Consider the following 57,671-nt stretch of genomic DNA (forward strand, 5'->3'; position numbering starts at 1 on the left):
ATGCTTTGTACTCAACAAAAAACTTGGTAATCCGCCTCTTCAGTTTGATTTGCTTATTTCAAGTTGAGAGTGGGGTAATTTATGTAACTGGTTAATCATAAGCTCTGCTGCTTTCTGTTCAGCAATACGGCGGCTCTCACCAGATTCAGTAATATCAGGGCAGTTATTAATATTGACATGACAACGTACAACGAAAATTTGATGCGGTGCATTACCACGCGTTTCCATGAGCTCGTAGTTGGGCAAGTCAAACTGCTTAGATTGCAGCCACTCTTGCAGCCGACTCTTGGCGTCCTTCAGCGCTTTTTGGTCATTAACATTATCAATCAGATCACCATACCAAGAGAGAACACATTTGCGAGTAATATCCATATCTTGGCTGTCTAAATAGATAGCACCGATCAGAGACTCTACCGCATCGGCCAGTATAGAAGCACGATTGCGACCGCCACCTTTGCGCTCACCTATCCCTAATATAAGATGGTTAGACAGCTCTAAGTTTTGAGCGATAATTACCAACGATTCTTGGCGTACCAATGTCGCACGCATACGCGTTAAGCGCCCTTCATTTTGACTAGGATAACGATGATATAAAGCTTCACCCACAATCATCCCTAACAGTGCATCACCTAAAAACTCTAGGCGCTCATAGTTCTTTTTGCTATCAAATGAGCGATGCGTTAATGCAAGTTTAGGAAGGCTCAAGTCATTGAACTCATAGCCTAACTTACGCGTTAATACTGCTAACCGCTGAATAAATTCTGAGCTAACAACAAGCGTATCAACAGACGTACTATTTTTTTGGGAAGTAGGAACCGCTTGGGAATGTTGCGAAGTTGGTTTCATGCGTGGTTTGTGGTTATCCCTTCTGCTTGACAGATTTAGTTTAATAATATTATTTGATATATTTTATGAAATAATGAAGGTGCTATGTCGTACTATGATGGCTTACTCTGCTGTTGCCATTTCGATGTTACCTTCGAAACGGTTCACAATGTCAACATTGCTAAAAAAGTTATTAGTTACTGCATATTCTTTATAAATAGCCAATTGACCTGTTTTTTTATCGGTAAAAGTAAATACGTCTTCGGCTTTAGTATCGTAATCTGCGTTAATTGATAACTGTTTGTTGACACGTTCAACAAACTGTTTGGCTGTCTCTTTATTATTATTGGCTTCTTTTAGCTGTGCACTTAATACCTTGGTCAGTTGATAGTCACCAATCTGAGCTGGTACGATAGCTACTGTCAACTTAGTCGCAATACCTAAAAGCATAATAATGAGAACAATGTTTGTCACACTGGCGCCGCGCTGCATAGCCAAACCAGATAATTGCTGCATTATGATATCCTTCTAAAGATAAATGACTATTTTGAATAAGTGTATAAATAATAAATAGCTATTAATTATTTAGCAACGATATTAGCATAAAACCATTATCAACAAATCAACCTCTAGACAATCTCATAATCTTAATTGATAGTACCATTACGTTCAAAGGTTGGTAGGTTAAGACCAGGTGGCTTATGCATCCAGATATAAACAGCTTTACCTGCTAGGTTTTCATCAGGAACGAATCCCCAAAATCTACCGTCTGCACTGCGATCTCGGTTATCACCCATCACAAAATACTGACCTTCTGGTACGTCAATGCGCCACTCAGTACCTTCTGACTCAACCACTTCTGGCGATTGTTGCTGCAAAAATGGCGCGTACTGTGAACTGTTCATGCCGTCTAAATAGCGCACGAGATGCTTGTTGTCACCTTGTACTTCTTCAAAATATTGTGCCACATCTTCTTCTTGCTGACCCATTGCAGAAGCACTCTCTTCGGTCAACACTTGCCCTGGACCAACCTGACCTGGTAAGTATAGCTGTGAGGTCAGTTCAGCATTTGCCGCGAAATCTACAGACTTAGTCTCAACAGCTACATCATTGATAGACAGCGTGCCTTGGCTATAGCTTACGGTGTCACCAGGCAAACCGATAACGCGTTTAATATAATAAATGCTCGGGTTCTCAGGATAGCGAAACACTGCCACATCACCATGCTCAGGTTCACCAGTATCCAGCACCTTATTATAGGTTAACGGCAGGCGCACGCCATATGCATACTTATTGACAGCAATAAAGTCACCCGTATATAGCGTCGGCACCATAGACGATGATGGGATATTAAATGGCTCAATTAAAAATGAGCGTACTATCAATACCACTGCTAACACAGGAAAAAAGTCATAAGCCCAGCGGACCAGTAAGCCTTCCTGACCTCGACCACGAGTTTTGCGCTGTTTGAGCGCTAGCTTATCTAACAGCCAAACAATTCCTAGGACTATAGTTAACGGCACTAAAATTAAATTAAAATCAAAATCCATACCAAATTGCCTATTAACGAGCGGCTTATCTAACACCTTTACGATAAGACTCACTACATTTGACTGTTATCTACAATGGCTATCTTAAATTAAGCTCAATGATTAGCTATCAACTTGCAACACAGCTAAGAAGGCTTCTTGTGGAATTTCCACATTACCTACTTGTTTCATACGTTTTTTACCAGCTTTTTGCTTAGACAGTAGCTTTTTCTTACGTGACACATCGCCACCATAGCATTTTGCTAATACGTCTTTACGCATGGCTTTTACCGTACTACGACCAATGATTTGGCTACCGATAGCCGCTTGAATGGCGACATCAAACATTTGACGTGGAATCAGCTCTTTCATCTTCGTAACCAGTGCATTACCACGATAACGTGATTGGGTTTCGTGCACGATCATCGCTAAGGCATCGACTTTATCGCCATTGATTAGTACATCAACTCTCACCAATTTATCAGCTTGATAGCGCTCAAAGTTATAATCTAGCGATGCAAAACCACGTGAAACCGACTTTAGGCGATCAAAGAAATCCATAACCACTTCGCCCATTGGGATATCAAATATCAGCTGTACTTGTCGACCCATAAAACGCATATCAACCTGAACGCCGCGACGCTCAATACATAGCGTCATTACATTGCCTAAGAATTCTTGCGGTACTAAAATCTGACAGCGGGCAATTGGCTCACGGAATTCTTCTATGTTGTTTGGCTCAGGTAGATGTGATGGATTATCTACATAGATTACATCACCGTTCTTTTTCTCAATTTCGTAAATAACTGAAGGCGCCGTAGTAATCAAATCTAAATCATATTCACGCTCTAGACGCTCTTGGATAATCTCCATATGCAGCATACCCAAGAAGCCACAACGGAAACCAAAGCCAAGCGCATCCGACGTATCTGGCTCAAAAAACAGCGAAGCATCGTTGATTTGCAGTTTTTGCAAAGCTTCACGGAATTTTTCAAAATCACTCGAATCCACTGGGAACATACCAGAATAGACTTGTGGTGTGACTTGTTTAAAGCCTGGGATACGATCCACATCAGGGGTCTTAGCATGAGTGATAGTGTCGCCTACTGGTGCTCCGGCAATATCCTTAATACCCGCAATTACAAAGCCGACTTCCCCTGCTTCTAAAACACCCGTATCTACAGGCTTAGGCGTAAAGACACCAATCGAGCCAACCAGATGTGCCTCTTGAGTCGATTTGATATATAATTTGTCACCTTTACGTATAGTACCTTCACGCACCCGTACCAATGAGACCACGCCCAAATAATTATCGAACCAAGAGTCAATAATTAGTGCTTGGAGTGGCGCTTCACGATCACCAGTTGGTGCCGGAATAAACTCTACTAGCGCTTCTAGCAGCTTATCAACACCAAGACCAGATTTGGCTGATACTCGCGGTGCGTCAACGGCATCGATACCGATAATATCTTCAATTTCTTGAATGACGCGCTCAGGCTCAACTTGCGGCAAATCAATCTTATTTAACACCGCCATGACTTCTAAGCCTTGATCAACGGCTGTATAGCAATTGGCCACTGACTGCGCTTCCACGCCTTGAGCGGCATCAACAACCAACAGCGCACCTTCACAAGCTGCTAATGAACGCGATACTTCATATGAGAAGTCAACGTGACCAGGGGTATCAATAAAGTTAAGCTGATAGCGCTCACCATTTGGATGATCATAAAACAGTGTTACTGACTGTGCTTTGATAGTGATACCGCGCTCACGCTCAATATCCATTGAGTCGAGTACCTGCGCCTGCATCTCGCGATCTTGCAAGGCACCGCACATCTGAATAAAACGATCGGCAAGCGTCGACTTACCATGATCAATGTGGGCAATGATTGAAAAGTTACGAATATTGGCTAATGCAGTCACAAAGCGCCTACTAAATTAAGGGTGATAGAGTAATAAAACTAAAAAATAAATACTGTCAGATGCAATTGATAACGTGCTTGTACTCTTTGAAGGTTAACCGTTATAACAAGCCGATCGGGCTAATACTACCGTCTAAAACCTATAGCCAAGCACATTAACTCTTATGCGCAGACATAAAAGAGTATTCTAGCAGTTTTCCACTGCAAAGTAAGGCGATTTTGTTAGAAGAGATGTGACTTGCAGATGAAATGAAAAAAACTTAATACTTATAGAGAATGTCTAGTATATTAAGAACTGATAGGAAATCTTGAGAAGATCATTTATTCTAGGCAAAAAAAAACCAATCTCGATAGATTGGTTTTTCGTACTGCTATATATGGTGGCGATGAAGAGACTTGAACTCTTGACCTCACGATTATGAGTCATGCGCTCTAACCAGCTGAGCTACATCGCCGTTTTAGGCTGCACATTATGCCCAAGCTGTTGACTGCCGTCAACCCCTAATAAGCATTTTTTGTAAAAAAACGAATTTAATTCAGATTAATTACAACTATTACTACAATAAACAGTAAAAAAGGTTTGGTAAACCGATAAGCCGGGTTCTGTCGTGGACAATCATTCCTCTAGGCGTACAATCGCTCGTACGCTCAAGCAACCTACCCGCATCGAACGCGGGCCGCGCCATGCCGATGCCTATTTGGTCTTGCTACGCGTGGAGTTTACCATGCCGTGAACTGTTGCCAGCCACGCGGTGCGCTCTTACCGCACCCTTTCACCCTTACCGATGACATGAACATCTTGCGATACTCATATAAGCCAAAGGCGGTCTACTCTCTGCTGCACTGGTCGTCAAGTTACCCTGCCCAGCCGTTAGCTGGCACGCTGCCCTATGTAGCCCGGACTTTCCTCCCCTGCTCATCTGTTGCCAGTGTGCAGCGGCGATTGCCTAGCCTACCAAGCGCGCTAGTATAACAAACTTATGGCAGAGTGCGAACGTCTTTTGGATTTATTTTTAGCATCAGCACAAATAGGTCAAATAAAACCTTTGGGCAAAGATAAACAATCATTTTCTGACAGCGTTTCGGTATTAAGCATCTCTATACTAACAGACACTTTATTTTTTAGAGACGGTATCTGTACCCAATACGCCTTAGGATAATTTGCAGCTAAATAATTTTGTAGAAAGCCTACGGTGCTATTCGCTATCTCGGTATCCGTATTGTCAGCATTATCATGGATATGATTATAAATCACACTATGAACCTGCAATCCGCGCGACGATATTGCCTCTAAACTGAGCAAAGTATGATTAATACTACCTAATCGGCCTGAGGTCACAAGAATAATTGGATATCCTTGGGCAGCGACATATTCTAATGTAAGCAGCTGCTCGGTGATCGGTACTAACAAGCCGCCCGCACCTTCTAGTAATACCAAGTCATACTCAGCTTGCAATCGTTTGGTGGCATTAGTAATCAGTTCAGGATCTAGCACCTCCCCTGATAAACGAGCAGCTAAGTGCGGTGATGCAGGCTTTTCATAGCGATGAGCACAAGTGGTAAAATCAAGATCACATGGCTGTAAAGGAATGCTCATTAATTGACGATGCGCTATGATATCGTCAGCAATGCTAATCTCGCCAGTATTGGCATTCATCGCCACGCCCGTTTGTACCAGCTTTTGAGTAATGACATTGATGCCTTGCTGCATTAGTGCCTTTGCAATCATACCAGTGGCGTAGGTTTTACCAATATCGGTATCAATACCTGAGACAAATAAAACACTCATAGCTCACCTTATAAAATAAATTGACTGGTCTGTAATGCAGGGAGTTTTATGATTAAACTTTAATACTCGAAGCTGAGTTTGATGCTTGCGCAAGATAAATTGTCACTACATGTAGTAACGATTGGCATAAAATCACAAGCTCATCATTGGTGATGACATAAGGCGGCATGATATACACCAATTTGCCAAATGGTCTGACCCAAATACCATTCTCAATCAATAAAGCCTGAAAGATTGGCATATCAACAGCGTCATTTAACTCAATCACAGCCACTGCACCTAAGCAGCGCACTTCTGCCACGCCTTCTAGCAACACAGCTAGCGCTAGCTGCTTTTCCATAATAGTTTGCATGTTTGCAGTACGCGCTTCAATATCATAAGACATAATCAAATCAATCGATGCACACGCAACTGCACAAGCCAGTGGATTGCCCATAAAGGTTGGGCCATGCATCAGCGCTGGATAGTCACTATTATGAATGGTATCGGCAATTTTGCGGGTACATAGCGTGGCGGCAAAAGTCATATAGCCACCCGTCAAAGCCTTGCCAATGGTCATGATATCAGGGCTAATAGCTGCATGTTCACATGCAAACAATTTACCACTACGCCCAAACCCAGTAGCGATTTCATCCGCAATCAGTAGTACATCATGCTCATCACACAGTTGACGCAGCAATTGTAGATATTCAGGATTATAAAAACGCATCCCGCCTGCGCCCTGAATAATTGGCTCAATGATAAAACCCGCCAGCTGTTCGCCATGCTCTACAAAAAACTGAGTTAATGATTCACGCTCATCTACTGTCAATGCGCGATTAAAGCCAATGGGCGGTGCAGGAACAAAATGCTGCATCGGTAACTGCTTGCCATATAAGCTGTGCATACCATTGACCGGATCACAGACACTCATCGCATGCCACGTATCTCCGTAATACCCTGAGTGGGTTGATGCAAATTGTTGCTTATTTGGGCGCTTGGCAGCCACTTGATACTGCAACGCCATTTTTAGTGCTACTTCTACCGCGATACTACCACTGTCCGCATAAAAAATTGCATCAAGTCCAGCAGGTACAATGTCGAGCAGTTTTTTGCCCAAATCTATCGCTGGCTGATGGGTTAACCCACCAAACATAACATGCGCCATTTTACCCAATTGTTGAGTCAATGCTTCATTCAGTTTTGGATGGTTATAACCATGAACGCTCGCCCACCATGACGACATACCATCGATCAGGCGCCTGCCATCTTCGGTGATGATATAAACACCTTCAGCGCGATCGATTACGATATTAGAATAAGTGGGTGGCAGGCTGGCATAAGGGTGCCAAAGATGTTGCTGATCGAAGTCATTTACGACTTGGATGGATTGCGTGGTTGTTGTTTGCGTGGTTATTGTTTCCATGGTCATCGTATCATCCCTAAAACGCTGTAAATCTCAGCGTCATCAATCGCTTATAAATACTCTATTGACCCGTAATACGTTTGTATTTAGATAGCAGGTCGCTTTCAGTCTCGACATGATTGGGATCGTGAGGAATACAGTCGACTGGGCAAATCACAACGCATTGTGGCTCGTCAAAATGTCCGACACATTCTGTACATAGATCAGGGTCGATGACATAGATATCATCCCCTTCTGAGATGGCTTCATTGGGGCAAGCAGGCTCGCACACATCACAGTTGATGCACTCATCAGTGATTAATAGTGCCATGAACTGTTCCTTATATTTTTGCTTATATCAGTCATATATGGCTGCTCCTTACTATTTTAGCAAGTGCTAACAGCATATCTTTGATGCAGCATTTTTTATTTAATATTTAACTTTTTGTCGAATGCTTGCAAAACACAGGGTGGAACGAATTTATTGACGTCACCGCCAAGCTTGGCAATTTCGCGAATCATGGTAGATGAGATAAAGGAGTAATTTTGAGAGGGGGTCAAGAATACCGCCTCAAAGTTTTCATCAAGCTCACGATTCATATTGGCTAGCTGAAACTCGTACTCAAAATCTGACATCGCTCGCAAGCCACGCAAAACTGCCGTGGCGTTTTTTTCACGCATGAAATCAACAAGTAGACCTTCAAAACCAATCACAGATACCTGCGGTAAATCTGCAAATACGGTTTCGACCAAAGCCACGCGCTCTTCAAAATTGAACAAAGGTTTTTTATGATGGCCTGAGGCAACCGCGATAACAACCTCATCAAATAGGTTGACGGCGCGTGTGACCAAATCTACATGACCATTGGTAATAGGATCAAAGGTACCAGGGTATAGGATTTTGGTATGTAGCTTTGAGGAATTGGGAGAAATAGAGTGGCTCATAGCATGACTGATATAATCGGTAATATTAGGCCATATGCTAGCAAATTTTGCTCAAACTTAATACTTATCTGCTACATTTGTCCTAACAGCTGATTTACCTTTTCATCAGAGGCTTTGATACAATAGACAGTTCGACTCATCCATCTCATAATCGAAATAAAAAACAAGACTAGTTATTGGATTAGGATGAGGAATTAGTGGAACTGATTAAATAAGGAGCCTGTGTTTTAGGTCATCCTTATGGAGAAATTATGTCAAAAAAATCAAAAAAGCCAGATAATCAGATTTGCGCCAATAAAAAGGCGCGTCATGAGTATTTTATCGAAGAAACCTTTGAGGCAGGACTGGCGTTACAAGGTTGGGAAGTTAAGGCCATTCGTGCAGGAAAAATGACGATTACTGAAGCGTATGTCATATTCCGCAATAACGAAGCCTTCTTATTTGGGGCGCACATTCAGCCATTACTATCGAGCTCAACACACGTTAGTCCAGACAGTATTCGTACCCGTAAACTACTACTGAACCGTCGTGAAATCGAGAAACTATCTGGGGCAATCAATCAGAAAGGCTACGCTTGTGTACCGCTATCTTGTTACTGGAAAAACTCATTGGTGAAATGCCAAATTGGCCTAGCCTTGGGTAAAAAGCAGCATGACAAACGTAAAACCCTAAAAGATCGTGACTGGGAACGTGATAAGCAGCGCGGTTTCAAACAGCATTTAGATTAAGCGTTTTTTAATCTATATAAAAAAGGACGACTCAATATTTACTGAGCGTCCTTTTTTTTCGTCTACGATATTTATATATATCACCATACAGCTTTGCTTACCAATAACATTTCATATAAGAACTTGGCAATCCATTCTACTATGCCATTTGCTCTTTCAAGGATAATGCTTTCTTTCTACTAGCCTGACGTAATTGCCTAACACCATGAGCAATCAAACACCCAATACCTAGCCAAATCAGACCATAGCTATAAATCATCGCTGACTCGAACGGATTGCCTAGTACGGTCACTGCCAAAATAAATAGCAACGCAGGCTCCAAATAGCTCATCATGCCATAGACATTGACTGGTAGCATTTGACTGGCATCAATATTGGTCTTCATCGCCAAGACACTGAGCACACCCAAACCTACCAGCATCATGATAAAGAAACCAGAGCCGCTAACCAATACCAAACTGCTTGGGGCAAAGAAGAACAAGTAAGCCAGCGCAAAGGGCGCAAATATCGTTAAATCAACCAACAACCCAGTTACGGCTCCAATTCCCTGCAGTCGGCGTAAAATGTAGTAAATAGGATACGTACCGCATACCCATAGCGTCGCCCAAGAGACACTTTGGGTACGAATAAATTCGCTACCTACGCCTAATGCAGCAAAGGCCACTGCCAACCATTGCAAACGGCTTAGTTTTTCGCCAAAGAGGACACAACCAAACACCACCATCATTAACGGGAATAAGAAGTATCCCATCGCAGTTTGCACACCTTGCCCATTCACTGGCGCCCACATAAACAACCAAAATTGACTCAGAAATATCGGTGTAGGTAATAGCAACCAAGCCCACTGCTTAGCGCCTTTTAACGCTTTCAATTTATCGATGTGCAATCCTAGACGCCCACTTATCATTAAGTATCCGACCAACGCTGCCCACATCGCGAGCATGCGCCAGATAAAAACCTGCGTCCCTGATAATGGCGATAAAAAACTGCTATACGCATAGAGTACGCCAAATAGCACATTGGACAGTATGGCAAAAGACACCCCTAATATTAATGTACGTTGTTGTGCGCTACCTGTCGTCCAAATCGCAGGTAGTGGCAAACGTGCAACAGTCGTTGCTAGCGTATTAGCGAATACATTGGAGAGCATTGAGATAGACATGATAAGCACCGTAGCTATTAATAGATGATAAAAACCAATTGCTAGCTCTTTTTTTAAAGCAGTTCTGATTGGTATAGTCTATTTTACTAGGGTGATTTGATATATTATCTCTATATAAGCTCATTGATGAATAAATATCTCAAATAGATATCATATAAATCGTTATTTTCTTATATTAAAATTTTTAGTGATAATATTTATAAAAATCGATAGAAAACTCTGCTGTTAAGGATGTCCTGATATGAGCCATACTTTAGATAATATTGATAAAGCTATTTTGAACTTGCTGCAAGATGATGCGACATTACCGCTCAAAACTGTCGCAGAGCGAGTGCATGTATCCATTGCGACAGCGCAGCGGCGTATACAAGCGCTAATAGATAGTGACGTGATTACCAAACAAGTCGCCATCGTCAATCCTGACAAAGTGGGTTATGGCCTGACAGCCGTAGTGATGATAGAAATGGAGCGCTCTAATACCTCAATGCAACATCGGTTTGAGCGCTTGATGGATGCGCAATCGCGAATCATGAGCTGTTATGAAGTATCAGGTGATTTTGATTTTATGCTCATGGTAAATGCAAAAAACATGAGTGACTATCATCAGTTCACCCGCAGCTTACTGACTTACGAAAATAATGTGCGCAATTTTAAAAGCCAATTTGTGATGAACTTTACTAAGAGTGGAACTAAAATTACCCTAGATTAATTATAATTAATCCGTCTAAGCTGAAGTTGTCTATCATATGACGATGGATGATAAGTAGCTAAGTTACCTCTAAACCCTGTACGATATCGTTAAACGTTCGCTGGAAATTAAATTCTAATAGCTGATTCATGAGCCTATTTTTTAGACAAGGAAGCCTAACCATGACTGACCATACAAACGCTGATAACAAGAACACGCAAGCGTTACTCAAACGATCAAATCCAAAAATGGTAATAGCAGGTGCTTTGTTTGCTGCGGTACTAGCCAGCTCAGGCTGTGCGACCAGCTCACTATTAGAAAATAGCGGACATATCACTACGAACACGACGAAGCAGATACTGTCTGAAGATCAAATTGTTGCCTTTGGTCGTCCTGCTCAGGCGTTACCAAAAATGCCAAACGCGTCAATGGTTATCGTAGGAGAAAAGAACAGCTACGTCCTCACCCAAGGTGGGACAGAAATGGTGAACTTACTGAGTAATCTCACGCAAAAAAATATTCAAGTGGATAACGACATGAGCTTTCATGTACCCAATAATGATGGGTACTTCCAAGGTGAGATGAAATTGTCTTATGCTAAATTAAAAGATGAATTTGGACGCTCAGATTATCAGTTCTTTTTGCAAAATAACGGTAAAGAGTGCACCTCAGCGAGCGATCAACGTATTGGTGCCCAGCGTTTTTGTTTTAATGTTCCTGTAAAAGGCGCTATCTACCCGCAGGTCAGTAATTTAAGCTTGATTCAGTCAAATTATCGCGCTCTAACCAAGCCTTATACGGTAAGCTTTTATACTCAAACGCAGCAAAAAAACACAAACCGTCATGGACCAAATAGCGCACAAAAACTGGTGCTGCTGCCCTTTGCCCTTGCATTTGATGTAGTGACTTTCCCACTTCAGCTATTAGATAATTAAAATCTATCAGCCAACGCACTGGCTCAACTGAAACCATGAGGTACGTTACGAGGCGATATCCGTACTTGCTCGTAACGTGCCTGCTTAATATCTTAGAATAACTTTTCGACCAATGTTTTCGGGTAATTTTGTTTTGCCTTCTCTGCCGCTCGAAACATCATCTCATCTGCTTCGACAGGGCCTGCAACATCGCATAAGCATACATAAGCCAGCTGCATCAAATTATTTAACAGGTGCTCATTATCAGGTACAGACGGGCGATTGCCTTCCAAAAACTGACTGATGTTAAGACTATGCCCTTTGAAGGTGCGCTCTTGCGAAACAGTTTGGTGCATGGTCAGAAATAGATTGCGACTTTCTGTTTCTGATAGCTGGCTACGCAGCGCTTCTATGACAGTATAAAACGCCAAAACTAGCTCAGATACAGGGATTGGCGCTTTGATTGCTTTATTATGACCATTATGGCTATTGTGACTATCAGACTCAATTGTCTGCTGACTGTCCGCTTGCAACGTAGCCCAAAAGCCTTTCCTAATATCAGACTTATGAGCTTGCAGCTCAGGATAGCGCCTTGTCGCATCCAAGACGCACTGTTGCATCATTTTTACAGAGACAGTCGAGTATCGCTGCCACTGTGATTTAAGCAGCCGCACCTCTTCAGGATGTAGATAATCGGCAAGTACTTCTGCCATCGCAGTCACAGCTTGGTCTACGGATTGAGTATCAATGTTCATCAGCTCTCTCCTATAAATGCCGCTCAGTTAAACTCTTGGAATCAAACATTTGCTTCTGAAATTCAGGGTAACCAAGCTCAGCATGCTCGGTATAATCAAGGCCACGCTGCTCATGTAATCGGCTTGCTTTTAACCCGAAGCTTAGATCAATCAGCTTATACATCACTAGCCCCAATCCCAGCCCCCAACATAACGCCACGCCAACACCCAGCGCTTGTACGCCAAGCCGTGATAAGTTAAACAAATCTCCTGTATAAAACAATCCTGCTGCGAGCGTACCCCATGCCCCGCCAAAACCATGTACTGCCACTGCCGAGACCACATCATCTACCTTAAATTTTAATAGCGCTTGCGATGATAAAATATATACGACAGCAGCAATGCCACCGATAATAATGGCAAAGACAGGCGTCGTCGTCGCACAACCTGCAGTAATCGATACCAGACCAATCAAACTGGCATTGACACTATCGCTCAGTAAAATGGCTTTGTTGAGCGATCGGGAGATAAGCATATAGCTCACCACCGCACTGACTGCTGCGACAAAAGTATTGACTGCGATTAAACCAATATTGCCCGTGATAGATAATGTCGACCCAGCATTGAACCCGAACCAGCCAAACCATAAGATAAATCCGCCAAGCGCCAGCAACGTCATGTTATGCCCTGCGATGAGTCTTGGCGTACCATCAGGGGCAAAGCGGCCTAGCCTTGGACCGATAACCAAGATGCCTGCCAATGCCAACCAGCCACCGATAGAGTGCACGACAGTAGACCCAGCAAAATCAATAAAACCAAGCTCAGTTAGCCAACCAGTACCGCCGAAATAACCACCCCACACCCAACTGGCAAATACAGGATAGATAAACAAGCAGATCAAACATGCTGCCACCGCATAACCAATAAAAGAGACGCGCTCTGCCATCGCACCACTAGCAATGGTCACTGCTGTCGCTGCAAACATCATCTGAAAAAACATCAATGCCCAGTCCATATTGGATAACGCGACTGGCATAAAGTGATCCGTGCCGACAAATCCGGAGTGATTGGTACCCATCATCAGCCCAAAACCCACCAAGTAGAACGCTAGACCGCCGATACACATGTCAGTGTAATTTTTCATCATCACGTTTACCGCGTTTTTCGCTCGTACTGATCCGCTCTCAAGTAGAGCAAAACCTGCCTGCATAAAGAACACCAATACCCCGCCCCAGATAATCCAAGCGATATTTTGATATTCGAGCAGCTGTGCCACGGTCAATGTGTCGGCCTCAGCAGCTTGGGCGCTACCCATTGCTGCAAACAATACTGTACTTAGCACCAGCCTATTACTTAGCGATAGTTTTAATGGTTGTAATAGTTTTAATAATGTCTTTATCGTGTCCAGTCCAACAGATGATGTTCTCATTTTATCTCCAAACACTTATCCAGCTATTCAAATGTTATCGATGCACTATTTTTACTCATTGATGCACACAAATAAGCCCTAACAGGGTTGGAGCAAAACCTGTGCCAAAATCTATTATTAGCAATTAAAGCAAGTTAAAAATGCAAGAGAACAAATGACCAGTTTCAGAAAAAACAGTATTTTGATAATGATGCTTGCAACGATATGAGCATAAATTGAACTAGGACAGAGAATGCTCGTTAACAATAAGTTTTATGAAGCTGATAATGACCTTTATAGAATTAGTGATGAAAATAACAGCGTGACAGTTATAGCTAAGCTATTTTTACTATTATCTCGTGGTGCTGGCAGCTTACTTTGCATGAGCAGTTTATCTCACGCTATCAATAACTTATCGGCAATCGCCACTCATAGAATAGGTCGCATAGTGAAGGCGATTCATGTTAAAATGAGCGCTTTTAAATTCGCCTTTATTATCATTGGGTAATAAGGGCTGTATTTTTAGTGCCATTTTTCTAATTAACAGGTCCGCCCATGTCTGCCGATACCATCGCCCGCACTGCCTTTAAACAAGGCACCAAGCCACTTTACGATTATGACAAACACTGGGCGAGCTGCTACGAGCCAGCGCCTTATCTGCCGATGAGCCGCAAAGAGATGGACGATCTAGGCTGGGATGCTTGTGACGTCATCATCATCTCAGGTGATGCCTATGTCGATCATCCAAGCTTTGGTATGGCGATTATCGGTCGCTTGCTTGAGTCGCAAGGCTTTCGTGTTGGTATCATCGCGCAGCCAGATTGGAAGAGCAAAGACGCCTTTATGGAATTGGGCAAACCCGTCTATGCGTATGGCGTGACCGCGGGCAACATGGACAGCATGATCAACCGCTATACCGCAGATCGTAAAATCCGTAGCGATGATGCTTACTCTCCTGGCAATGTAGCAAACAAACGCCCTGACCGCGCAGCTATCGTCTATAGCCAGCGCTGCCGTGAAGCCTATCCTGATGTGCCAATTATCTTGGGCGGTATTGAGGGCAGTCTACGCCGTATCGCTCATTATGATTATTGGTCAGACAAAGTCCGCCGTAGTATCTTGCTGGATGCGCGTGCTGATGTCTTACTATATGGTAATGCTGAGCGTGCGATCGTCGATGTGGTACATGGTCTGTCTAAAGGCTATAGCTTTGAGCAAATGAGTAAACTGCGTGGCACCTCTTATCTGTTGACACCGACTCGCCGTCATTGGCAATCGGACATGACAGAAGTCGCCAGTAATGATGTTGATACCGTTGGCCGTGTCGATCCAATCATCAACCCTTATGTGATGACCGAAGACGTTGATAGCTGTTCAATTGAGCAGAACAAACCATCGGACTCGCCTGTTGGCCAAGCCATGCCGTCATCTATGTCATCGCAATATCAGGGCTTCGTCGCTGAGCCAGTTGCCAATAAAGTCATCAACGCCAATCAAGTAGACACCGACACGCAAGTAGTGCAAATGCGCGGCTTTGATAAGCCAAAGACCGCACGCAAGCACAAGATCAAGATGCCGCCCCGTGAGGAAACGGTGATTCGTCTGCCTGATTATGAGCATGTCAAATCGGACCCTGTGCTTTATGCTCATGCAAGTCGTATTCTGCATTTAGAGACCAATCCAGGTAACGCCCGTGCGCTCGTGCAACGTCATAGTAGCGGTGCTGGTAACTCGCATACCTCTATCGACGTTTGGCTCAATCCGCCACCAGTGCCACTCTCGACAGAAGAGATGGATTATGTGTTTGACTTGCCGTATGCACGCCTGCCGCATCCAAGCTATGGCGATGCGCGTATCCCTGCTTATGACATGATTAAATTTTCGGTCAATATCATGCGCGGCTGTTTTGGTGGTTGTACCTTCTGCTCGATCACTGAGCACGAAGGCCGTATTATCCAGAGCCGTTCAGAAGATTCGATCTTGCGCGAAGTAGAAGCGATTCGAGATACCGCACCGAACTTTACTGGTGTGATATCTGATCTTGGTGGCCCGACTGCTAATATGTATCGCCTCAGCTGTAAAGACGAGACCATTGAGAAGAACTGCCGTAAGCCATCTTGTGTCTATCCTGACGTCTGCGAAAACCTGATTACCGATCATAGTAATTTGACCAAGCTATATCGCAAGGCACGTGATATCAAAGGCGTGAAAAAAATCCTGATTGCTTCAGGCTTACGTTATGACTTGGCAGTAAAAGATCCTGAATATGTGAAAGAATTGGTCAGTCATCACGTCGGTGGTTACCTCAAGATTGCGCCTGAGCACTCTGAAGAAGGTGTGCTATCGAAGATGATGAAACCTGGCATGGGCAGCTATGATCAGTTCAAAGCCATGTTTGAGCAGTTCAGCCAAGAAGCAGGCAAAGAGCAATATCTGATTCCTTACTTCATCGCCGCCCATCCGGGTACCAAAGATGAAGATATGATGAACCTTGCGCTTTGGCTCAAAAGTAATGGCTACCGTGCTGACCAAGTACAGGCGTTTTATCCAAGCCCAATGGCGACCGCGACTACCATGTATCACACGCACAAAGATCCGCTACATAAGGTCAGCCGTGATGAAGGTGACATGGATATCGTCAAGTCTGGCAAGCAGCGCAAATTGCATAAAGCGTTCTTACGCTACCATGATCCAAAAAACTGGGTATTATTACGTAAAGCCTTACAAGACATGGGTCGTAGTGACTTGATTGGTAAAAACCGTGGTTGCTTGATTCCACCATTTAACGCCAGTTTAGAAGGGCGTGATGCCGCGCAAGATACTTACCAATCAGCGCGCAAAAAGAATAGCCGTGTTGGCAATGACTCAGTGAAGCGTAGTAATGGCTCGTCAAACAACAGTGTGTCAGCTAAAGGTGCAGCGGGTAAAAATGCTGTCGGTAAAAACAGTAAGAAGAAAGTCAGCAAAGGCAATTTCCAGACTCAGCATACTGGTCTGCCACCGCGTAAAACTAAGTAGTGTTCATAGTATAGAAATGCATGCTCAATCTAGAGCGTGTTAAGTAAAAAAAGCGCCTATCGGCCACTCGTTGATAGACGCTTTTTTATGCGCTAATTTTATAGACGCGCACTTCATAGCTAACACGGCTTACTTTTCACCATGTCGCAAATTGCAAGTTACATTAGACAGCGGTTGGGTAACGAAGCTAACAGGTAATGAACAATTTCTAACATTGAAATAGTTCGTTTTCGCTACTATAACCCTCATATGCTAAACGCATCATTAAGAACAAGTAAATGACATCAGCGAAAAGCTTTGGAGAGCACTATGAAAATGATAACTAAAATTGCGACCACCCTACCAGTCCTTGCCTTATTGAGCGCTTGTGCGACTACCGCACCCACTACCCCAGATGCAACTGATACGCCAGTTCCAGAAAAAGTAACCGCTGCCTATGATCGTATGGCACCAGCACCATACACCTGTACCGATGACAGCAAAATCATGGCAAAGCAATCTATCAACAAAGAACAAGTGATGCTCAACGCTACCTTACCAAAAGTAAAATGGGCCGAGCAGCCAATCATCCTAAACGGTAAAGTGAAAGGCGAAGTCGCAAGCTATGTAAACGACTCAAACCCAGAGGTCGTCTATGCATGGCACATGAAAGGTGACAAAGGTATTTTTGCGATGAAGTGGGCTGATGGTAAAGAATACCAAGTAAACTGCCAAATCTAATCAGTTAAAGATACGCTCATATCGTAATAGACAAGTAGTCGTAATAGACAAAAAGCAGTCATTAAATAGTGGCTGCTTTTTTATGCGTGTTCGTTTGATACGTGTATAAAGGTGGCTATAAAAATCAGTATCAGATAGATAGTTGTATAGTCAGTTCAATATAATTTCGATGCAAGGAAACCGAGTGCAAGTTATACATCAGTATGCTTAGCGAGGATGACGATGTAGCGGATTTATATAGACTTGACTATATAGTTGATTCAATTTAAAAGTAGTACAAGGCAGCCGAGCGCAGTTGTAACTGTGATACTTCAAGCGAGGTTAACGCTGTCATTCTTTTATAGAGGATTGGACTATATCAAAACTTACCATCTAATGTATTTCGCTAGAGAAGCACCAAGAAAGCTGTCAAAATAGCAGGTAGAGCAAATCAATCATGACCAACAATCAAAAGGGTAACTCGATGGCAAAGCGTCTGATAAGTATGATGGTAATTGCAACGGCAAGCATGTGGGCGCTGACAGGCTGCGATAACGCTACCGATTCTATCGATGCCGCTGAGCAAACGTCTGAGACAGCAGCAGACTCTTCAACACCAGAAGGCAAACCAGCAGCCGACACCATCGATTGGTCACTGGTAGATAGTGGTGAAAAGCCTGCTGACCCTACCAACTATAAGTATCCGTTTGCCATCGATAGTCAAAACGTCCGAGACTATGCAGATTACTTCAAAGTGGACGCTGCGACTGCTCAGCATAATCTGACGGTGAGCATGGCAAGCAACGAAGCACTATCGAAAGCATTAGATCAACTCAGCGAAACCTATGTCTCACACGAGCTAACCGATGGCAATGAGATGACGCTTATCATCCATACCACGCCTGATGTCGCTGCCAGTCGCTATGATTATGTGCTGTCTGATGACTTTGCCAAAGGGCTGGTACTACCTATCGTGATTCAGCCAGATGGTAAAAAAGGTGATGCGAAGGCGCATGGAGAAATGGTGGAGTAGAAGTTGAGTTTTACTTCTCTAAGCTAATAGTAATTCCACTAAAAAAACCATATAGATTTTATAGACAAGGAAGTCGATGTTTAAATCATATTATCAACACTATCATTCACTTAGCCCACAGGAAGTTTATGAGGGTTTATTAAGTTATGGAATGTTTAGCGACAATTTACCGTCTTTCTTACAATCTGCTGATTTTTTTGCTTGGTGCAAAGAACAAAAGGACTCTACCTTTCAGAAAAAAGAAACGACTCCTGTCTATTATGAAAGCATCAGAAATGTAAATATACCCAGACTTATTACAATTCCAAATCCTATAGCATATAGAAACCTCTGTTTAAATTTGAAAAATAACTGGGATGATATCCTATTACATTTTCAAACCTATACAGATAACCAAGACTGGAAAGTAAGTAGAATTCATATAAGGAAAACTAAAAAAAATAAGAAAATCTTAGTCTTAGGAAAATATGACACATTAGACCTCTTGCAAAAGTCAGATATTAAGCTCAAGATTTACCAGTCCTGCGAACAGCTTCATTCTTAAATCATAACGTTGACGTCGATTACGGTAGCGTTCAGCCACAATTTTGAATAGCTTAATCAGCCCTATTTTATGCTCAACCAGAATACGACATTTTGCCAAATATTGATTGGCCTGTTTGCAAAGCGCTAGCAACTCACCGCCTTTTGGTTTCTTAAAGGGGATAAAGGTCTGATCGTGTAGCTTGGCTATACCTTGATAACCGCTGTCTGCTAGATAGCTGGTGTTTTTAGGCAGCCAATCAGGACAAGTTTGTTTATAAAGACTAAAGTCATGTACTGAACCGTTGCAGGTTTGCACATCCAATATCAATCCTGTTTGCCAATGTACGATGACTTGCGCTTTTAAGGTATGTTGTTTCTTTTTTCCACTGTAGTACTGTTTTTGGTTTTTTTTGGCCGTTCAATGGGCGTTTCGGTGGCATCAATGATGACTGCTGACCAATTGATATCCTCAGGCTTACCGTGTGGCAGTTTTCGTGGCAAATCAAATCTGCCTGAGTGGATAAGGATGTCTTCTACTCTTCTGACAATGCGACTGGCAGAGGACTCATGAACGTTGAAGTCCACACCAATATGATAAAGGGTTCGGTATTCACGCCAATAGGTCAGTGCGAGTAAAATCTGCGTCTCTAAGCTAAGTTCACTTGGACGACCTGATTTGGTCTTGGAAGCTTCATGCTCTTGCATGGCTTCTAGCATTTTCTCAAAAGTGGCTTTGTGGATGCCAGTATAACGTTTAAAACCTGCATCGCTCTGTTCAAGTAGTTTGGCTATATTTGGCATATCTTTTAAATATTTAGGGTTCAGTTATAGTCTTTGAGTCTTGAAACTACTTTTGCAAGAGGTCTATTAAGAGTTGTAAATCGCCAGATAGATAAAGAACAACTATTCGATATGGGTTTTTCAGACTATAGGGAAGACGATGATCCATTATTAAAGTTTAAAATTAAATCAAGATTTCAAGCACATGCAGATATATCTAACTGTTTTGGCAGCATATATACTCACTCTTTAACTTGGGCAGTTGCTGGCAAAGCTAATGCAAAAGTCAAACGTAGCGGATTGTGGTTTAATGAACTAGATACACTTTTGATGAATACGAATAATGGCGAAACACACGGTATTCTAATAGGTGCACATGCATATAATTTAGTGTCTGAAATTATATTAGTAGTAATTGACCATCAATTAGTTAAAAAAGGTTATAAATTTATAAGACATATTGATGACTATGTTTGTTTAACAAAGAACTATGAAACGGCAGAAAATTTTTTAGCAGACCTTTCTCATGAATTACGGAAATTTGGTCTAATTCTTAATGGTAAGAAAGTTTCTATAGAAGATTTACCGGCGACAAAAAATTCAAGTTGGATTGTTGATATTTCTAACCATCCAGTAAGTTTAATAAGTTACCTCAATTATAATGTCATGGTTAATTATTTAGACTTTCTATTGAGTTTACTTAAGAAAAATGACGATGATGCCACTATATTAAATTATGGTATAAAGGTTATAACTGGAAAAAGAGCTTCTACTAATGCTGTTGAGTACCTGATTGATACGGTTCATCATTTGGTTATGATTTATCCATACCTTGTTGGTTTACTTGAGAATCAGTTATTTGAGAGATACGAAATAAATATCTCTACAATCAAAAATATATCTGAGAATCTTCTTCATTATGGTACTGAGCGTAATAGTTATGAACTTGTGGCGTACTCAATATACTTTTCATTGAAATACGACTTTGAATTCGATATAAACTCAACTCTTTTAGAAAAAACTGGCAGTCTAGATGACTGCTTGACATTATTACTTGCCTATTTATATGATAAAAAGAAATATGGAGTCCGCAGCAAAGCGGTTAAACAGCATAAAGTCGTAGCTAAACATCTTTACAGTAATAACGAAGATGATTATTGGCTATACTACTATGAGGTTCTACCAGCTAATGATTTGAAAGATTACTGGAGTAAAATGAAAAAGGACAAAATTAGTTTCTTAAAGCAAGTTTTCAATAGCTAGAATAGTTATTCGTTAGAAACCAATATCGGTGGGTTTCACTCTTACCAACCCACCCCATCATTCAAACTCTACACTTTTACACCTCTGTCAACATCGTCAAAAACTCTTCCTCAGCTACAATTTTGACGCCCAGTTTTTCCGCTTTGGTCAGCTTAGAGCCAGCCTTATCCCCTGCCAGTAGCGCAGTGGTTTTTGCCGAGATGCTGCCTGAGACTTTGGCACCTAATGCTTGTAGTTTGGCTTTAGCCTCATCACGCGCCATGCTATCGAGCGCACCTGTGATGACCCACGTTTGCCCATCGAGTGGTAGCCCTTCTGAGGCGACCTGCTCGACCTTATCCCAATAGACGCCAGCTTCACGTAGTGCAGTAATGACTTCGATATTATGCGGCGCACGGAAGAACTTATATGTCAGCTCGGCGGTGATTTCTCCAACATCTGGGGTTTTTATCAAAGTCTCAATACTGGCTGCCATCAGACTATCTAAATCACCAAATTGCTGGGCAAAGTTCTGCGCCGTACCTTCACCGACACCGCGTATACCGAGTGCATAGATAAAGCGAGCCAATGTCGTATGCTTGCTGGCTTCGATAGCGTTAATGATATTTTGTACCGATTTTTCACCCAGTTTTTCAAAGGTGACCATCTCATCTGCATGATTGTGCAACTGATAGATATCAGCGACGGTTTTGACCAGACCATGCTCAAAGAAGCTAATCAGCCAACTTGCGCCAAGCCCATCAATATCCATCGCACGACGTGAGACAAAGTGAATAAGCGCTTCTTGCTGCTGCGCTGGGCAAAACAGTCCGCCCGTACAGCGTGCCAATGCTTCGTCTTCTGGCAAGACGACAGGAGAGTCACAGACAGGACAAGTCGAAGGTAGCGTGACCAGCTCGCTATCGGCTGGGCGCTGATCGTGCCAGACACGAGTGACTTTTGGGATGACATCACCTGCACGGTGAACGCTGACCGTGTCGCCTGCGCGCACATCTAAACGCTGAATTTCGCCAAAGTTGTGCAAAGTGACATTACTGACAGTGACGCCGCCGACTTTGACAGGCTCAAGCTTACCAACTGGTGTGATTTGACCCGTACGGCCGACTTGCCATTCGATATCGTTGAGACGCGTCATCACCGTTTCGGCAGGGAATTTATAGGCAGTCGCCCAGCGCGGCTCGCGAGATAAAAACCCAAGCTGCTGCTGTAACGCAAGGCTGTTTACCTTAATCACCATGCCATCGATTTCAAATGGCAGATCGCTACGCCCTTCTATCACTGACTCATAATAGGTCTGCGCGGCGCGTGGATTTGCCACCACTTCTACGGCGCTGACCGTAAATCCAAGCTCGGTAAGCCATGCCAACGCCCCTGACTGAGTGTCGATAGTATCTGGCAGTCCTTGATTGACCGAATATCCATAGAAAGCTAATGGACGACTTGCTGCTATCGCTGGATCTAGTTGACGTAAGCTACCAGCAGCAGCATTGCGCGGATTAGCAAAGGTTTTACCTTCGTTTTCTTCTGCCAGTCGATTGAGACGCTCAAAGCCTGCCTTTGGCATCAATACTTCACCGCGCACTTCTAGCAATTCGATATCAGCAGCATCGGCTATCCATAGTGGCAAATTACGGATGGTTTTAGCATTTTGGGTAATATCTTCACCTGTCTGCCCATCACCGCGCGTGACCGCTTGGACAAATTTACCGTGCTCATATTTCAGTGAGACAGCTAGCCCATCAAGCTTTAGCTCCATCTCGTATTCAGGGTTTTGCTGCGAGTCGCTGAGACGATCATTGACGCGATGCATAAAGGTATGCAATTCGTCATAATCAAAGACATTGCCTAGCGACAGCATCGGAATGTCATGCGTGACTTGGGTAAAGGCCGATAGTGGCATATCGCCGACTTGATTGATTGGGCTATCTGGCTGCACCAAATCTGGATATTCTTCTTCAATCTCAAGCAACGATCGACGTAATTGATCGTACTCGCTGTCTTCTAAAATTGGATTGTCGAGCACATAATAGGCATAGTTATGCGTCTTAATCGCTTCAATAAGCGCACGCATTTTTGAGACAATCTCTGCACTATTATTGGTACTACTGTCAGTCGAACTAGGCACATTAGATTTGGCAGGTGCTTGGTTTTCTACTTGAGCAGATAGGTTTTTAGAGTTATTTGATGAGGTAGAGTCAGTCATAGTCGGCGTCTTTTTTGCAATTCGAGATGTCGATATGATAACAAGTTTGTAGGAAGCTCGGTATAGTCAATCCTATATAAATCAAATACCATGTCAGGCTTGCTCAGTCTACTATGGTTAGCACTTTGCGGAAACTATAGCCCAATAAAAAAGGCAAATAACGTTAATCGCTATTTGCCCTTTTTATGATTTCTGCTATTAAGCAGCTTTTAACTTTTGTAGCTTTTAAACTGTTAGCCCTCATAATCACGGACTTGATTACGTAGCTGCTGCTTGTATTCAGGCGTGATTGGTTCGTTCTCTTCATCCAGCATAATCGCGTCCAGATCGCTTGCCATCATATAAGCAATGCTCATCATACTATCAAAGCTGCGCACGGCTTGTGGATGGGGCAATGATAAGAACACGACGACACCGTTATAAGTGTTGGTCGCAACACTATGCGGATCAAACGGTGCGATACCGCTATCAGTGATGCCCATCATGCTAAACCACAACATACCCGTGCCGTCTTTTTGCTCATAGCGATGGAACATATTCATCGCGCCATAGCGTAGACCGTATTTATCAATCAACGCTAGCAGGTCACGACCACGGATAATCGCCGCTGGACGATCGCGATACTGGTGCGGCAAGATGGTGATATTGATATTGTCTTTGGCATTAATCAACGGGCCGTTTTGCGCATCATCACCTGACTCTGATAGATGCTGATCCAGTATCGGGCTATTGTCATCGAAGCTTGGCTCTTCTGCCGTATCGATGGTTGGCATCAGGCTATCAGTAGCTGACATTAGGCTAGAGAATGCATCAGGCTCTTGCTCGATATGCATCTGATCGGCGACTTCTACAAACTCCGCACTATCGGCACGGCGCTGCTCTTCTTGCCAGCGCGCGTAGTCCGCTTCATCGATGACGTCATGTTCATCAGTTGCTACGTGGTCACGCTCAGCCGTTAGTTGAGCGTCAACGTTGGTATGCGCTTGCGTCAATGGCTCTTCTTCAACCACAGCATCTAAGTAACTACGATCTGGACCGATGCTCGTCTCGCCTGCGACTGTATCATCGAGATCTGGCTGATCGACGATGTTGCGCTCGTGACGCGGTATGATCGGAATACCATTTTTATCATAATTGACCGCAGCAGCTTCGGTAGCACCGCGGCGCTTAAAGCTACGAATGACCATAAACAGCCCTGCGAGCACGATAAACGCGGCAATGGCAATCAATATAAACTGAATAACGGTCATGATAAATACATCCTAGTATATATAACAAAAGGGAATACACAAACGAGCATAAATGGCAATATTCTAGCATGGCTGACCTATATCGTCACCACATTGTGTACTTTATAACCAGTATGCTGGACTGAGGTCAAGCTTATTTGCATTTATGCCAATTGATTGATTATATTTGCATCGCGCTGATTCTCATAGCACTTTTAATGTCGGCTATTTCACACTTAGCTCTCTACGTAACGCGCAGCTTCATCGAGTGACACACTGACTAGTGTAGAAATGCCTGCACTTGGCATGGTAATACCTTTTAGCTCATCAGCAATTTGCATCGTCAGTTTATTATGACTGATAAAGATAAACTGCAAGTCATCTGCTAGCTCATGAATGAGACTGGTAAAGCGCGCAACGTTGGCATCATCAAGAGGTGCATCGACCTCATCAAGCACACAGAACGGTGCAGGATGCTGCTTAAATATCGCAAAAATCAAGCTCAGCGCGGTAAGGGTTTTTTCACCGCCCGATAGTACCGCTAAGCGACTATTACGTTTGCCCTTCGGCTGCGCCATTAAGGTAAGCCCTGCCCGCCATTGTTCCGACTTTGGCGTATTGGCTGGCATCTCGTCAGTGTTCAACGTCAGGCTAGCCTGCCCACCGCCAAAGACTTTGGCAAATAAATTGGCCAGCTCATTATTGACCGCATCAAGCGTCTGCATAAACAGCGTTTTAGTCGTCTCATCAATAGAGGCAATCGCTTCAGTCAATGTCTGCATACTGGCCGCGATATCTGCCGTCTGCTGTGCGAGTGGATCTAGGCGTTCGTTCACTTCGGCCAACTCTGCGACCGCGGCTAAATTCACTGGCCCAATCTTACTCAACTGCTGGGTCAACTTGGCTCGCTCGGACTCTAGCTCAGCGATTTTGTCTGGACGGACGCGGCGATCATGAGCGATAAAATCTGCTAGCAAGTTTGAGACGCTCATGCTTTGTTGTGGTTGCTCAGCTTGCGCTTTATATTTATGACTTACACGATAATAAGCATCTAAAGCGTTCTGTGTGTGTGCGCTAGCATCTTCCAAGCGCGCTGCACTCAGTGCCAATTCAGTAGCATGACGGGCAAGCTCACTTTGCTGCGTTTGCAATGTATTTTGCAATGTATCAAATGCTGTCTGCTGCTCAGCATACGTTTGTTTTAGTGCTGTTAGCGCAGTATCACGCTCGTTCAATAGCACTTGCTGCTCATCGCGCGTTACCTGGGCAGACTGTAGCGCTGCTTGTAGCTCTGGCAACTTGGCCTGCTGCTGATCGTGATGCGTCTGTAGACTTTGCTCATTCTCTAACGACTTATCATGTTGCTCAGTCGTACGAGCCAGACTGCTAATACTATGTTCTAAGCGCATCTCATATTGCTGAATACGCAGCTGCAATGCTTGCCAAGCATCATCATCAGCTTGACGCGCGCGGTTTAGCTCGCTGCGCTCAGCTTGCAGTTGCTGAGTTGTCGCTCGTGCCTCTGCTATTTGCGGCGTTAGCGTAGCGATCTCGCTTTCAATGTGCTGTTGTTCTTGCTCAAGGGTTTGTTGCTCTTGCGCCAGTTCTTGCTTTTCTTGCTCAAGCGATGCTTTATCAGCGTTCAGGCGTTGGCTATCCGCTTGCAACCGCTCGGCATTGGCTCGCTCGGTCGTCAGCTGCTGTTGGTATTGATGCTTATCACGGGTTAACTGCTCAGCTTGCGCACGCGTTTCTTCCAAGCTAACCATCAACGCATCATAATCGCGCTGGTCTTTTGCAATAGATTTTTGCTGATCTTGTATTTTGCTTTCAAACTCATCAAGCGAGTCTTCTAATACTTGCAAACGCGTACGCTGTTGCAGGCGCTGCGTGAGGAATTGGCTATTGCTATCGTTTTGCTCATCCTGTGCACCAGCGAATTTGCTTAAATTAATCGTTCCATAACGACTGATCAGCCAACCATCTGCGGTAAGCACAATAGCGGACGCCGGTAATGACTTTAGTACATCAGTAAGTGTATCAACCTCATTCTGCTCACTGGTTTCAAACTGCGCTGTATATATATAACATTGCTGCCAAAGCGCTAATGTAGGCTGTTTAATCAACTGCGATAATGGCAACACTTTATCAATCAAACTATCTGGCAATTCGCTGACAAATTTATGGTCACTAATAGCACTTTGCGCAGTAGGCAACCATAGACTATGACCCGTCTCTACTAAGGCTTTATTCTTTACAGTGGCAGGTGTATTTTTTGCCGTTTGATAAGTCAGTAAGTCTGCAACGTCATGCTCAAGCGCTCGCCATAAGCTATTCGCTTGTTGAGAAATACTATTAGCGTTATTAACGTCTGATTGCTTGGTTTGGTTAGTTTGTTGATTCGCTTGTTGGTTAGCAACCAGCACATGGCTGTCTAGCCATAATGCTAGGATACTATCGAGTAGCGGCGCATACTCCTGCCCTTTGGCACTTAGCTCAATCTGCTCACGTAGCGTTGCAATGGCTAACGGCTGATGATGTATGCCATCGTTATCTACATTATCTGTCGTGGTAACTTTCGACTTTGCTGATTGCTGTTGTGTAGGTTTCGGATGCAGTATTTGATGCAGGGTATCGTATTCGCCTGCCAGTAGCGCATGACGCTTTTCATTATCGCTCAACTCACTCTGTTGTGCGTTTAGTCTCTGCTGCAAGCTATGCACTTGCGGTTGTATCTCGGATAATCGTTCATCGACGGCTTCGTATTGACGCTCAACCTGCTGCAACTGCGTACTTAGCTCAGTGACTTGCTGTTCTAGCAGTTGACTTATATCTTGCACCTTATTCGTCTTACTCATATCAGTACTGTCAAATGCAGATGGCGCTATAGACTGCTGTAATTGCAGCCACAGGTTTTGCCAGTTTTGCTCGCGGCGTTGCCATTTATCATAGCTTTGCTGATGGCGCTTTTGCGCTTGAGCATTAATAGCTTGCTGCTGCTCAAGCGAACGGGCTTTATCTTGTAAGCGTGACAGATTGTTTTGCGCTTCATGCCACGCGCGCTGTAGTGGCTGCTCATTGCGCTTATAGTTATCGCGTTTATCAGTTAGCTCAATAAGCTGCGGGCGTAACGCTTCTAACGCTTGATTCTGCTCAGCTTGTTCAGCATTGAGCCGTTCGATATCAGCGAGTGATTGCGCACGCTGCTGAGCCAAGCCAGAAAGTTGCTGCTCGATAGTAGTCAGCTGTGCCTTAGCATCACTTAGCTTATGTTCTGCTTGTTGATAGCCGAGCTGCTGTTGATAATGAGCGCTTTGGGCATCGTCTTTGAGCCATTGCTCTTGATTGATACGCGCAGTAAGCTTGTCTTGCTGAGCTTTGAGCGTATCGTAGTCAGCTTGTAGTGTCGACACCTCATTAGCACTGCGTTCATGCGCTATTTTTTGCTGTTGATGTGTTTGCTTAGCTTGATACAGCTGCTGAATAGCGAGCTGCTGCTCGATATCAGCTAGTGTTAATGCCAATTCTTCGTAACGCTGCGCACTAGCCGCCTGCTTAGACAGTGTTTTCTGCTGGCGTAGTAATTCGCTTTGCATATCGTGCAGGCGCGCTAAATTGTCTTTTGTTTTCTCTAACTTCTTTTGCGTTTCTTCACGGCGAGCCTGATAGCGTGAGACACCTGCCGCCTCTTCAATAAACTCACGCAGCTGCACGGGACTAGACTCAACGATGCGCCCAATCATGCCTTGCTCAATCACCGCATAGCTACGCGCACCCAGCCCGGTACCTAAAAACACATCGACCACATCGCGGCGACGACAACGCGTACCATTGATAAAATAATCTGAGCGGCCATCCTTATTTACCTGACGGCGAACCGATAGCTCTTGGTACAAGTTAAACTCGTGGCGAATACCAGTCTGCTCATCTTGAGTATGCTCAAAGGTTAGCTCGACACTGGCGACGCTTTTTGCTGTCTTGTCCTGCGTACCAGCAAAGATAATATCACTCATCGCCCCGCCGCGTAACTGCTTGGCGGAGGTTTCGCCTAGCACCCAACGGATGGCATCAATCACATTGGATTTGCCACAGCCGTTCGGTCCGACGATGGCGGTGATACCATGACGAAAAGTAAAAGTGGTTGGATTGGCAAAGGATTTGAAGCCTGCCAGCTTTAGAGATTTTAAACGCATGAAGAGTCAATAAACTTAGCAAAAACAGGCGGCTATTCTACCTGAAATTGTAGTGGGTTTTTAGGGTTAAACGGTTAAGTGCATAAACGATTTTGATTCAAGGCTTTGATGGAACCCTCGTAACAGTTTTTGCTCCACTTGGCAGACGCTATTTTCTGCTAAATAGCAATTATTAAACTCGATAAAGGCTGACCAAGAGATACTTGCCACTTCTAAATGATCGACTATGTCTAACAGCTCTAGTCTTAGCAAATGCTGATACTTTCTTGGCCGTTTATGACATAGAGCCAGCTCCCGATCTACGAGCGTTTGCTTGTTTTGCTTTAGCGCGTCACCACCGATAAATAACAACAAAAACTTTGCCCCTTTCTCGATAAAGCCTTTTTCTAATAAATGCTCGTACATCAAACAATACTTTAGGATTGGGTCTGGGTTTTTCCGACCAGCGAGCTTTAACTCATTCGCTATCAGCACATTCGCCTGATGGTTATAGGCTAGGTTGTCCATATACATGGCTTTTAGCTCTGTACTGTTTTCAAACATACCGCTATTACCATGTGTCGACCATGATCCACTCGGCTCAAAGCTGATAAATTGCTGATAAAATAAGTTCAGATAAACATCACTGCACAAACTCAAAAAGATATCGAATTCTTTATTGAGATAGTCTTCAGAAAAGAACGTTACGCGGCGCACGGCTTCTCTCGCATTACAGATACCCATCGTTTGCGTTGAATACGTCTCTAGCTGCTCAGTTTCATTCATTTTTGTATTGAGCTTTTTGATGACTGATTGCTCAATCTCCTCTATATTTTTGTCCTTTAACTCTGGGTGGGCCGCCCATTCAATGATTTGGCGTACGTATTGCTTTTTAGTAATACCTAAAATACGCTGCGGCTCCCATGCCAAAAACTCTACCATATTAGAGAGACCCGTCGTCCATGATAACTGGTCTTTTAGATGATTCATTGAGCCGAAAACACGGCGGTATTTTTCTGCAGCTTTCATACTAATAATGTCTCACGGTTTACATACTAATTTTATAAAAACTCATTATTGCTATAAAACACCCAATCCACTCAATAACAACTGCCCTCCAGCAAATATCAATAATATGCCAAACGCGCGCTTAAGCATCAGTGCAGGTAAGACATGGGCAAGCTTGGCGCCAACTTTTGCCATCGCAAAGCTGGCGACTGAAATAAACAAAAATCCTGTGACATGGACAAACCCTATCGTACCCTCAGGCAGGTTGACCACGTCTTGACCGAACCAAGCAAACCCTGCTGCCCCAGCCAAGGCAATTGGTAGACCGCATGCTGCTGATGTGCCGACCGACTGTTTCATCGGAAGCCCTGCCCAGTTCAAAAACGGTACGGTCAAGCTGCCGCCGCCAATGCCAAAAATAGAGGACGCCATCCCAATGCCAGTACCTGCACCAAACTGGACACCGGCCGATGGTAGCGGTTTACCCACTTGTTCTTTATTTGAAAAGAACAGCATTTTTAAGGCGACCAATAGCGCACCGAAACCAATGATAGCCTGTAGTGCTTGTCCATCAATCATATCCGCGATACCCGCACCGACCAAACTACCGATGACCAATCCAAGCGCCATCTTGCCCCATACTTCCCAGCGCACGCCGCCGCGCTTGTTATGTGCCGTCAGTGAGCTGATTGAAGTTACAACGATGGTCGCCAACGACGTCCCGATGGCCAGATGGGTGATTACTTCTGGCGAAAAGTCATATGCGGTAAAAATCCATACCAATGCGGGCACGATAATCATACCACCGCCGACGCCAAACAGTCCCGCGCTGACACCTGCAAACGCGCCTGCAATCACAAACCACACATATAACATCATAGAACGAACCTTTTATAATACTGACTGGCACTATAGTACTCACTAGCGCTTAGGCATGCTTAATTGTATTTGCCAAATCTCAACGTGACCTTTATGCTGTTTACTCGGTACTGTCTGACCGCAACAATCGCTCAGTATATCAAAGTTTCCTTTAACCACATCGACTAAACTTATGCCGCCACTCACTAGTTTTTCTACCTATTTATCCGAGCTCAATCACCGTCATGTGGCTAGTAGCGCCTCGACCAATAGCGAGCTGATAGAAGCCTTGCAAAACGGGTCGTTAGATGTCGCCACCGTACACGTTTTGACGGCGGAAACCCAAAGCGCAGGTCGTGGTCAGCACGGGCGCTCGTGGCAATCACCGCGCGGCAATGTCTATCTGTCGCTATATCATCCTGTGCATATGCCAATCAGTGGCTTATTATCGCTCATCATTGGCCTTGAACTGGCAAAAATGGCCGTCATTCAAACACTGAACGAGCAGTTACAAGCGCAGGGACTGACGCCAATTGGTGTGAAATGGGCAAATGATTTGGGCTTTTATCAGCCAGCTCAGAGCCAATCTAAAGAGCTATCTAAAGTGCAATCTATAACGGACAGCTCAGTATTAGACTCAGTATTGGATAGTGATGTAGCAGATCAGCGTACCCTACCCTTTAATAAACTGGCTGGAATTTTGATAGAGCCAGTGACGAAGGCTGGTAGGTTGGTCGGTGTAGTACTAGGTATCGGCCTAAACGTACAGGCAGCACCAAAGCTCACCACAAAAACGTCTGAGGGCATGAGTTACCAAGCGATTAGCTTACAAGATATTAATGAGATGCTGTCTTTAGAGACACAACCTGCGAGCCTACCAGACCTACCAATGCTCTATCAGCAGATGTGCAAAGCATTGATGGCGGCGATGACACGCTTTGAGCATTTGGGCATAGAGCAGCCAACGGGTCATACTTATTATTTGGATAGTTTTTTGGAGCAGTTTGCGACGATGGATGCGCTATCAGGTCTACATTTGCGCGTCACGCAAGATTATAATAACGAAGAAAAAGTCATAACGGGAATCGCTTGCGGTGTCGACACACATGGCTGTTTGCAATTGCGCCAAGATAGCGGTAAGATTTCTACGCTTTTTACTGGACGCATCGACGTTATTTATTAGGCTTAGACAACTATATTGATGAACACCATCATTAACGAGCACTATATAAAGGGACTTTTATGCTCTGGCTTGATCTTGGAAATACCCGCCTAAAATACTGGCTAACTGATGATATCGGACAAATAGTCGCGCATGATGCTAAGCAGCATTTGCAAGCACCTGCCGAACTACTTATGGGTCTGACGGATCGCTTTGAGCGTTATGCGCCTGACTTTATTGGTATCTCATCAGTATTGGGTGACAATCTCAATGCCAAAGTATCAGAGACACTCAGTCGTTTGAATATTCCGTTTGAATTTGTCCATGTCGATGCGGCGCACTCGCTGATGAAAAGTGCTTACAATGATCAGCAGCTCGGCTGTGATCGCTGGCTACAGATGCTCGGTGCGGTCGATAAGAAAAAACGCCAGTGTGTGATTGGTTGTGGCACAGCGGTGACCATTGATTTGATTGATCATGCTGAGCATTTGGGCGGTTATATTTTCCCCAGTATCTACCTGCAACGTGAATCACTGTTCTCTGGTACTAAGCAAATCACCATCTCGAACGGTACTTTTGATAGCGTCAACCAAGGCTTGACCACTCAAGACGCGGTCCATCGCGGTATTTTGCTTTCTATCGTCGGCGCGATCAATGAGATTAGCCATCGCCATCCTAATTTTGAATTGATTATGACAGGTGGAGATGCAGCTATAATCTCCCAGCATGTTAATCGCCCAGTACGCTTGCGTGATGATTTATTATTAAACGGTTTGGCAAGGTATTTTGATTATCGGAATAAGTCTTAACCGCTTATAGATAATTCGGTTCGACGTCGACATAAAAAAAGCAGCACGTTTTGAACGTGCTGCTTTTTTATTTTACTATTAGAAAATAGCTAACGTGTTTCTAGTTATTGCCACAATACTTTCTTATTTGGTCTCGTTAAATAGCTCACGACCGACTAGCATACGGCGGATTTCACTAGTGCCTGCGCCAATTTCATATAGCTTAGCATCGCGCCAGTAGCGACCAAGTGGATACTCATTGGTATAACCGTTGCCGCCAAATATTTGAATGCCCTCGCCTGCCATCCACGTAGCTTTTTCGGCACACCATAAAATCACACTGGCGCAATCTTTACGCACTTCTCGACTATGACCCGCACCGCGCGCGTCCAACATATCGAGGTTTTTACCCACGGTGTATAAGAAGCTACGACCTGCTTGCAGTATCGTATACATGTCTGCAACTTTGCCTTGAATAAGCTGGAACTCACCGATGGCTTGACCAAACTGTTTACGATCATGGATATAAGGCACAACGTTGTCCATCACTGCTTGCATGATACCGATAGGACCTGCGGCCAATACAGCACGCTCGTAATCTAGGCCGCTCATCAAGACCTTGACGCCTTCATTAAGACCGCCCAAGATATTTTTGCTTGGTACTTTTACATTATTAAAAGTCATCTCGCCAGTATGGCTACCACGCATGCCGAGCTTATCTAGCTTTTGTGCGGTACCAAAACCTTCCATACCTTTTTCAACGATAAAGGCCGTCATGCCTTTTGCACCCAATTCAGGATTGGTCTTGGCATAAACCACCATTACGTCCGCATCAGGACCATTGGTGATCCACATTTTGCTACCGTTCAAAATATAGCTACCGTCTTTTTCTTCGGCTTTTAGCTTCATACTGACGACATCTGAGCCAGCGCCTGTCTCACTCATTGCCAAAGCACCGATGAACTCGCCGCTGATTAGCTTTGGCAGATATTTCTGCTTTTGTTCTTCAGAGCCGTTACGTTTGATTTGGTTAATACATAGATTAGAGTGTGCGCCATAGCTCAGTGCTACCGATGCCGAAGCTCGGCTAATCTCTTCCATCGCGACCATGTGTGCGACGTAGCCCATGTTGGAGCCGCCGTACTCTTCAGGAACGGTAATGCCATGTAGGCCAATATCACCCATCTTTTGCCACAGATCCATTGGAAACTCATCACTGCTATCAATCTCAGCAGCACGTGGAGCGATCTCGTTTGCCGCAAACTGCTGTACGACATCACGTAGCGCGTCAATATCTTCGCCAAGTTGAAAATTTAATCCAGGTAAACTCATAACCATTCCTTGTATTTTAATATTTAGTTTTCGAATTTTGATCTGTTTTTTAAAGCCATATTATTTTCGATGTCATCTTTGATGTCATAGTCCATTCAATGCGAAAGTATGGCAAGGCAACCGAGTGTAGATGTATATCGAATACTTCAAACGAGGTTAACGCTGTCATACCTTCACAGTGGATTGACTATACTAATTAAGACTGACGTTTATTAATGATGGCACGTGCCACATTTGAACCATTCGGACGCTTTAAGAACTCGCTGATACGTTCACCTGCCACGACTAATTTATCCAAATCGATACCCGTGCTGATACCCATACCATGCAGCATATATACTACATCTTCGGTGGCGACATTGCCCGTTGCGCCTTTAGCATAAGGACAACCACCTAGGCCAGCGACGGAGGTATCAAACTCACTAACACCCATTTGTAATGCAGCCAGAGTATTGCTCAGTGCTTGACCATAAGTATCATGAAAATGACCCGATAGCATAGAGATATCAGCATACTCGAGTGCAGCTTGCAACGCTCGCTGTACTTTGAGCGGTGTACCCACACCGATCGTATCGGCAATACCAATCTGCTCTGCACCGATCTCAATCAATCGCTTGGTGACATAAGCTACTTGGCTAGGGTCAATCTCGCCTTCATAGGGACAACCAACCGTACAAGAGATCACGCCGCGTACTTTGATGCCTTGTGCTTTTGCTGCAGCAGCCACTGGTGCAAAACGTTCAATACTCTCATCAATACTACAATTGATGTTTTTTTGGCTAAAGGTTTCACTGGCTGAGCCAAAGATAACGATTTCATCAGGACGATGCAAGATAGCATTTTCAAAGCCGCGCATATTGGGTACCAGTACGGAGTAGCAAACGTCCTTCTGCCGCATAGGCGCTAGCGCGTCAAGCAACACGCTATTATCGCCCATTTGTGGCACCCACTTTGGTGAGACAAAACTGGTCGCTTCCAATTTTTTGATACCCGCCGCAATCAAGTCATTGATAAGCGTTTGCTTAACCTCAGTCGGTACCGTCGTTGACTCGTTTTGCAAGCCATCACGTGGACTGACATCAACGATGGTGACCTGTTCAGGGTACGAATACTTTGGATACGAATGGCTCATACTTGTCATCCTTCTTATTACTCGGCTGCTAATTGTCAGCCTTTATTAACCTTCAGCATCAATGCGCAATAGCTCATCACCATCAGCGACCAAATCACCTGCTGCAAATAATAGCTCTGCTACCACACCATCTGTCGGTGCGGTAATCGTGTGTTCAATTTTCATGGCTTCGATGACGGCAAGTGGCTCGCCTTTTTTCACAGTATCGCCAACAGCTACTTTGAATGCAACCACTTGTCCTGGCATTGGCGACTTCAAACTGCCAACCGCTGCTGTGTCTTCGCCCACATGTGCCATTACGTCGACAAGCGTAATTTCATCACGTCCGCTATCTGTGAATACGTAGACCGTCTCGTTATTTACCCAGCTTTGGGCACTGATACGTGCACCATCTAACCATAAAGTATGATTGTGCGCGTCACTGCTATCGTAGCTGATCTGACCTTCATAAACCGTTTTGGTCTGAGCAGCCACATTGATATTGCTATCATCCTGCGTATTCGCGATTTCTTTACCAATGACAAGCGTAAAACTACTGAGATTATCACCGCCTTTTTTGCTATCAGCACAACTTGCATTATGCCAATTACTGATGCGAGCGCTATAAGCCTGCTCATCATAAACCAAGCTAAATGAACGAGTATAATCGCTATAAGCACGAAAACCCGTCGGCTTGCTAAATGGATCTAAGCCCTGAGTAGTCGCTTCGCTTGCAAGCTGCTGCGCAATAGCCGTCACCACAAGCGTCGATAACTCAAGCGGATGCTGGTCAAAAAGCTTATCCTGCTCACGCTCTATCAATGCGGTATCGAGATTGGCTTTGCTAAATGAATCGGTATTTAAAATATAACGCAAAAATGCCACGTTGTTTGGCAGACCAACGATACGCGTCTGTGCCAATGCACGATCTAGTCTCGCCAACGCTTGCTCGCGCGTAGGAGCATGCACGATAAGCTTGGCAATCATAGAATCGTAAAAAGGACTGATCACATCACCCTCACGTATGCCATCATCGATACGCACATCGGTAATGTTAAAAGTACTATGCTCAGGCTTTTGATAAGTGAATAAAGTTCCTGTCGCTGGCAAGAAATTATTGTCAGGGTTTTCAGCACAGATACGCGCCTCAATTGCATGACCGTTGATAGCCAGATCATCTTGTGTTTTTGGCAATGGCTGACCTGCAGCAACCAACAGCTGCCACTCGACCAAATCGACACCCGTAATCGCTTCACTAACAGGATGCTCAACTTGCAAACGCGTATTCATTTCCATGAAATAAAAATTCATAGAGTCTTCACGCTGCTCCACAATAAACTCAACCGTACCTGCACCCACGTAATCGACCGCACGTGCTGCTTCGATTGCCGCTGTGCCCATCGCTTCACGCATCGCAGTATCGACACCCGGTGCTGGCGCTTCTTCTAATACTTTTTGGTGGCGACGCTGTACTGAGCAATCACGCTCAAATAGATGCACATAATTACCATGCGTATCACCGAATACTTGGATTTCTATATGACGTGGTTTTAGCGCATATTTTTCGACCAACACTTGATCATTGCCAAAACTGGTAATCGCTTCGCGACGGCACGAGTCTAATAAATCAATAAAGTCGCTGCTTTGCTCAACGATACGCATGCCTTTACCGCCGCCCCCTGCACTGGCTTTAATCAAGACAGGATAGCCAATATTATCTGCCTGCTGCTGCAAAAACTGAGCTTCTTGATTGTCACCATGATAACCCGGTATCAGCGGCACGCCAGCCGACTCCATCAAGCGCTTAGACTCAGACTTGCCGCCCATAGCACGGATAGCATCCGCCGATGGGCCGATAAATACTAGACCAGCATCTTGGCAAGCCTGTGCAAAGTCTGCATTTTCGCTCAAAAACCCATATCCTGGATGGATTGCTTGGGCGCCAGTCTCAAGCGCTATCGCAATAATAGCATCGCCTTTGAGATAACTGTCTTTCGGTGCCGAACCACCCAAATAGATAGCCTCATCACAGACAGCCACATGTTTGGCCTCACGATCCGCATCAGAATAAACAGCAACGGTACTGACGCCAAGACGCTTAGCAGTCGCGGCCACTCGGCAAGCAATTTCACCACGGTTGGCGATTAGAATTTTAGAAAACATAACTATCCCTGTGTCTTGTCGTTATTATTTGACGTCTTGTCTATTTGCCCATTTGCCTATCATTGTTCTACTACTAGTTAGTCTGCCATTAGCCAATCAGGTTTACGCTTTTGCAAAAACGCTTGTACACCCTCTTTACCTTGTGTTGATGAGCGGATATCAGCAATACCTTTGACCGTGTCAGCGATCAGCTCATCAGTAATAGGTGCACCAGCGATATTGTGTAATAGCTGTTTGCAGGTTTTTACCGCGTCAGGGCTGTTTTTGACGACCTTATTACAGAATGCAGCCACTTCATCGGCCAGCCATTCTTCGCTAACACGCTCATGGATAAATCCAAGCTGACGTGCCTTTTTGGCATCAAATACTTCAGCACTTAAGAAATAACGCTGCGAGGCTCTAGCGCCTAGCGCTCGGATAACATAAGGACTGATAGTGGCAGGTGCCAACCCTAACCGCACTTCACTGAGGCAGAAATTAGCAATTTTGACCGCAATGGCTACGTCGCAAGCAGCGACTAGACCCATGCCACCTGCGTATACATCGCCTTGAATAGCCGCGACTGTTGGCTTAGGACATTCATAAATAGTCTTAAGCATTTGCGCCAACTTATCAGCATCCGCTAGATTCTCTTCATAGCTATAATCCGCCATGGCACGCATCCAATTGAGGTCAGCGCCTGCACAAAATGCCTTGCCAGCAGCCGCTAGCACAATGACACGTACCTCATCATCAGCACCAAGCGTACTAAAAGCATCGGTTAGCTCAGCAATCATTTCATCGTTAAAAGCATTACGTATCTCGGGACGATTTAACGTCACTGTCGCCACGTGCTGCTCAACGTTAACCAATAGGCTTTTATAATTTTTATTACTGTCTTTTTGCATAACTTTCTCTATATTTTTTGTGTAAATACTTAAACAAACTCTTGGTCAATCCATAATAATATTAATACAAGGAAACCAAGTGCAAAGACTAAGCGTAAATGTACAAATCGTACTTCAAATGAGGTTAATGCAGTAGTCGCTTATTATGGGGAGACCTTAGAACGCTTACATTCTAAAGACACCAAATGTCGTTTCTTCAATCGGCGCATTATATGCCGCGCTTAGTCCTAACGCCAATACATTACGGGTATCAGCAGGATCAATCACGCCGTCATCCCACATACGTGCGGTAGCATAATACGGATGACCTTGCTCTTCATACATTTCACGAATTGGCGCTTTAAATGCGGCTTCGTCCTCATCGCTCCACGCTTCACCTTTGCGATCAAAGTTATCACGTTTGACCGTTGCCAGTACCGATGCAGCTTGCTCGCCGCCCATGACAGAGATACGCGCATTTGGCCACATCCATAAGAAACGCGGGCTGTAAGCGCGGCCACACATACCGTAATTACCAGCGCCGAACGAACCACCAACGATAACTGTGAACTTTGGCACTTTTGCATTGGCCACTGCCATTACCATCTTGGCACCATGACGAGCGATACCTTCGTTCTCGTATTTGCGGCCAACCATAAAGCCAGTGATATTCTGTAGGAATACTAATGGGATTTTGCGTTTACAGCACAGTTCGATGAAGTGCGTACCTTTTTGCGCTGATTCACTGAATAAGATACCGTTATTGGCAATAATACCAACAGGCATCCCTTCGATATGAGCGAACCCACAAACCAACGTCGTACCAAAGCGCGATTTAAACTCATCAAAGGCACTGTCATCAACGATACGCGCGATGATTTCTCTGATATCAAATGGCTTGCGCTTGTCTGTTGGAATAACACCATAGAGCTCTTTGGCATCGTAACGTGGCGGACGCGATGTGATTTGATTAGGAATATTTTTTGTAGGGCGATTTAGGTGACTGACGATATTACGGGCAATCGATAGTGCGTGCGTATCGTTTTGCGCTAGATGATCAACCACACCTGATAGTCTAGTATGTACATCACCGCCACCCAAGTCTTCTGCCGTGACCTCTTCACCCGTTGCTGCTTTGACTAGTGGTGGACCACCCAAAAATATCGTACCTTGCTCTTTTACAATAATAGACTCATCGCTCATGGCAGGCACATAGGCACCGCCAGCCGTACAGCTGCCCATAACCACAGCAATCTGTGGAATACCTGCCGCACTGAGATTGGCTTGATTAAAGAAGATACGGCCGAAATGTTCTTTATCAGGGAACACATCATCTTGGTTCGGTAAATTAGCCCCACCTGAATCAACCAGATAAACGCACGGCAGATGATTTTCTTGCGCAATTTCTTGTGCTCGCAGGTGCTTTTTGACCGTCATTGGGTAGTACGTGCCGCCTTTTACCGTGGCATCATTACAGACAATCATACACTCGATGCCATTGATACGGCCGATACCCGCAATCACGCCAGCCGCCGGAATCTCTTCGCCATACATATCATGTGCAGCCATCGGTGCCACTTCTAGGAACGGCGTACCTACATCCAACAAACGCTCGACGCGTTCACGTGGTAACAGCTTACCACGCGCTAGATGCTTGGCACGTGCGCGCTCTGAGCCACCTTGGGCAACTTTACGCAAGTGTACATACAGGTCATCGACTATCTCTTGCATCGCGGCACTGTTTTGCTGAAAATCGCTTGAGTTTGGACTCAGTTTACTGGTTATGATAGCGCTCATGATATCCCTTTTTTTCTTATACATAGATAGATACGTAGATGTGAGTAGCTTTTTATATAAATGATACTAACTGCTATTTTTAAGCGTTGCTCACATATAGTCGATTCAATTTAAAAGTAGTACAAGGCAACCGAGTGCAGAGGTATGTGTGATACTTCAAGCGAGGTTAACGCTGTAATACTTTTATAGTGAAATGAATATGGTTAGTCTTTTGTTTTTTAGAGCAGATAAGTAAGCTTACTACAAACCCAACTCTTCTTTCATTTGCTCAATGATTTTATATTTTTGAATTTTTCCAGTGATGGTCATTGGATATTCAGTCACAAAGCGATAGTAAGTCGGCACTTTATAATGAGCGATATGCTCGCTACAGAACTCGCGCACTTCTTGTTCAGTCAAGCAGCCAGGCTCTTTCGGAATAATCCACGCCGCCAGTACTTCACCATAACGTTCATCTGGTATACCCACGATTTGTACATCACGAATCTTTGGGTGACGATAGAGGTAATTTTCAATTTCTACTGGATAGATATTTTCGCCGCCGCGAATCACCATATCTTTACTACGACCGACGATTTTTACGTAGCCGTCTTCATCCATTGTGGCCAAATCACCCGTATGCATCCAACCATCTTGGATCGCCTCACGTGTTTTAAAACGGCTGCCCCAATAGCCTTTCATCACTGAATAGCCTCGTGTAAGCAGCTCACCTGTCTCACCCAGCGGGACAATTTCACCTGTTTCTGTATCAACGACTTTCACCTCAAGCGCAGGCTGTACCAGTCCTACCGTCGAGACTTGTTTATCAAGTGGCGTGTGCTCATTGGTCTGGCAAGATACAGGACTGGTCTCTGTCATGCCATAGGCAATGGTGACTTCGCTCATATGCATCTTATCAATGACACGGCGCATGACCTCAATCGGACAGCTAGAGCCAGCCATGATACCCGTGCGCAGGGTAGACAAATCAAAGTTTTCAAATTCAGGATGGTCAAGCTCAGCGATAAACATCGTTGGCACGCCGTGCAGACCTGTACACTTTTCTTCTTCGACTGCCTGCAATACGGTCAATGGCTCAAAGCCGTCGTTTGGATATACGATACAGCCACCATGCGTGAGAATCGCTAGGTTACCAAGCACCATACCAAAACAATGATACAAGGGTACTGGAATACACAGTTTGTCCTCTTCAGTAAGGTTCATGGCCTCACCGATGAAGTAGCCGTTGTTAAGGATGTTACGATGGCTTAAGGTAGCGCCTTTTGGTGTACCTGTCGTACCACTGGTAAACTGTACATTGATAGCATCGGTGTTTTTAAGCTGGGCTTGACGCTCAGCAACACGCGGATCGTTGGCATCGCCCTCGCTCATCCACGCAGAGAATTTTTGCATAAAGCCGAATGTCTCGTCCGACTCTGGCTCATCAATCCAGATGATACGTTCAATCGTCGGAATCTCGACCAAATCAAGCTGAGTGTAATCTTTGTGGTAAATCTCAGGACATAGCTCACGGATTAAACTGGCATAGTCACTTGTTTTGAAATGACGCATTAGTACCAGCGCTGAGCAGCCCAGTTTATTTAGGGCATATTGCAACTCAAAAGTACGATAGGCAGGATTGATATTAACGAGGATAACGCCGACTTTTGCCGTGGCCAATTGCATGAGCAACCATTCAGCATTGTTGTGTGACCAGATACCGATACGATCGCCAATCTCTAATCCCATTTCAATCATGCTACTGGCTAGCTGATTCACTTGCTGCTGTAGCTCACGATATGTCCAGCGGATATTTTGATGGCGGACGACCAGTGCTTCGCGCTCAGGATATTTAGAAACAATAGCATCAAAAAAGTCACCGATGGTCGCTTCAATCAGCGGTACATCAGGACCTTTGTCATAGCTTTTGGTAAGAGGTGCATTGGCTGAGCGTGCGCCCATATTGATACTAGGAATGTTGTTTAAAATAGTATCGAAGTCAACGCGAGTCGAATCGAAATCAGGAGTTTGAGTCATAACGAGTCCTTTCGTTTTACTTTTTATATTATTTATAAATAGCACTTATTAATAGCCTGCGTGCAAACCTTCTTCCTTGGGCAGGTCTTATATAGCATTCAGCTACTATAACGCCATCAATGAAAGCCTGTCAACAATATCAATACAGTATGTATCATTTAATTAGATAGTCTGCCTTTCTACTTAGTAAAAGGTAGCATAGAATCATGGCAAGTTTTTGACACAAAAAAGCCAGCCACATCATAAAGAATGGGCTGGCTCGATCATCAATATTGTCTTTCAACTGAATTGTCTGGAAAGCATCTAATAAAGGACATTATTTATAAATGATGTCCTTTATTAGTTTTTCGAAAAACGGTATTGCAATCATCATGCTTTAGGAACTGCAGGCGCCTTAATCGTTACCGTTGCGCTAACGACTTCATTATCATCGAGCAAATCCATGATTAGCTCATTATCACTCTCAGTCTTCACTTGCCAATTACCTGCTGCTTGCGGTACACCCGTCACCATCACAGAGATGGCTTTATTTTTTAGGCGAATCATTGGCGGCTTGTGATCATAGCCACTATGCTCGTGACCTAAGATATCATCAGCGATAGTCGCAGCCTGCGCTCGCAATGGCGCAACATAACGACAAGCAACCCCATTGATAGACATACAGTCGCCGATGGCATAGATATTCACTGCATTAGTGCGCAACGTCGCTGCATCAACCACAATACCCGTACGGCGATCGAATTCCACACCAGCCGCAGCAGGTAATTGCTCATCGACTGTCAGACCTGTGCTGGCAATCACATGATCTACAATCAGTGGTTCAAGCGTCTGAAGATCAGCATTGTCTGAATCCGGTGATAACGGTGCATAGTCTACTTGTAGTTTCTCGCCATCTTCGCTGTCATTATTATTGTCATCGTCATTGACGCGAGTAACAGCTGATACTTGATAACCACCTAAGAATTGAATACCTTGCGACTCGATTGCTTTGGCTATACGTGCGGTCGCTTTGGCTGGTAGCATCTGTGAAAGCGGTGCATCATTTAAATCAATAAGCGTTACTTTATGACCAGCTTTAAGTAGATCTTCTGCGATTTCTGTACCCACCATACCAGCACCAACGATCGCAACATGCTGACTACCTGCTGCTAGCTTTTCTTGTAGCTGACTAAAACGCTCAATGTGATTGACATGCCAGACCAAATCTTGCGGCAGACTTTTAGGGAAGATAGGATGCGCGCCCATCGCTAGTACCATTTTCTCATAGCCGATAGTCGTCAGTGTGTCATCTGACTGCGCAGTAGAGCACACCTGTACGGTTTGGCTCACTGGATCAATATCTGTCACTTGTGTGTTGGCTAGCAACGTCACTTCTGCTGTCTTCGCCGCTTCGCTACCAGACGCCCGTACCAAATCTGATGCTCGTTTGTTTTGGCTGATTGCCATTGTCAACATCGGCTTGTGATAACGGTCGCCACTATCAGCCGTGATTAATGTGATTGGAATCTCTGTGTCTTTGGCACGAATGGCATCAATGACATGCCAGCCTGCCAGCCCAGCACCAATAATCACGATACCATGAGAGGATACTTCAGGCACTACAGATTGATTTTCCACACTCATATTAGCTCCACTGTCGTTTACGATTGCTTTTAATTTTTAGCCTATTAACTGCCATTGTATCAGTAAACAGCCATTCACTCACCTATTCTGCCATACAGCTCACAATGTAATTACTCAAATCACTATCATGGTTGACCGTGTGAATCGACTAGGGTTTATGGAATAGTCAAATGTGCTACTGGCACAAAAAAGCGCCTATAAATAGACGCTTCTCATCATGTAAATCTAAAGGTTTTTCTAATAACATCGTTAGTGATTGAGAATTTTAGATAAGAACATCTGCGCACGGTCACTTTTCGCGCCTTCAAAAAACTCATCTTTACTACAGTTTTCTACGATATGCCCTTCATCCATAAAGATAATACGATTGGCCACCTGACTGGCAAAGCCCATTTCATGTGTCACACACATCATGGTCATACCATCACGAGTCAGCTCGACCATCACATCTAGCACCTCTTGAATCATCTCAGGATCAAGCGCAGAGGTTGGCTCATCAAATAGCATTGCGACGGGATCCATTGCCAACGCTCGTGCAATCGCAACACGCTGCTGCTGACCACCAGAGAGCTCCGCTGGATATTTCGCCGCTTGTACTGTCAGACCAACACGATCTAGATAGGCCATCGCTTTTTGTTTGGCCTCAGACTCTTTACGACCCAACACTTTGATTTGTGCCACGGTCAAATTATCAATAATAGTCAAATGTGGAAACAACTCAAAATGCTGAAACACCATGCCGACACGGCTGCGTAACTTAGGTAAATTAGTCTTCGGATCACCGACAGAGATACCATTAACCATGATGTCACCTTTTTGAAAAGGCTCAAGTCCATTCACTGTCTTAATCAAAGTTGATTTACCACTGCCCGATGGACCACAAACAACAACGACATCACCTTTATGTACATGCGCCGTACAGTCAGTCAGTACTTGAAAGTCTCCATACCATTTACTGACATTAGATATCTCAATGACCATCTCATCACTAGCATGACCACTATTGGTAACCAGCCCGCCAAAGGCATTTAAGTACGTATCAGCATTGCTCATCACTGGCTCCTAACCACATTATTTTCGATAATCATTATTTAAAAAAGGTAAATCAAACGCTCAATTCAAGCTATTAACACTCACAAGCGAAAGCCGTATAAAAATAACTATTTTAAAACCGCAAACGCTTTTGTAATTGTTGCACACCAACAGAGGCACTTAAGCTAATCACAAAATAGACAGCACCAGCACCTAAGATATACGGCGTGAGTAAGCCCATTAGCTCACCGCGTACGTAGGCTGCGCGGAAAAAGTCGGTCAAACCAATGGCAAATACCAGCGTCGTATCTTGGAATAAAATAATACACTGCTGCAAAATCAGTGGCAGCATCTTACGAAAGGCTTGTGGCAAGATGACCAGACGCATGGTCTGCCCATAAGTCATACCGAGCGCTTTTGCCGCATTGACCTGCCCGCTACCAATCGATTGAATACCAGCACGCACCACTTCTGAGAAGTAAGCCGCCTCAAACATCATAAATGCGACCACACAGGAGGCAAACGCAGCATCGAGTTGCAGATACTTACCCGCTACCCAAAGATAAATCATCGGTACGGCAAAATAAAACCATAGCAGTACTAATAGCAGTGGTACAGAGCGGAAGTAATTGACGTATAGTTTGGCTGGAATCTCAAGCGCTTTGATACCTGACAAACGCATCAATGCCAGTACAGTTCCTAAACTGATACCGCCCAAAATAGCCAAAAACAGCACTTTTAAAGTGGTAAGCATGCCACCCATCAAACCTGGATAGGCTGTTGCCAATTCGGTCATATTCATTTCTGACCTCCCGCAATAAGCCCAGGCACACGCAATTTACGTTCAATCAATCCCATAATAACGATTAAGGATAAGTTGAAAACCAAATAAATAATCGTCGCGTAAGTATATATCTCGATACTATTTTGAGTGTATTCGCTGATGGTTTTGGTTTGGCTAATCAGCTCCATTACCCCCACAAGCGAGGCCACAGAGGCGTTTTTAAAGCAGTTCGTTAGCTCAGAGCTGAGCGGTGGCAAGATAATACGGAATGCTTGCGGTAGCAGCACTTCTTTATAGACTTGTGGAATGCTAAACCCTAACGCGTAGGCCGCGTTAATCTGTCCATCTGGCAATGACTCAATACCTGTCCGTACCTGCTCAACGATACGAGCAGCAGTAAATAAGCCCAAACCAATACTGGCTGATAGCATGGCTGAGGTATTCGGAGACAAATCCTTATACCACCATTCTTGTATCGTCGGCGTGAGCCAGCCAGGAGCAATATAAAACCAAAAGAACAGTTGAACAAGTAATGGAATATTACGAAAAAATGTCACATAAGCCGTACCGATTGCACGAGCGGTCTTGTTGGGCAAGGTACGCATGATACCGAAGATGGTACCCACGACCATCGCAATGGCCCATGCGATACTACCAATCAATAGCAGCCAGCCAAGACCAGTGATCATCCAGTGGATATAGAGCTCGTTGCCAATACCAGTCTGCTCAAAGAGCACACCCCAGTTCCAGCTATAATTCATGGTTGTCTCTCCGAGCAACGATTGATAAGCCTATACGTCAAATAAAATTACTGACTATCTGAACGTATAGGCAAGCTATGTTGAGGGACAATGAGCGTTACTGCGCTGCTGCTTCTTTAGGCTGAGCGCTGTCATGCGGATTGGCAACCAAGGCCTTTAAGTTGTCTGACATCTCAAAGTTTAGATTGACGTTCTTTGGCGGGATTGGGTTCAAGAACCACTTGTCATAAATGCTATTGATTTCGCCTGAACTAAAGACATTAGCAAGTGCTTCATCGACCACAGCTTTGAATTCAGGATCATCTTTACGCATCATACAACCATAGATTTCAAACGATTGCGGCGTACCGACGATGACCCACTCATCAGGATTTTTTGCTTTGGCTTTTTCGCCAGCAAGCAGCACATCATCCATCATAAAGGCATCAGCGCGACCATTTTCTAGCATTAGGAAGCCTTCGCCATGATCTTTTGCTGAGATGATGTTGGTATCCATTTTATTATCATCGTTGTACTGACGGATATAACGCTCTGAAGTCGTGCCTGCTGTCGTTACCAGAGTTTTGCCTTTTAGGTCTTCAAAATCTTGAATACCAGAATCTTTTTTGGTCAACAGACGCGTACCGATTTCAAAGAAGCCATTAGAGAATGCGACTTGCTTTTGACGTTCTTCATTATTGGTGGTTGAGCCACACTCAAAATCTACCGTGCCGTTTTGTACCAATGGGATACGAGTCTGCGAAGTGATTAGGTTATAGCGAACGTTAAGGTCTGGCATGTTTAGCTTTTGCTTAACGGCTTCAACCACTTTCATTTCCAAGTCGTGCGCATAACCAATCGGCTGATTAGGATCATCAGCGATATAAGAAAAAGGAATAGAGGAATCACGGTGGCCGACGACAATAGTGCCAGAGTCTTTTATTTTCTGTAGCGTACCGTTGGTAGTGGTTTCTGTCGTCGCTGCATCATCTGCTGGCGCATCAGTGCTGGTTTGGCTACTGTTGTTACATCCCGCTAAGCCTAATGCCATAACAGCAGCTAAAGTCAACGGTTTGGAAAATGAGTATTTCATGAAATACATCCTTTTATCGCAAGATTGAGTGAGTGCTTGGACGACATAGGTCTGATTGACCAGACTGCCCCGCATCCGTACGGTTGTTGCTGTTGTTTATCACAATGCAACTTAATGTTACTGTACAACAAATTTGCAGTAGAGGGTGAATTTTTTTTGAGAGAGTTCATATTTATGAATATATTTATATCCTAACTATAAAATGTTGGCTCATAGGGGCTATCTACTCAGAGTTTTATACAAACAGCTGCTTGGTTTTTTAAGCTCGTTATTAACCTTTGCTGCTTATAATCATCAAAACAGTCTACTAAGTAAGATTGATAAATCGGCAGTAATCCCCATAAAGCAAACAACTTCTCTATACTACAAATGACTTATGACTCAAGATATCCAAGTCCCAAATACGGACAGCCAAACTATTGGCAACCATAGCAGCAACGACATTCGCCAACGTTTCTTTGTTGAAGACTCTCCCGTGCGCGGTGATGTGGTACGCCTATCACGTAGCTATGCGAGTACGATTGCACAAAAGCCCTACCCTGAAGCCATCAAACGCTTATTGGGTGAGATGCTGACCGCAGCGAGTTTGCTAATCAGTACAGTCAAAATCAACGGTCGCCTGTCTATTCAGTTGCAGTCATCAGACAGTGACAGCTTACTAAACTGGGCAATGGCAGAATGCGATCAAGACGGTATCATTCGTGCGCTTGCTAGCTGGAAAGGCGAAACGGATGAGCAAGTACAAGCGTGGGACAATATGACCCATGCCAAAGAAGCGTTTGCTGAACTTGGTGCGATGGGACAAGGCGTATTGTTTATCAATATTCAGCCTGATGGCGGTGAGCCATACCAAGGTATCGTTGAGCGTAGCCATGACAATCTAGCGGACTGCTTAGCGCATTATCAAAAGCAATCAGCTCAGATTCCAACGTTGATTAACTTGGCATCTGATGGCCTGCAAGCCGGTGGTATCTTGGTACAAATGCTACCGCGTACTGCTGAAGAAACGTCTGAAGTTGAGCAAAACCAAGACGCGGGTATCGACGATGATTTATGGACGCGCTTGTCTGTATTGACGCGCACGGTCAAACCAGAAGAGCTAACGACACTGGATGCTAATGAAATCCTTTATCGCTTGTATCACGAAGAAAACATCGTTGCCCCTGAGCCTGCCCCTCTATCATTTGGTTGCACTTGCTCACGCGAGAAGTGTGAAATGGCAATCGAACAAATCGGCGAAGCAGAAGCGTTAGATATCGTCGAAGAGCAAGGCGGTACATTTGAGATGGACTGCGGATTCTGCGGTGAAGTCTATAAATTTAATAAAGATGATGTAGCAGCGATATTTGCTGAGTAAGTTTTCTTACTTCCTATAAATTATTGTTTATAAAAAAACCCTCAAGCGTCATGCTTGAGGGTTTTTTGTTTTTCACATTAAATCACTACATCGCCACATCTAAACTTCTAGGATAAGAGTGTATGCGCGGACGTCCGGCGTAGTCACTTAGACCATTATCAACCAGCCACTCAACGACTTGCTCACGCACCCGTCTACTATGGATTAAGTTCATGTGATTGACGCCATAAAACACTGCTTTATGACCATCTGGCACAAACAAAGCATGCTCAGCGTCATCTTCACCCAACGCTGAAGCCACTGATACCAAACTGTCTCCTAGCAGATCCGTTACCTTAGAATCATAATGCGTCTCAAGCAACGCACTGGCAACAAAATAAGTTTTGATACCACTTGGCAGCCGTGCAGGATGGCGGAAATCTTGTGGCAACACGCTACGTCCTTCTAATGCTTTCCAATCCGCATCACGAATACTGCCATGACGCAGATCGATAATACCGGCACTGCGCATATCACCGAGCTTGGCCAGTGAGCCTGCAAACGGTAGCTTGGCAATGACGTCTTGCACATAATTACCGATACGCTCAAGGACTGCCCCATGATGCGGCGAACCTAGCGTGATAAGGTTGCCCACGCGTTTTATCCAGTCTAGGCGATCTTGCTCACCATAAAACAGTGCACTGCGAGCAACCAAACCGCCCATACTATGTCCGACCAGATCTATCTGACTGATATTTGGGTTGTCAGCGACCAGCGCTTGTAGCAATTGAGAGAACTTACGGCCGCTACGCGAGATACGGCGACCTGTGTTGTAATCCAAATATAACACCGTGGTATCAGGCTGGCTGACATGAATGGCCTCGCCTAAATCATTATCTGCTTGGGCTTGCCAGCTCAAATGACTCATACATAGACCATGGCACAAAATAACGATACGGCCTGATAGCACTTCATTCTGTGGTTTGCCGTCTTGAGTGTATAGCATCATCGGAATGGCGAGCGCATTTTGATTATTGACAAGATGATCACCCATGACACCATTGAGCACATTGACCAGCTTTTTTATTGAATCTGGTAGTGGCTGCACTGACTTTTGGAGCATCAGGTTTTTGTATATGCGTAGTACAGACGCCAGATTATTACCGACCATTTGCATGACATGGCGTATCGTGCCATAGATACGTCCAGTAAATCCGCGCGACCATTTATTTAAATGTTTGTCATTGAAGCGGCCTAGCGGACGCAAAATAACTTCACGGTGGATGGCTTCTACGATTTCTGTAATTTCAACCACACCCATGGTGGCAAGCTGCGCCAACCCTTCAAAAAAATCAGCCAAAGATACAGGGGTTTTGTTGATTTCATCACTGTCATCCGAATCTGCTAGTAGCTTAACCAGTTCATCCATATCGATGGCTTCGAGTTGGTCGATTTGCTCATATAGATGACTGTGTAGCGGTACACTCGCATCTGGGACAAAATGCGCATCGAGCTCATGATGAGTACGAGTATAGCTACTATCGTTTTGAGCGTCGCTGTCACTAACACTGTCGTTATAAAACACCTTTGGACTGCTCATAATATTTGCACATTCAGCGAAAAAAGTAATGGTCTATATTATCCTGTAACGGCAGCAAAGAGAAGTGAATGGTTTGACTTTAGAGCGGGATGACGATTAGCAGAGCTAGATAGGTGATAGACGGTCTATTTAACCATCAAATCAATATGATAATAAAAAATCCCAAGCCTTAACTTGGGATTTTTATGGTTGTGAGCATTTTGGTTGTGCCTAATATACGCCTACAGCTTATCTATCTATGTCGTGCTATCAGCCGTATCAAATGACTCTGCCAGTATGACATCACCATCCTCGCGAGTAATCATCACAGTCGCTGAGCGAGGAATACTACCGCCAGCGACAGCGCCCCATGTATTGCCGGGATGCTGAATATTGATAAACAGCGTCTTAAAATCTGGTGCCATGGTAATACCTGTTACTTCGCATCCTTCAGGACCGACAAAGAATCGTTTGATATTGTCATTGCTAGCAGATGTGCCGACTCGGGTTAACTGCCCTGCCGATGTGGTCGTCATCGAGCCATCACTGACTTTGCCTGGTAGAGCCGCGAGCAACATGCAGCTACTGGTATCGGTGTAAGCGCCGTCATCTGTCTGAATCCATAAGACACCGCGCGGGTCAAAATACAGCCCATCAGGTGAAGAAAAGTCATTATTGTCATTTAGCTGAGAAAGGTTCTCTGCTGATAGATCACTTGGCGCACCAAACAGATAGATATCCCACTCAAAGCTCGTTGCAGCATGGTCGCCGCCCGCTTCTGCCCAGCGAATGATATGGCCATTGTCATTACCAAGCGCTTTTCCGTTTGATTGATAGCTACGCGGATTAGAAGCTGAGACAGGCTGGTCGTCACGTACGCCGCGATATTTATTATTGGTCAATGTGACATAGACATCGCCTGTCATAGGGCTGACCGATACCCATTCAGGTCGATCCATCTTGGTAGCACCAGCAGCATCGGCAGCTGCACGAGCAAAGACCAACACTTCATCTTGACCATTAAACGGCAACACACTGTTAAACGCATCCAATCCATTTTGACCATGGACGAGTGCTTTCCACTCACCGCTACCATCTTCGTTAAATATAGCGACGTATAGCGTGCCATCATTCAGATATTTGTCACCTGCTTTTAGTCCGCCACCGATATCTGCATTTGACCACGTAGCTTTGGAAACAAACTTATAAATGTACTCACCTCGGGCATCATCACCCATATAAAAAACCACTGGCTTACCTTGCTCCACAGGTGCATAGGCACAGTTTTCGTGAGCAAATCGACCCATTGCCGTACGTTTTTGCGGTATAGAGTTTTGTTCAAATGGGTCAATCTCAGTAATATAACCAAAAGTGTTGAAGCCATAGCGATAATCTTCAGCAGCACTGGCACCAACAGCGGTCATATCCCAGCGTGAGAACTCGTCTGCTATCTTGGCATCCTTTGCCTCTGGGGTATGCCATAGATACTCCCAACCTGGGAAGTTCTCGGTCGCACCATAGCGCTCGCGCGCATAGTTATCGCCAGCACTCAATTGACTGGCATCTTGTCCACGCGCAAACACACCTAAAAAGTTTTCTTCTGTGGTCAGATAAGTACCCCAAGGTGATAATCCTGCGCCGCAGTTGTTATTAATACCGCGAGTCTGAAAGCCTGTTGGATCAAACTTGGTCTTGACCAGATCTGAGCCTGCCACAGGACCAGCTAATTGCGCGGTCGTGCTGCTGGTAAGCCTACGATTGTATTTTGAATCAGGCACCATCTCATAGCCCATGCCATTTGCGCGGCGCTTCATCTCAACCACTGCCACACCATGGCAGTTGACTTCACGGCGCACGTCGCTTGCGAGACGACGGTTTTGAAAGATAGGCGCAGCATCGTTATCTTGAGTGACATCATACCCAAACGGGCTTAACTCCTCACTATTTACGTATTCATGATTCATAACCAGTAGGCCATTCTCTGGGGCTTTGGCATCGTACGCATTGCCTTTTTTGCCAAAGAACCACATGCCATCATGGTTGTCGCCCATGCGCCATTCAAACGACTCGGCTGAATTTTCACGGTTATCGCGCCAGTCGTCTAGACCAGGCATCAGCGGTGTACCAAGCGGCAAGATTATTTCTGCTTTATAGCCGTCTGCGACCGTCATCGTCTCAGCAGTTGAGTGCGCGACTGCCTCAAACTTTAGGGTATCAGGACGCTTTAGATCACCTTGTGCAGGGATAGCGGCATTATCGTCATTACCAACAATACTGCTATCATCGTCTTCACTACAACCGACCAAAGGTAATGCGCCAAAAAACGCAGCAGCCGTCAACCCTGTGCCACCTTTTAGGATACTACGGCGATTCAATCGACGATTGATAATCGTCTGAAAGTCAGTATTATTAGTAGGATTTGAGTCTTCAACCACTTCGTGGGCAAGCGTTCGCTCATTGTTCAATAATGTCATTATCAGTCACCTTGCTATTAGGCTAGATTGGCAGAGAGTTGATCGCGGCTTTATAATTACGACCACAAAAATACGAATTCCGCTTAAGTCTACTCAACCTTTATGACAGCACGCTGAACAATAGGTGACAAACTGATGACAATCGACTGTACTGACGATTATTGAAAAATAGAATGGTTAGATAGTTAGAGTTGTTTGGCAGTTAGCAAAGTCAAAAAGTAAATATAAAGGCTTAAAAGCAAAAACCCCAAGCAATTGCTCGGGGTTTTTAATATGCGTTTGTTATTGCAATCAAGCTTACTGTACTTGCGACACCCACTCATGAGCACCCAGTTTTAGTTTAAGCTGATCGCCTGCTTGCAACACACCAACGCCGCTTGGCGTACCAGTCATAATTACATCCTTTGCTTGCAAGCTAAAGGCGTGACTGATATTGACCAGCAATTCATAGACAGGAAATAGCATTAAAGCACTATCACCATCTTGCGTTAATTTATCATTGATAAATAGCTGATACTGTACACTCTGCAGATTACCAAACGCTTGCGGGTCGAGCCAATCAGCAAGTACACAAGCTCCGTCAAAACACTTAGCACGCTCCCACGGATGACCTTTTTCTTTTAGCTTGCTTTGCAGATCACGCAAGGTCAGATCTAGCCCCAATGTCACGCCACCAATCGCTTGCTGAGCCTGCTCAATTGTCGCCATAGATAAGTCAGCTGATAACTGAATACATAGCTCGGCCTCGTAGTGAGTCTCGCCAAATAACTCTGGACTTGGGCGAACCACATCACCACGGATAGAAACCACTGAAGACGCAGGCTTCATAAACAGTATTGGTGTGGTTGGTACTTCATTGCCCAACTCTGCAGCATGTGCCGCATAGTTGCGACCAACACAGACAACTTTACCAATAGAAGCACGCAATCTTTCATTATGATTGATAGCGCCCTGTTCGGCATTGACACCAGCTGCAATGGCGTTCGCTAATGACTCGTGTGGCGATTGGCTCATACTAAACTCTCCCTGTAAATGATGGCTATTTTATCAGCAGTCCATACTATATTGTCTACAGTGACTTTGACGATTTTTATTTGCTAACTGCTAACTATGGAATCGTGTTGGTCACGACATCCGGTGGTACATAACTGGCGTGGCGGTTCATACGTTTTTCAAACATTCTAAAGCTAAACAAGATAACCCACGACAGCAATAAATAGACGATACCAGCGGCAAAGAATAGCTCCATCAAGGTATAGGTACGCGCACTAATCGTACGAGCAACACCTGTGATATCCATCAATGCAATAGTTGAAGCTAGCGCACTACCTTTTAGCATAAAGATAACTTCGTTACTGTATGCTGGAATCACAATACCAAATGCGCGCGGCAGCGTAACGCGTGTTAGCTTTTGCCATTTAGACATGCCAAGCGCATCAGCCGCTTCAAGCTCTCCAATAGGAATCGTCTGAATCGCACCGCGTATAATCTCGGCTAGATAAGCACTGGTATTCAGGGTAAAGGCGATGATGGCGCACCAATATGCTTGGCTAAGTACTGGCTCCCATAAGAACGACTCGCGTACGGCCTCGAACTGACCCAAACCATAATAAATCAGGAATATCTGTACCAGCAGCGGCGTACCACGAAAAAAGAAGATATACAGGAATGGTAGTATCTGTACCACCCAGTTCTTAGACAGTCGTAATAACGCCAAAACCAAACCAAACAGCAATCCAATCACACCTGAAAACAAGACCAACTGTACGGTCAATACCGCGCCGCCTAGTAAATCAGGGATATGGTCAAAAATGACCTGCCAATTCCAATCCATAGTATCTCTCCTCTACCCTATGGTCGATTGACTGTGAGTGGATTGACGGCTTATCTTTTTGGCATAGCGTGCCGCAGGATTAGCGCGCCACTCAAGCCACATCATAAAGCCAGTAATCAACATGGTCAGACCCAAATAAATAATCGCTGCTGCCATATAAAAGGTAAATGGCTGCTGTGTAGACTGTGCCGCACGCGATGACTGATACATGATGTCTTTGAGACCTACGACCGATACCAATGCGGTATCTTTGAGCAGTACCAGAAACAGATTACCCAAACCTGGTAAAGCAATCTGCCACACTTGCGGCAAAGTGATGCGATAAAAAGTCTGAAAAGGACGCATACCAATCGCTTGCGCAGCCTCTCGCTGCCCTACTGGAATCTCTTGAATGGACATGCGAAAAATTTCAGTCGCATACGCACCAAAAGCAATAGACAGTGCCATGACACCACCCCAAAAAGCGCTAATCTCGACATAGTCGTTATAGCCAAACTTTTTGAGGATGCTCATCAATAAGATAGAGCCGCCATAATAGATAAAGAGCACCAATAGCAGCTCAGGAATACCGCGCATCGTCGCAGTATAGACAGTCGCAAGTTTACGCAGCAACCAGATATTGGACATCTTTGCGGTTGCGCCGAGCAAGCCTAAAGCCAGACCAATGATCAAACTGGTCACAGCTAGCTGTATGGTGACGGTAGCGCCGCTTAATAAAAGCGCGCCAAATCCTTGTAAGTCAAACACGATTATCCACTCAGTCTCTTTATATTAGCAATTAGGGCATGTCTTCAATTCAATTGATAGACATCTAAATGGTTTAAAAACGGCTAAATCTTGCCAAACGGCGTCAAATAGCTGACTAATATCTCGATATTATTTGCGCTATTTTCCTTGTTTGACTGCAATTTATCTCATTTTTATTACCATTTTTAAAATGAAGACACGCCCTAGCAAAATATGAGTTAAAAGAATCAGCATCAATAGCTGAACGCGGCGAAACACCGTATTTTATACCAAATCAATAGGGATGGTCGGCGTCAAAAAATGACGTCAGAAGAATACGATTAACGCTGCGATAATTGACACAGTAGAAATGAGCGCTGATTTTATCATATTCACTCGCCGTGATGTTAATACTGACGCGTAAAAGCTGCGCCTAAACCGTACTTAAACAGACACTTGCCTCTAGAGACATACAATAAGCCGACTAAATTTGAGCAAAATTGATAGGCGGCTATTATCTATATTCGTTGCTATAACGATAAATAAAAAAGGACATCACCATGAAGGCGATATCCTTTTATTGATCAAAACAATATTTTTTGACTGCTATCTTTGACTACTGTTAGCTATTAACTAGCGTTTTCTGTCGCTGGTTGCTCGCTAATATCTGTATCTGTTTCCGCACCTGTATTTGCGCCTTCATCAACTGTACTCGTTGCAGACGCTGGTATCGCAAAGTACTTTTGATTGATCTTATCGTAAGTACCATTAGCTTTTATATTTGCAAGAGACTGATTGATCTTTGCTTGTAGCGGATCGCCTGGGCGTACTGCTATCGCAAAGTTATCATTGATATCAATTTCATCACCTTTTAGCGCATATTTGCTACCAGCATTTGAGCTCAGCCATTCTATGGCAGGCAGCTTATCAGAAATCATCGCATCGACACGGTTTGAACCGAGATCCAAAAACGCATTGCTCAACGTATCATAAAGCTTCATATCGGCTTTTGGATACGTATCTTCTAGCCACTGCGATGAAATTGTTGAACGCTGTGCAGCAATAGAATGCGAGTCGATATCGCTGTTGTTACTAGGGTCAAAGCTGCTGTCTTTTTTGGCCAAAAAGACCAAGGCATTGCTAAAGTACGGATCGGTAAAGCTCACCTGCTGCGAACGCTCTGGAGTAACGGACATCGCGGCCACGATTGCATCGTACTTACCCGCTTTTAGACCAGGGATAATACCGTCCCAGTCCTGCGCCACAATCTCACAAGTTACCTGCATATCCGCACAAAGTGCATTTGCTATCTCAACATCAAAACCACCCAGTGTCCCATCGGCATTGGTATAGTTAAAAGGTGCATAGGCCCCTTCTGTACCGATGCGTAATACATCACCTGTAGACGCTGCCGTTGTTTTGGTAGCCTCTGGATTGGTATCAGCTGCACTCTCTTGGCTATTGCTACAGCCAGCAACGGTAAAGGCCGTCGCTAGTGCGAGCAATGACATAGACAGACGACTGGCTACAGTAATGTTAGATTTGCCAGTCGTGGTACAGATTGGGGCACAATGGTTGCTCATGATCATCCTTGGTTTTTTCTTGAGTAAACAACACGTCTTTAAACAACAGCAGTAAAACTGCTAGATATCGTATTAGTTAGCTGGTGCTTCTTCTTCAGCGACCACTACTTCTTCGACACTATCAGTTGTTGCCACAGCTTTTTGCGCAGCAGCCGTTGAGCTAGTACCAAAATAGCTACCCGTGATTTGATCATAGGTGCCGTTGTCTTTTAGCTCAGCCAATGCTGCATTGAACTTAGCAATTAAAGGATCGCCTTTACGGAAAGCAATACCCATTGCGTCATCATTGGTGCTGATTTCTTCACCTTTAACTTCGTAGCCTTTGCCTGCGTCTGTTTTTAACCAGTCAATACCTGTGACTTTGTCAGACATCATACCGCGCACGCGACCTGAGGTTAGATCTAGATAAGCATTGTCTTGCGTATCATATAGTTTGATATCAGCATCTGCATGCTCGTCTTGTAGGTATTGCGAGGCAACAGTTGAGCGCTGTGAGGCAATTGGTAGACCTGTTAGCGACTCAACGCTTAAGTCATCACCTTTTTTGCCGATCAAGATGATACCGCTATGGAAGTAAGGATCACTGAAATCAACCACTTCTTTACGCTCAGGCGTGATCGACATACCTGCGATAGCTGCATCAAATTTCTGTGCGTTAAGCCCTGGAATCAAACCATCCCAATCTTGAGAGATGACTTCACACTCAGCTTTCATTTGCGCACATAGTGCGTCAACCAGCTCAATCTCGTAACCAATCAGTTTGCCATCTGCATCGGTATAACTAAAAGGCTTGTAGCTTGATTCTGTCGCGATTTT

47 protein-coding genes, 1 tRNA gene and 1 other RNA gene (1 of these 49 running past the window's edge) are annotated in these 57,671 nt (G+C 44.5%); 11 read left to right on the forward strand and 38 right to left on the reverse strand.

Annotated features, from left to right (window positions below):
* Positions 1 to 39: 39 nt before the first annotated feature.
* From rnc to coaD, 10 genes are all read right to left on the reverse strand, one after another.
* Positions 40 to 846 carry a ribonuclease III gene (rnc, locus tag I3249_RS06575; protein ID WP_238069188.1) on the reverse strand — a complete coding sequence of 269 codons (807 nt, stop codon included), beginning with the start codon at positions 844 to 846 and terminating at the stop codon, positions 40 to 42.
* Positions 847 to 948: 102 nt separating this feature from the next.
* A complete protein-coding gene (locus I3249_RS06580; RefSeq protein ID WP_238069189.1) occupies positions 949 to 1,341 on the reverse strand; it encodes a DUF4845 domain-containing protein in 393 nt (130 codons plus the stop codon).
* Positions 1,342 to 1,472: 131 nt separating this feature from the next.
* Positions 1,473 to 2,375 carry a signal peptidase I gene (gene lepB / locus I3249_RS06585; RefSeq protein ID WP_238069190.1) on the reverse strand — a complete coding sequence of 301 codons (903 nt, stop codon included), beginning with the start codon at positions 2,373 to 2,375 and terminating at the stop codon, positions 1,473 to 1,475.
* Positions 2,376 to 2,477: 102 nt separating this feature from the next.
* The gene (gene lepA / locus I3249_RS06590; RefSeq protein ID WP_101204270.1) at positions 2,478 to 4,277 is read right to left on the reverse strand and encodes a translation elongation factor 4; all 1,800 of its coding nucleotides are present in this window, start codon (positions 4,275 to 4,277) and stop codon (positions 2,478 to 2,480) included.
* 377 nt (positions 4,278 to 4,654) lie between these two features.
* Positions 4,655 to 4,731: transfer RNA gene (locus I3249_RS06595), tRNA-Met, on the reverse strand.
* 121 nt (positions 4,732 to 4,852) lie between these two features.
* Positions 4,853 to 5,235: RNase P RNA component class A (rnpB, locus tag I3249_RS06600), an RNA gene on the reverse strand.
* Positions 5,236 to 5,309: 74 nt separating this feature from the next.
* Positions 5,310 to 6,065, reverse strand: coding sequence for a dethiobiotin synthase (bioD, locus tag I3249_RS06605; RefSeq protein WP_238069192.1), 756 nt, complete (start codon positions 6,063 to 6,065; stop codon positions 5,310 to 5,312).
* Positions 6,066 to 6,117: 52 nt separating this feature from the next.
* Entirely contained in the window at positions 6,118 to 7,476 is a 1,359-nt protein-coding gene (bioA, locus tag I3249_RS06610) for an adenosylmethionine--8-amino-7-oxononanoate transaminase (protein WP_238069194.1), read from the reverse strand.
* Positions 7,477 to 7,531: 55 nt separating this feature from the next.
* Positions 7,532 to 7,780: a YfhL family 4Fe-4S dicluster ferredoxin gene (locus tag I3249_RS06615; protein ID WP_021814308.1), complete on the reverse strand. Its 249-nt coding sequence runs from the start codon at positions 7,778 to 7,780 to the stop codon at positions 7,532 to 7,534.
* A gap of 95 nt (positions 7,781 to 7,875) precedes the next feature.
* A complete protein-coding gene (gene coaD / locus I3249_RS06620) occupies positions 7,876 to 8,394 on the reverse strand; it encodes a pantetheine-phosphate adenylyltransferase (protein ID WP_238069196.1) in 519 nt (172 codons plus the stop codon).
* 251 nt (positions 8,395 to 8,645) lie between these two features.
* On the opposite strand from coaD, the gene smpB reads away from it, so the two are divergent.
* Positions 8,646 to 9,122: an SsrA-binding protein SmpB gene (gene smpB, locus I3249_RS06625; protein WP_057758370.1), complete on the forward strand. Its 477-nt coding sequence runs from the start codon at positions 8,646 to 8,648 to the stop codon at positions 9,120 to 9,122.
* A 139-nt stretch (positions 9,123 to 9,261) separates the two neighbouring features.
* On the opposite strand, the gene rarD is transcribed toward smpB, so the two are convergent.
* Positions 9,262 to 10,284: an EamA family transporter RarD gene (rarD, locus tag I3249_RS06630; RefSeq protein WP_238069199.1), complete on the reverse strand. Its 1,023-nt coding sequence runs from the start codon at positions 10,282 to 10,284 to the stop codon at positions 9,262 to 9,264.
* Between the two features lie 241 nt (positions 10,285 to 10,525).
* Here rarD and I3249_RS06635 point away from each other — a divergent pair, with 241 nt between their 5' ends.
* On the forward strand, positions 10,526 to 10,993 hold the full coding sequence (locus I3249_RS06635; RefSeq protein ID WP_101204277.1) for an Lrp/AsnC family transcriptional regulator: 468 nt from the start codon (positions 10,526 to 10,528) through the stop codon (positions 10,991 to 10,993).
* A gap of 161 nt (positions 10,994 to 11,154) precedes the next feature.
* A complete protein-coding gene (locus tag I3249_RS06640) occupies positions 11,155 to 11,907 on the forward strand; it encodes a hypothetical protein (protein ID WP_238069200.1) in 753 nt (250 codons plus the stop codon).
* 92 nt (positions 11,908 to 11,999) lie between these two features.
* On the opposite strand, the gene I3249_RS06645 is transcribed toward I3249_RS06640, so the two are convergent.
* Complete coding sequence (locus tag I3249_RS06645; protein WP_238069202.1) at positions 12,000 to 12,641, reverse strand: hypothetical protein; 642 nt, start codon at positions 12,639 to 12,641, stop codon at positions 12,000 to 12,002.
* Positions 12,642 to 12,651: 10 nt separating this feature from the next.
* Positions 12,652 to 13,935 carry an ammonium transporter gene (locus tag I3249_RS06650; protein WP_238069272.1) on the reverse strand — a complete coding sequence of 428 codons (1,284 nt, stop codon included), beginning with the start codon at positions 13,933 to 13,935 and terminating at the stop codon, positions 12,652 to 12,654.
* 346 nt (positions 13,936 to 14,281) lie between these two features.
* On the opposite strand from I3249_RS06650, the gene I3249_RS06655 reads away from it, so the two are divergent.
* The 4 genes from I3249_RS06655 to I3249_RS06670 all read left to right on the forward strand — a co-directional run bounded on the left by I3249_RS06655 (position 14,282) and on the right by I3249_RS06670 (position 18,778).
* Entirely contained in the window at positions 14,282 to 14,536 is a 255-nt protein-coding gene (locus I3249_RS06655; protein ID WP_238069204.1) for a hypothetical protein, read from the forward strand.
* Between the two features lie 47 nt (positions 14,537 to 14,583).
* The gene (locus tag I3249_RS06660) at positions 14,584 to 17,046 is read left to right on the forward strand and encodes a YgiQ family radical SAM protein (RefSeq protein WP_238069206.1); all 2,463 of its coding nucleotides are present in this window, start codon (positions 14,584 to 14,586) and stop codon (positions 17,044 to 17,046) included.
* Positions 17,047 to 17,355: 309 nt separating this feature from the next.
* Positions 17,356 to 17,766: a hypothetical protein gene (locus I3249_RS06665; RefSeq protein ID WP_134292608.1), complete on the forward strand. Its 411-nt coding sequence runs from the start codon at positions 17,356 to 17,358 to the stop codon at positions 17,764 to 17,766.
* A gap of 436 nt (positions 17,767 to 18,202) precedes the next feature.
* A complete protein-coding gene (locus tag I3249_RS06670) occupies positions 18,203 to 18,778 on the forward strand; it encodes a hypothetical protein (RefSeq protein ID WP_238069208.1) in 576 nt (191 codons plus the stop codon).
* A 493-nt stretch (positions 18,779 to 19,271) separates the two neighbouring features.
* Here I3249_RS06670 and I3249_RS06675 read toward each other — a convergent pair whose 3' ends face one another.
* Together I3249_RS06675 and I3249_RS06680 are read right to left on the reverse strand one after the other, a co-directional pair.
* Positions 19,272 to 19,652 (reverse strand): transposase family protein, encoded by a 381-nt coding sequence (locus tag I3249_RS06675; protein ID WP_238069273.1) that lies wholly within the window; start codon positions 19,650 to 19,652, stop codon positions 19,272 to 19,274.
* 11 nt (positions 19,653 to 19,663) lie between these two features.
* The gene (locus I3249_RS06680; RefSeq protein ID WP_238069209.1) at positions 19,664 to 20,104 is read right to left on the reverse strand and encodes a transposase family protein; all 441 of its coding nucleotides are present in this window, start codon (positions 20,102 to 20,104) and stop codon (positions 19,664 to 19,666) included.
* A gap of 33 nt (positions 20,105 to 20,137) precedes the next feature.
* On the opposite strand from I3249_RS06680, the gene I3249_RS06685 reads away from it, so the two are divergent.
* Positions 20,138 to 21,346 (forward strand): RNA-directed DNA polymerase, encoded by a 1,209-nt coding sequence (locus I3249_RS06685; RefSeq protein ID WP_238069210.1) that lies wholly within the window; start codon positions 20,138 to 20,140, stop codon positions 21,344 to 21,346.
* 76 nt (positions 21,347 to 21,422) lie between these two features.
* Here I3249_RS06685 and ligA read toward each other — a convergent pair whose 3' ends face one another.
* The 5 genes from ligA to I3249_RS06710 all read right to left on the reverse strand — a co-directional run bounded on the left by ligA (position 21,423) and on the right by I3249_RS06710 (position 30,834).
* Complete coding sequence (ligA, locus tag I3249_RS06690) at positions 21,423 to 23,417, reverse strand: NAD-dependent DNA ligase LigA (protein WP_238069274.1); 1,995 nt, start codon at positions 23,415 to 23,417, stop codon at positions 21,423 to 21,425.
* Between the two features lie 365 nt (positions 23,418 to 23,782).
* The gene (locus I3249_RS06695; protein WP_160021142.1) at positions 23,783 to 24,799 is read right to left on the reverse strand and encodes a cell division protein ZipA C-terminal FtsZ-binding domain-containing protein; all 1,017 of its coding nucleotides are present in this window, start codon (positions 24,797 to 24,799) and stop codon (positions 23,783 to 23,785) included.
* A gap of 215 nt (positions 24,800 to 25,014) precedes the next feature.
* The gene (locus tag I3249_RS06700; protein ID WP_238069211.1) at positions 25,015 to 28,971 is read right to left on the reverse strand and encodes an AAA family ATPase; all 3,957 of its coding nucleotides are present in this window, start codon (positions 28,969 to 28,971) and stop codon (positions 25,015 to 25,017) included.
* Positions 28,972 to 29,037: 66 nt separating this feature from the next.
* Positions 29,038 to 29,979, reverse strand: coding sequence for a hypothetical protein (locus I3249_RS06705; RefSeq protein WP_238069212.1), 942 nt, complete (start codon positions 29,977 to 29,979; stop codon positions 29,038 to 29,040).
* Between the two features lie 51 nt (positions 29,980 to 30,030).
* Positions 30,031 to 30,834 (reverse strand): sulfite exporter TauE/SafE family protein, encoded by an 804-nt coding sequence (locus tag I3249_RS06710; RefSeq protein ID WP_238069276.1) that lies wholly within the window; start codon positions 30,832 to 30,834, stop codon positions 30,031 to 30,033.
* 175 nt (positions 30,835 to 31,009) lie between these two features.
* Between I3249_RS06710 and I3249_RS06715 the strand changes: the two genes are divergently transcribed.
* Positions 31,010 to 31,999 (forward strand): biotin--[acetyl-CoA-carboxylase] ligase, encoded by a 990-nt coding sequence (locus I3249_RS06715; protein ID WP_238069213.1) that lies wholly within the window; start codon positions 31,010 to 31,012, stop codon positions 31,997 to 31,999.
* A gap of 59 nt (positions 32,000 to 32,058) precedes the next feature.
* Positions 32,059 to 32,787: a pantothenate kinase gene (locus I3249_RS06720; RefSeq protein WP_238069214.1), complete on the forward strand. Its 729-nt coding sequence runs from the start codon at positions 32,059 to 32,061 to the stop codon at positions 32,785 to 32,787.
* Between the two features lie 123 nt (positions 32,788 to 32,910).
* Here I3249_RS06720 and I3249_RS06725 read toward each other — a convergent pair whose 3' ends face one another.
* The 11 genes from I3249_RS06725 to I3249_RS06775 all read right to left on the reverse strand — a co-directional run bounded on the left by I3249_RS06725 (position 32,911) and on the right by I3249_RS06775 (position 47,323).
* Positions 32,911 to 34,098, reverse strand: a complete 1,188-nt coding sequence (locus tag I3249_RS06725; RefSeq protein ID WP_238069215.1) for an isovaleryl-CoA dehydrogenase — start codon at positions 34,096 to 34,098, stop codon at positions 32,911 to 32,913.
* Positions 34,099 to 34,294: 196 nt separating this feature from the next.
* Positions 34,295 to 35,230 carry a hydroxymethylglutaryl-CoA lyase gene (locus I3249_RS06730; RefSeq protein ID WP_238069217.1) on the reverse strand — a complete coding sequence of 312 codons (936 nt, stop codon included), beginning with the start codon at positions 35,228 to 35,230 and terminating at the stop codon, positions 34,295 to 34,297.
* Between the two features lie 45 nt (positions 35,231 to 35,275).
* A complete protein-coding gene (locus tag I3249_RS06735; protein ID WP_238069219.1) occupies positions 35,276 to 37,372 on the reverse strand; it encodes an acetyl/propionyl/methylcrotonyl-CoA carboxylase subunit alpha in 2,097 nt (698 codons plus the stop codon).
* Between the two features lie 77 nt (positions 37,373 to 37,449).
* A complete protein-coding gene (locus I3249_RS06740; protein WP_238069221.1) occupies positions 37,450 to 38,259 on the reverse strand; it encodes an enoyl-CoA hydratase/isomerase family protein in 810 nt (269 codons plus the stop codon).
* A gap of 165 nt (positions 38,260 to 38,424) precedes the next feature.
* Complete coding sequence (locus tag I3249_RS06745) at positions 38,425 to 40,035, reverse strand: carboxyl transferase domain-containing protein (protein WP_238069222.1); 1,611 nt, start codon at positions 40,033 to 40,035, stop codon at positions 38,425 to 38,427.
* A 240-nt stretch (positions 40,036 to 40,275) separates the two neighbouring features.
* A complete protein-coding gene (locus I3249_RS06750) occupies positions 40,276 to 42,051 on the reverse strand; it encodes an AMP-binding protein (protein WP_238069223.1) in 1,776 nt (591 codons plus the stop codon).
* Positions 42,052 to 42,420: 369 nt separating this feature from the next.
* A complete protein-coding gene (locus I3249_RS06755; RefSeq protein ID WP_238069224.1) occupies positions 42,421 to 43,674 on the reverse strand; it encodes an FAD-dependent oxidoreductase in 1,254 nt (417 codons plus the stop codon).
* 249 nt (positions 43,675 to 43,923) lie between these two features.
* Complete coding sequence (locus tag I3249_RS06760) at positions 43,924 to 44,655, reverse strand: amino acid ABC transporter ATP-binding protein (protein ID WP_057762314.1); 732 nt, start codon at positions 44,653 to 44,655, stop codon at positions 43,924 to 43,926.
* Between the two features lie 184 nt (positions 44,656 to 44,839).
* Entirely contained in the window at positions 44,840 to 45,508 is a 669-nt protein-coding gene (locus I3249_RS06765; protein WP_238069225.1) for an ABC transporter permease subunit, read from the reverse strand.
* The gene (locus tag I3249_RS06770) at positions 45,505 to 46,251 is read right to left on the reverse strand and encodes an amino acid ABC transporter permease (RefSeq protein ID WP_238069226.1); all 747 of its coding nucleotides are present in this window, start codon (positions 46,249 to 46,251) and stop codon (positions 45,505 to 45,507) included. The genes I3249_RS06765 and I3249_RS06770 overlap by 4 nt, the downstream gene beginning before the upstream one ends.
* Positions 46,252 to 46,348: 97 nt before the next feature.
* Positions 46,349 to 47,323, reverse strand: coding sequence for a glutamate/aspartate ABC transporter substrate-binding protein (locus tag I3249_RS06775; protein ID WP_238069227.1), 975 nt, complete (start codon positions 47,321 to 47,323; stop codon positions 46,349 to 46,351).
* A gap of 376 nt (positions 47,324 to 47,699) precedes the next feature.
* Between I3249_RS06775 and I3249_RS06780 the strand changes: the two genes are divergently transcribed.
* The gene (locus I3249_RS06780; RefSeq protein WP_238069228.1) at positions 47,700 to 48,680 is read left to right on the forward strand and encodes an Hsp33 family molecular chaperone HslO; all 981 of its coding nucleotides are present in this window, start codon (positions 47,700 to 47,702) and stop codon (positions 48,678 to 48,680) included.
* 85 nt (positions 48,681 to 48,765) lie between these two features.
* On the opposite strand, the gene I3249_RS06785 is transcribed toward I3249_RS06780, so the two are convergent.
* From I3249_RS06785 to I3249_RS06815, 7 genes are all read right to left on the reverse strand, one after another.
* Positions 48,766 to 50,259: a GPI inositol-deacylase gene (locus I3249_RS06785; protein ID WP_238069229.1), complete on the reverse strand. Its 1,494-nt coding sequence runs from the start codon at positions 50,257 to 50,259 to the stop codon at positions 48,766 to 48,768.
* 236 nt (positions 50,260 to 50,495) lie between these two features.
* Complete coding sequence (locus I3249_RS06790) at positions 50,496 to 52,712, reverse strand: PhoX family phosphatase (RefSeq protein ID WP_238069230.1); 2,217 nt, start codon at positions 52,710 to 52,712, stop codon at positions 50,496 to 50,498.
* A gap of 297 nt (positions 52,713 to 53,009) precedes the next feature.
* Positions 53,010 to 53,726, reverse strand: coding sequence for a fumarylacetoacetate hydrolase family protein (locus I3249_RS06795; RefSeq protein ID WP_238069231.1), 717 nt, complete (start codon positions 53,724 to 53,726; stop codon positions 53,010 to 53,012).
* 94 nt (positions 53,727 to 53,820) lie between these two features.
* A complete protein-coding gene (locus I3249_RS06800) occupies positions 53,821 to 54,546 on the reverse strand; it encodes an ABC transporter permease (RefSeq protein ID WP_101205569.1) in 726 nt (241 codons plus the stop codon).
* A 12-nt stretch (positions 54,547 to 54,558) separates the two neighbouring features.
* Positions 54,559 to 55,293, reverse strand: a complete 735-nt coding sequence (locus I3249_RS06805; RefSeq protein WP_057758316.1) for an ABC transporter permease subunit — start codon at positions 55,291 to 55,293, stop codon at positions 54,559 to 54,561.
* Positions 55,294 to 55,901: 608 nt separating this feature from the next.
* On the reverse strand, positions 55,902 to 56,855 hold the full coding sequence (locus tag I3249_RS06810) for an ABC transporter substrate-binding protein (RefSeq protein ID WP_238069233.1): 954 nt from the start codon (positions 56,853 to 56,855) through the stop codon (positions 55,902 to 55,904).
* Between the two features lie 72 nt (positions 56,856 to 56,927).
* Positions 56,928 to 57,671, reverse strand: partial view of a transporter substrate-binding domain-containing protein gene (locus tag I3249_RS06815; RefSeq protein WP_238050788.1) — the 3' portion only. 153 nt of this gene lie beyond the right edge of the window; the window shows 744 of its 897 coding nt (coding positions 154–897); its start codon lies off the right edge, out of view — the gene reads right to left on this strand; its stop codon occupies positions 56,928 to 56,930.

The organism is Psychrobacter sp. Ps1 (assembly GCF_022129425.1).
Taxonomy (GTDB): Bacteria; Pseudomonadota; Gammaproteobacteria; order Pseudomonadales; family Moraxellaceae; genus Psychrobacter.

What these genes read in the sequence shown, in the direction of transcription:
- I3249_RS06715 (WP_238069213.1), top strand. Translation starts at nt 31,010, where the DNA reads ATGCCGCCACTCACTAGTTTTTCTACCTATTTATCCGAGCTCAATCAC.
- smpB (WP_057758370.1), top strand. Translation starts at nt 8,646, where the DNA reads ATGTCAAAAAAATCAAAAAAGCCAGATAATCAGATTTGCGCCAATAAA.
- I3249_RS06635 (WP_101204277.1), top strand. Translation starts at nt 10,526, where the DNA reads ATGAGCCATACTTTAGATAATATTGATAAAGCTATTTTGAACTTGCTG.
- I3249_RS06670 (WP_238069208.1), top strand. Translation starts at nt 18,203, where the DNA reads ATGACCAACAATCAAAAGGGTAACTCGATGGCAAAGCGTCTGATAAGT.
- I3249_RS06765 (WP_238069225.1), bottom strand. Translation starts at nt 45,508, where the DNA reads ATGAATATGACCGAATTGGCAACAGCCTATCCAGGTTTGATGGGTGGC.
- coaD (WP_238069196.1), bottom strand. Translation starts at nt 8,394, where the DNA reads ATGAGCCACTCTATTTCTCCCAATTCCTCAAAGCTACATACCAAAATC.
- rnc (WP_238069188.1), bottom strand. Translation starts at nt 846, where the DNA reads ATGAAACCAACTTCGCAACATTCCCAAGCGGTTCCTACTTCCCAAAAA.
- I3249_RS06760 (WP_057762314.1), bottom strand. Translation starts at nt 44,655, where the DNA reads ATGGTCATTGAGATATCTAATGTCAGTAAATGGTATGGAGACTTTCAA.
- I3249_RS06710 (WP_238069276.1), bottom strand. Translation starts at nt 30,834, where the DNA reads ATGTTATATGTGTGGTTTGTGATTGCAGGCGCGTTTGCAGGTGTCAGC.
- I3249_RS06640 (WP_238069200.1), top strand. Translation starts at nt 11,155, where the DNA reads ATGACTGACCATACAAACGCTGATAACAAGAACACGCAAGCGTTACTC.
- I3249_RS06680 (WP_238069209.1), bottom strand. Translation starts at nt 20,104, where the DNA reads ATGCCAAATATAGCCAAACTACTTGAACAGAGCGATGCAGGTTTTAAA.
- I3249_RS06750 (WP_238069223.1), bottom strand. Translation starts at nt 42,051, where the DNA reads ATGACTCAAACTCCTGATTTCGATTCGACTCGCGTTGACTTCGATACT.
- bioD (WP_238069192.1), bottom strand. Translation starts at nt 6,065, where the DNA reads ATGAGTGTTTTATTTGTCTCAGGTATTGATACCGATATTGGTAAAACC.
- I3249_RS06660 (WP_238069206.1), top strand. Translation starts at nt 14,584, where the DNA reads ATGTCTGCCGATACCATCGCCCGCACTGCCTTTAAACAAGGCACCAAG.
- I3249_RS06740 (WP_238069221.1), bottom strand. Translation starts at nt 38,259, where the DNA reads ATGCAAAAAGACAGTAATAAAAATTATAAAAGCCTATTGGTTAACGTT.
- I3249_RS06695 (WP_160021142.1), bottom strand. Translation starts at nt 24,799, where the DNA reads ATGACCGTTATTCAGTTTATATTGATTGCCATTGCCGCGTTTATCGTG.
- I3249_RS06745 (WP_238069222.1), bottom strand. Translation starts at nt 40,035, where the DNA reads ATGAGCGCTATCATAACCAGTAAACTGAGTCCAAACTCAAGCGATTTT.
- I3249_RS06650 (WP_238069272.1), bottom strand. Translation starts at nt 13,935, where the DNA reads ATGGGTAGCGCCCAAGCTGCTGAGGCCGACACATTGACCGTGGCACAG.
- I3249_RS06700 (WP_238069211.1), bottom strand. Translation starts at nt 28,971, where the DNA reads ATGCGTTTAAAATCTCTAAAGCTGGCAGGCTTCAAATCCTTTGCCAAT.
- I3249_RS06790 (WP_238069230.1), bottom strand. Translation starts at nt 52,712, where the DNA reads ATGACATTATTGAACAATGAGCGAACGCTTGCCCACGAAGTGGTTGAA.
- I3249_RS06780 (WP_238069228.1), top strand. Translation starts at nt 47,700, where the DNA reads ATGACTCAAGATATCCAAGTCCCAAATACGGACAGCCAAACTATTGGC.
- rarD (WP_238069199.1), bottom strand. Translation starts at nt 10,284, where the DNA reads ATGTCTATCTCAATGCTCTCCAATGTATTCGCTAATACGCTAGCAACG.
- I3249_RS06785 (WP_238069229.1), bottom strand. Translation starts at nt 50,259, where the DNA reads ATGAGCAGTCCAAAGGTGTTTTATAACGACAGTGTTAGTGACAGCGAC.
- I3249_RS06800 (WP_101205569.1), bottom strand. Translation starts at nt 54,546, where the DNA reads ATGGATTGGAATTGGCAGGTCATTTTTGACCATATCCCTGATTTACTA.
- I3249_RS06730 (WP_238069217.1), bottom strand. Translation starts at nt 35,230, where the DNA reads ATGAGCCATTCGTATCCAAAGTATTCGTACCCTGAACAGGTCACCATC.
- I3249_RS06655 (WP_238069204.1), top strand. Translation starts at nt 14,282, where the DNA reads ATGCTCGTTAACAATAAGTTTTATGAAGCTGATAATGACCTTTATAGA.
- I3249_RS06755 (WP_238069224.1), bottom strand. Translation starts at nt 43,674, where the DNA reads ATGAGTGTGGAAAATCAATCTGTAGTGCCTGAAGTATCCTCTCATGGT.
- I3249_RS06735 (WP_238069219.1), bottom strand. Translation starts at nt 37,372, where the DNA reads ATGTTTTCTAAAATTCTAATCGCCAACCGTGGTGAAATTGCTTGCCGA.
- I3249_RS06810 (WP_238069233.1), bottom strand. Translation starts at nt 56,855, where the DNA reads ATGAGCAACCATTGTGCCCCAATCTGTACCACGACTGGCAAATCTAAC.
- I3249_RS06580 (WP_238069189.1), bottom strand. Translation starts at nt 1,341, where the DNA reads ATGCAGCAATTATCTGGTTTGGCTATGCAGCGCGGCGCCAGTGTGACA.
- I3249_RS06770 (WP_238069226.1), bottom strand. Translation starts at nt 46,251, where the DNA reads ATGAATTATAGCTGGAACTGGGGTGTGCTCTTTGAGCAGACTGGTATT.
- I3249_RS06775 (WP_238069227.1), bottom strand. Translation starts at nt 47,323, where the DNA reads ATGAAATACTCATTTTCCAAACCGTTGACTTTAGCTGCTGTTATGGCA.
- I3249_RS06795 (WP_238069231.1), bottom strand. Translation starts at nt 53,726, where the DNA reads ATGAGCCAATCGCCACACGAGTCATTAGCGAACGCCATTGCAGCTGGT.
- I3249_RS06615 (WP_021814308.1), bottom strand. Translation starts at nt 7,780, where the DNA reads ATGGCACTATTAATCACTGATGAGTGCATCAACTGTGATGTGTGCGAG.
- I3249_RS06725 (WP_238069215.1), bottom strand. Translation starts at nt 34,098, where the DNA reads ATGAGTTTACCTGGATTAAATTTTCAACTTGGCGAAGATATTGACGCG.
- I3249_RS06645 (WP_238069202.1), bottom strand. Translation starts at nt 12,641, where the DNA reads ATGAACATTGATACTCAATCCGTAGACCAAGCTGTGACTGCGATGGCA.
- ligA (WP_238069274.1), bottom strand. Translation starts at nt 23,417, where the DNA reads ATGCGTGCGCTTATTGAAGCGATTAAGACGCATAACTATGCCTATTAT.
- I3249_RS06705 (WP_238069212.1), bottom strand. Translation starts at nt 29,979, where the DNA reads ATGAAAGCTGCAGAAAAATACCGCCGTGTTTTCGGCTCAATGAATCAT.
- bioA (WP_238069194.1), bottom strand. Translation starts at nt 7,476, where the DNA reads ATGACCATGGAAACAATAACCACGCAAACAACAACCACGCAATCCATC.
- I3249_RS06665 (WP_134292608.1), top strand. Translation starts at nt 17,356, where the DNA reads ATGAAAATGATAACTAAAATTGCGACCACCCTACCAGTCCTTGCCTTA.
- lepB (WP_238069190.1), bottom strand. Translation starts at nt 2,375, where the DNA reads ATGGATTTTGATTTTAATTTAATTTTAGTGCCGTTAACTATAGTCCTA.
- I3249_RS06720 (WP_238069214.1), top strand. Translation starts at nt 32,059, where the DNA reads ATGCTCTGGCTTGATCTTGGAAATACCCGCCTAAAATACTGGCTAACT.